Genomic DNA, 55,487 nt, shown 5'->3' with positions numbered 1-55,487 from the left:
TCCGTCTCGCGCTTGACGACGAACGGCAGCGACTGGCGGACGCGGTCGATCCAGCTCATGCGATGGCCTCCTGGCGGGCGGTGCGGACGGCGGCGGACAGCCCGCCGACATAGTCCATGATCGCGGCGGCCGGGTCGTGCCCGCCGGCATAGGCCGCGGCGATGGCCTCGACGATCGCGGAACCGACCACGACGCCGTCGGCGGTCCGCGCGATCGCTGCGGCCTGTTCCGGCGTACGGACGCCGAACCCGACCGCCACGGGCAGGTCGGTCGCTGCCTTCAACCGCGCGACGGCCGCATCGATCGATGCGGACGCCGCCTGCTGCTTGCCGGTGATCCCCGCGACCGAGACATAGTAAAGGAAGCCCGACGCGTTCGCGAGCACCGCGGGCAGCCGCACGTCATCGGTGGTCGGCGTCGCCAGCCGGACCAGATCGATCCCGGCCGCACGCAGCGGCAGGCCGAGTGCTGCATCCTCTTCCGGCGGCACGTCGACGCAGATCACGCCGTCCACGCCTACATCGCGGCACCGGTCCGCGAACCATTCCGGCCCGCGCCGCACCATCGGGTTGGCATAGCCCATCAACACCAGCGGCACGTCCGGATGCCGCGCGCGGAACCCGCGCACGATCTCGAACAGCGCGGCGGTCGTGGTACGGCTCCCCAGCGCGCGCAGGTTGGCGAGCTGGATCGCCGGGCCGTCCGCCATCGGATCGGTGAACGGCATGCCGAGTTCGATCACGTCCGCGCCGGCGGCGACGAGCGCATCGAGGATCGCCGGCGTCGCGGCCGGGGCAGGGTCCCCGCCCGTGACGAAACACACGAGCGCGGCTCGGTTCTGCGCGGCGCACGCCGCGAAGGTAGTGGCGAGGCGGGTCATGCGCGGATGCCCTTGCGACACACGCTGCGTACCCCCGCGAAGGCGGGGGTCCAGGTCGGAGCGTGGAACTGGATCCCCGCCTCCGCGGGGATACCGGACGCCGTCATATCTTCACCCCCAGCGCATCGGCGACGGTGAAGATGTCCTTGTCCCCACGCCCGCACAGGTTGGCGATGATGATCTGGTCGCGCGGCATCGTGCGCGCATGCCGCACCACGGCGGACAGCGCGTGCGCAGGTTCCAGCGCGGGAATGATCCCCTCCGTCCGGCACAGGAACTGGAACGCGTCCAATGCCTCGCGGTCGGTACAGCTTTCATACTGCACGCGCCCGGTTTCGTGCAGCCAGCTATGCTCCGGCCCGATGCCCGGATAGTCGAGTCCCGCCGAGATCGAGTGACCCTCGGTGATCTGCCCGTCCTCGTCCTGCAGCAAGTAGGTGCGGTTGCCGTGCAGCACGCCCGGTTCGCCACCGGCCAGCGATGCGGCATGTTCGACGGTGTCGAGCCCGTGACCCGCCGCCTCGATCCCGACCATTCTCACGTCGGCATCGTCCAGGAACGGATGGAACAGCCCGATCGCATTCGACCCGCCACCGATCGCGGCGACCAGCAGGTCGGGCAGGCGGCCCTCGGCCTCCATGATCTGCTCGCGCGCCTCGCGGCCGATCACCGACTGAAAATCGCGGACCAGTTCCGGATAGGGGTGGGGGCCGGCTGCCGTGCCGATGATGTAGAACGTGTCCTCGACATTGGCGACCCAGTCGCGCAGCGCCTCGTTCATCGCATCCTTCAGCGTCTGCGCACCCGCGGTGACCGGCACGATCTCCGCACCGAGCAGCTTCATCCGGAACACGTTCGGCTGCTGCCGCACGGTGTCGCGCGCACCCATGTAGATGGTGCAGGGCAGGCCGAACCGCGCGGCCACGGTGGCGGTGGCGACGCCGTGCTGGCCCGCGCCCGTCTCCGCGATGATCCGCGTCTTGCCCATCCGCTTGGCGAGCAGGATCTGGCCGATGCAGTTGTTGATCTTGTGCGCGCCGGTATGGTTCAGCTCGTCGCGCTTCAGATAGACCTTCGCGCCCATCCCCTCGGGCGCGTCCGCACGCACCGCTTCGGTGAAGCGCTCCGCATAATAAAGCGGGCTGGGCCGGCCGACATAATGTTTCAGCAGCCAGTCGAGTTCGGTCTGGAACGCCGGATCGGCCTGCGCGGCACGATATTCGCGTTCCAGGTCGAGGATCAGCGGCATCAGGGTTTCGGCGACGTAGCGTCCGCCGAACTGGCCGAAATGGCCGTCTGGCGATGGCTGCGCACGGTAGCTGTTCTGTATGGTCATGACCGGGCGACCGATTGCAGGAAGGCGGCGATCTTGTCCACATCCTTGACGCCCGGGGACAATTCGACCCCCGAAGAAACGTCGAGCAACGTCGCCCCGGTCACCTGCACCGCCTCGCCGACCGACGCGGCATCGAGACCGCCCGACAGCGCCCACGGCAGCGGGTGGACATGACCCTGCAACAGCCGCCAGTCGAACCGCAGCCCGAGCCCGCCCGGCAAGTCCGCTCCGCGTGGTGGCTTGGCGTCATAGAGAATCAGGTCGGCCGCCCCGCGATACTTCGCCGCCGCGCCGAGATCCTCCCGCGTCCGCACGGCAACCGCGCGCCACACGGGCAGGGCGTAGCGCGCCCGCACCGCAGCCACACGCTCCGGCGTCTCGCTGCCGTGCAGCTGGATCGTGTCGACCCCGGCCGCGACGGCCCGCGTCAGCAGCGCATCGTCCGGATCGACGAACACGCCGACCTTGGCGACACGGGGCGGCGTCCGGGCGATCAGCGCCGCGGCGCGGTCCGGATCGATATCGCGCGGGCTGCGCGGGAAGAACACGAACCCGACATGCGACGCGCCATGCGCGATGGCGGCATCCAGGCTGGCCTCGGTGGTCAGGCCGCAAATCTTGGCTGTAGGCATGAACCGCAGGTAGGGAATGTCGGTGCGCTTTGTCAGCCCCCGCGTGCGATTGATGAGGATGCATCGGCCCGCCCAGTCCCGGAAACACTTGACGGACGCGGCGCCGCTTCATAGGAGCGACCACCGGAACGGCCCCTTCGTCTAGCGGTTAGGACGACGCCCTCTCACGGCGTAAGCACGAGTTCGATTCTCGTAGGGGTCACCACCGCTCTTCCCATCACCCGTCCGACGGTCTGATCGCCGAGTGCGTTCGTTGACGTGGCTCACCGTGCGCTCTTTCGTTTTCGAGGCCGCTTCGCCTTGAATGCGTGATGTTAGGCGATCGTCCGGGCCTATACACAACCTTGCCTGGTCCCGAACGCACCAGTTCGTACATTCTTGCTTTCCCCCTGAGATCCGGCATTGTGGCGAGCAACAGGCGCGCAAGACCACATGCAATCGGGACAGGCCATCATGATGAACGCGATCGCCACCGTGTCGCTCAGCGGGACGCTAGAGGACAAGCTACGGGCGGCGGCGGCGGCCGGGTTCGGCGGGGTCGAGATTTTCGACACCGACTTCCTGGCGTCAGCGATGACGACGGCGGAGGTGAAGGCGCTACTCGACGAACTCGGCCTCGCCTGCGTGCTCTACCAGCCATTCCGCGACCTGGAAGGGATGCCCGAACCCTACCGAGCGCGCGCCTTCACCCGCATCGCCCAGAAGTTCGGCGTGATGCGCGAACTGGGCTGCGACCGGATCCTCCTCTGCTCCAACTGCTCGCCCCATGCCCTGCCGGACCGCGACCGGATCGTCGCCGACCTGCGCGAGCTGGGCGACCTGGCCGATGCGCACCGCATTACCGTGGGGTATGAGGCGCTGGCGTGGGGTCGGCACGTCAACGACCACCGCGTCGCGTGGGAGATTGTCGATGCGGTCGATCATCCGCGCATCGGCATCCTGCTCGACAGCTTCCATTCGCTTTCGCGCGGCATCCCCAGCGTGTCGATCCGCGCGATCCGGCCGGAAAAGCTGGTGTTCGTGCAACTCGCCGACGCGCCGCTGCTTGACATGGGGCACCTGTACTGGAGCCGCCATTTCCGGTGCCTGCCGGGGCAGGGCGGCATGGACCTGACCGATTATGTCGCCGAGATTCTGCGGCTCGGCTACGACGGCCCGCTGAGCCTGGAGATCTTCAACGACCGGTTCCGCGCCAATTCCGCCGCAATGGTGGCGCGCGATGGCGTCCGCTCGCTCGATGCGCTCCGCGACGGCGCGCGCCGGGCGATCGGCGAGGCGCCCGCGATGCCCGCCCGGGCGCAGATCGAAAGGATCGCGTTCGTCGAGGTCGCGGTGGCACCGGACGACCGCGACCCGATCACCGCGATGCTGCAATCGGCCGGCTTCGCCTGCGCCGGCCGCCACCGCAGCAAGGCCGTCGAACATTGGCGCTGCGGTTCGGCTGACATGGTGCTGAATTACGAGGAGGGCGGGTTCGCGGCGGCCTACCGCACGACGCATGGCACCGCGATCTGCGCGATGGGGCTCGTGGTGGCGGACGGCGCGGCGACGATGGCGCGCGCCGATGCACTGGGCGTCGCGCGGCATGTCAGCGACATCCGCACGATGCCCGCGCTGCGCGGCGTGGCGGGTACCCTGGTCTATGTGCTCGACGTGGAAGCCGCCCGGACGATCTGGATCGACGAGTTCGACGCGGTGGACGACCGGGTGGCCGCGGCGCCCGACATCGGCGTGACCGCGTTCGACCATCTCGCCGCAACCGTACCGAACGACGAGTTCCTGTCGTGGCAGCTCTACTGGCGCGCGCTGTTCGACGTTCACGGCGCGGGCGCGCAGGACGTGATCGACCCGAACGGCCTGGTCCAGAGCCAGGCGATCCAGAACGCCTCGGGCAGTTTCCGCATCACGCTGAACAGCACCGACGCGCGCGACGCGCTGTCCGCGCGGTTCCTCAGCCAGTCGTTCGGGGCCGGGTTCCAGCATGTCGCCATGCGCGTGCGTGATATGGACGTGGCAGCGCAGGCGCTGGCCGACCACGGGCTGGCGCGGCTCCCGGTACCGCAAAACTATCATGACGACGCGGTCGACCGCTTCGGGCTCGACCCCGCCGCCGTCGCAGCGATGCGGGACCACGACATGCTCCTGGACGAGGAAGGCCCCGGCGCGCGGTTCCGGCAGATCTACAGCCGCGCCTTCGCCAAGACATTCTTCTTCGAATATGTCGAACGGACTGGCGGCTATGACGGCTACGGCGCCCCCAACGCCCCAATCCGCCTCGCCGCGCAGAACCGTTTTCGCGTGGAGGCTGTGATGGACTGAGGGACGCGGCCGCGCGAGCCCCCTCGTTTGCTTCGAGCCTGTCGAGAACCTTGCGTCATGTTCTCGAAAGGCTCGAACCAAAACGGAACCGGGACCAGGCAGCCGCGCCTAAAGCGTCGCCTCGATCGCCCGCGCCGCGGCGTCCGGGTCCTCGGCGGCGGTGATCGGCCGGCCGATCACCAGGATCGACGCGCCTGCGCGGCGTGCCGCGGCCGGCGTCATCATGCGTTTCTGGTCGCCCGCATCGCCACCCGCGGGCCGCACGCCCGGCACGACGAAGAACCCCTGCGGCCAGGCCTTCTTCGCCGCCGCCACTTCCGCGCCGGAACATACGATGCCGTCGATCCCGGCCTCGCGCGCCAGGTTCGCCAGCCGTGCGACCTGCGCATGCGGATCGTCCGGCACGCCGATCGCGGCCAGGTCGCTGCCGTCGAGCGAGGTCAGCACGGTCACCGCGACCACCTTCGTCCCCGGCGGGGCGGCGGCCTTCGCATCCTCCATCATCGCGCGGCCGCCCGCGGCGTGGACCGTCAGGATCGCGGGATCGAGCGGGCGGAGCGCCTGGATCGCCTTGGCCACCGTGTTCGGAATATCGTGCAGCTTCAGGTCGAGGAACACCGGCAGGCCCAGCGCCGCCATCTCGCGCACCCCGGCCTGGCCGTTCGCCATGAAGAATTCGAGGCCGAGCTTGATCCCGCCGACATGGTTGCGGACCTTCGTCGCGATTGTCTTGGCACGGACAAGGTCGGTCGTGTCGAGCGCGACATAGATGCAGCCGCTCATGCCGATGGACCCGATGCGAGCGGGGGCGGGGAGTAGGCGGTCGGCATCGGCGGATCGATCGGGTCCGGATCGGGAAACAGCGGCTCGCGCGTCGCGGCGGGTGTCGCCGCCGCCGGGCGCAGTTCGGCGATCGTCCGTTCCGCGGCGTCCAGCCGGCGGCGCAGGTGCCAGCGGCTGGCATGGTACAGGATCGTCGGCGGCACCACGCCGATCAGGTACGCGATCAGCAGCAGCACCGGCAGCTTCACGTCCGCCACGATGCCGCCCCACAGGTTCACCTGCGAAGTCGTCCAGTTCTTCGTGGCGAAGATCACCGCGATCACCGCGAGCACCACCCAGAACAGGGTTCTCAGGAATTGCATGGCATCGCCCTCCGCGTCATGCCGCTTCTTCTACGGCGATGCCGCCCCAGAGCAAGAGGGCGCGCAAGAGGTGGCATCTTCACCCGATCTCGCGCTCCAGCGTCGCGAACAGTTCGGGGATTGCCGTCAACCGCCCGCGCTCTTCCGCCAGCACAGCGCGAAACGCCCGCGTCTTGAGCATTGCGACATGCCCCGGCGGCAACGTCGTGCCGGCCGGCAGCGTGGAGATCAGGATGTCGACCAGCCGGTCGATCCCGTGCAGCCGCCCCCACAGATAGTCGTTCTCGCGCCACGCCCGGCTGAAGAACGCGCCGAAACTGTTGAACGCGATCCCCTTCAGCGTCGCCTCCGCCCCGCCGGCGCGGATCGCACTCGCGTCATCGGGGGCGATCCGGTCGACCTTCACCGGGTTGAACTCGTCGCGGTGGTCGCCGCGCAACAGCGGCAGCGTGGCGATATCGTAGAACGGGAAACCAAGATAGGCGAGCAGGATACGCCGTCGCTCGGGCCGTGGCAGGGGCAACAGCGCCGCGCACAGCGTGGCATCGGCCCGGTCGTCGATCGCGCGCAGGTCGGTTGCCTCGGCCAGCGCCGCCAACGCCGCGGCGGGATCGTCCAGCACGTCCGCCATGTCGCGCAGCTTTGGCGCGCGCTGATCCAGATACGGAGCAAGCGCCGCGAACAACGCGCTGCGCATCGCCTCGATCAGGTCCGCTGGGCAACCGGGCGGCGGCACGTCGGGCACCTGTTCCGCCACGAACCGCAGCCGCCGCACACGGAACTCCAGGTCGTGCGCGCGCATGAACTGGACGAACGCCGCATCGTCCGCGCCCGGCCCGGCGATCCCGACCGCGCGGACATGCACCCACAGCGCTGCGCGCACGGCATCGCGATCCTGCGCGCCACCCTCCGCGAACAACGTCGCCAGCCGGTCGATCACCGACGCCAGCTTCAGATGGCCGTAGCCAGCAAAGGTGAACCCCGCGCGCTTCACCGCCAGCATGTTCGCCTTCGCCCGCCACCCCGCGATCCGCGCCGGCGTCGGCCGCGTCAGGAATATCGTGCCGCCCAACGCATCGTCGATCGCGGCCTCCACCTCCGGGCGGACAGCTGCGATCGTCGCCGCGGCATCCGCGATCCGGGCGGACCGCGCCGCGATCGCTTCGAGATTGTCGCGGATCGGCTGTTCGCGCGGAATGTCGGACATCGCGCCCAGGATGGTCTGGAAGAAGCCCGGCGGCTCGATCCCGTCGCCGCCGGTCATGTGCACCGAGCGGATGTTGGGCTTCGGATCGATATAGACGAAGCGCCGGTCCACCTCCCGCGCCGCCGGCCGGTTGCGCAGCGCCTCGATCGCCGGGCGGAACGGCGCATTGCTCAGCACCGATCCGTCGATCAGCACCGCGCTCTCGACCGCATCGATCGCCGCCAGCCGCGGCAACGCACGCGTCAGGAACGCCCCACGCCCCGGCCAGTCCTGCCCACGCTCCGCCAGCACCGCGTCCAGCTCGCCCACCGTGAACGGCGGGAACGCTCCCGGAAAGCTCGCCGTCGCGCGCCCCGCGAACACCAGAGCCGGGATCTCGCCGAGCGCCGCATCACCTTCATCGCGCGTCGAGAAAGCCAGCGTAAGGCGATGCTCCGTCTCGACAATCTCCGGCGGCGAATGCAGCGTCAGACGCTCCGGATGCCCGCGAAAATCGGTGACCGTTACGAACAGGTCGAGCGGGTGCCCGTCGGGCAGCAGTGACCGCCCGTCGCCCGTGCCCGCCATCGCCCCCATCGCATCGAGCAGCAAAGTCGTGAACCGCGCGCCCCCGAACGGCGGCGCGAACCACCGCGCCTGCACGAACTGGGTCAGCTTCGCGCGGACCTCCGCCTGCACCGCCGGATCGAGCGCCTCGGTCGCCGTGCGCCCGGCGGCATAGCGCGCGAGCGGCGACGCCCAGAGCCGCGACAGCCGCTTCGATATCGCGCCCGCCGGCCGGTCGTCCGCCATCAGCCGGTCGACATCGGCATTGTTCAGCCACAGGTCGGTCAGCGGATCGAGCGACTGCCCCGTCGCGATCGCCTGGCTGAGGAAGATCCCATTGATCCCGCCCGCGCTCGCCCCCGCCACGATATCGACCAGCACGCGTAACCGGGTGCCGGTCGCCGCCTCGATCTCGCCGATCAGGTCGCGGTAGACCGCCTCGCTCGCGCCACCCGCCGCCTCGCCCGCATGATAGGCCCGGCTGGCGCGGGCGAGATGCCAGATCTCGCGCGTGATGCCGTGCATGTACACCGCCAGGCTGATCCCGCCGTAGCAGACCAGCGCCAGCCTCAGTTCCTTCTCCCGCATGGCGGCAAGGTGGCACGCCGCGTGCCTCAGCGAAAGTGGTCCCACGCAAGGGGGAACACGGTCAGGACTGGAAACCCGCTCCATTCCCCGCTACGTTCCCATTTCGTTCCAACCGGAGTTTCCATGGCCAAGCCGCAGAAGCGTTATGTCTGCCAATCCTGCGGGGCGGTGGCGAACAAGTGGCAGGGGCAGTGCGTCGACTGCCTGCAATGGAACACGCTGGTCGAGGATGCGGGCGGGGCCAAGACGCCGTTTTCCGCCAAGCACAACCTGCGCGGCGGCGGCAATCTCGTCATGATGTCCGCGCTCGATACCGACGTCGCGCTGCCCGAACGGATGCCGACCGGGATCGCCGAGTTCGACCGCGCGCTGGGCGGCGGGTTCGTGGCCGGCTCCGCGACGCTGATCGGCGGCGATCCGGGCATCGGCAAATCGACCTTACTCCTCCAGGCCGCGGCGAAACTTGCGCTGGCCGGCAAGTCGGTCGCCTATGTCTCGGGCGAGGAGGCCGCCGATCAGGTCCGGCTCCGCGCCCGCCGGCTCGGCTGCGGCAACGCGCCGGTGCAGCTCGGCGCGGCCACCTCGGTCCGCGATATCCTGACCACGCTGGAACGCGCCGAGGCGCCCGACATGCTGGTCATCGATTCGATCCAGACGATGCACAGCGACCTGATCGAAGGCGCACCCGGCACGGTCAGCCAGGTCCGCGCCTCCGCCCACGAACTGGTCCGCTACGCCAAGGAAAGCGGCTGCGCGCTCGTGCTGGTCGGCCATGTGACGAAGGACGGATCGATCGCCGGCCCGCGCGTGCTCGAACATATGGTCGACACCGTGCTGTCGTTCGAAGGCGAGCGCAGCCACCAGTACCGCATTCTGCGCGCCATCAAGAACCGCTTCGGCGGCACCGACGAGATCGGCGTGTTCGCGATGGCCGAAGCCGGGCTCGACGAGGTGTCGAACCCGTCCGCGCTGTTCCTCACGACGCGCGGCGAATCGGTGTCCGGCGCCGCGGTGTTCCCGGCGATGGAGGGCACGCGCCCCGTGCTGGTCGAGATCCAGGCGCTCGTCGTGCGGCTCGCCTCCGGCGCCACGCCGCGCCGTGCGGTCGTAGGCTGGGATTCGGGGCGGCTCGCCATGATCCTCGCCGTGCTGGAGGCGCGCTGCGGGCTCAGTTTCTCGACCGCTGAGGTCTATCTCAACATCGCGGGCGGCTACCGCGTGATCGATCCCGCCGCCGATCTGGCCGTGGCCGCGGCCCTGGTCTCGGCGCTGGCCGAACAGCCGATCCCGTCCGAAATGGTCGCGTTCGGCGAGGTGTCGCTCTCCGGCGAGGTCCGCCCCGTGGCTCACGGCGGCCTGCGGCTGAAGGAGGCCGCCAAGCTCGGTTTCACGCAGGCGCTCGTGCCCGCATCGCTGGCGGAGGCGCCCTCCGGCCTGTCCATGCGCGGCTACTCGACGCTTGCCGCGCTCGTTGACCGGCTGCTGGGTCGGGGTTAGCGGTAGGCGCATGCCAGCGCTCACCGCCCTCGATATCGTCGTGATCCTGCTCGTCGGCGGCGGCGCGATGCTCGGTATCCTGCGCGGGTTCGTGACCGAAGTGCTCTCGCTGTTCGCCTGGGTTGCCGCGATCCTGGCGCTGAAATTCTTCCACGCCGCACTGGCCGAGCTGCTCGTCGGCCCGGTCGGGACGCGCGCCGGGGCCTCCGTTCTGGCCTTCGCGCTGCTCTTCCTCGTCGTGTTCGCCGGCGGCAAACTCGTCGCCCGCGCGCTCGGCCGCCGCACCCGACAATCGGTCCTTGGCCCGCTCGACCGCCTGCTCGGCTTCGGCTTCGGCGCGCTCAAGGGCCTGATCGGCGCGACGTTGCTCTTCCTGGCGGTCACTTTGGTCTACGACACCCTCTACGGCGGCGCCGCAACCCGCCCCGACTGGATCCGCGACTCCCGCAGCTATTCGCTCCTCAACGCCAGCGGCAAGGCGATCGTCGACTATGTCGCGGCACGTCGGAAGGTGGACGCGAGGCCTGCGACGACCGAGTAGATCCGACTTGTTTTTAGCTTATCTGCAGCGCGAAAGTCGATGATATTTTGGGATAGGGATGCGACCGGACCGGAAGATTGCGACCTACGCGCCGCGCCGCCCGTCCATTCCTATCCGGCCGCGCGACTGCGATCGACGCGGAAAAGGGCGTGGTATTTTAGACTATCAACAATAAAGCCAAATCCGGCGAGCCTTTCTACGGACTGACTCGCCGGCGTCCTTAAGCTTACTCGCCGACCGTCCGAGGTAGCGAGTTGGTTAGCATCTCCATCTCGTAGTGCGAAACCCGTACGCGAATTGGTCCTGTACCAGTGAAAGTGATCTCCACTTCATCGCCAAACCCTTCCCACCATAAAACTTGGTTGAGATTATAGGTCCGGTACCGGTCTTCGTCGACGAGCTTCATCTTGATGAAAGACATGTTCGGCATCCTCGTTGTTTTTCTTGTTTTTGACACTTCATCCCGCGGCAATGTCCGGCGTGTGGTTGCTTTGCCGGTCCGGGGGAATCGGAAAAGCCGAAAATCGCCGTCCTGTCTAGCGCCTTCCTCAGCTCGGCGGGCGCTTCGGTCGCTTGGCTTACAACGGCGACATTGGGTGTTGGGCACCACTCCTTTGCGCCCTACATACCGACCCATGTCAGCACCGCTCTACAACCAGACCATCCTCCGGCTCGCGACGAGCATTCCGCATCAGGTCCGGCTCGAGGCGCCGGGCGGGACGTCCGAGAAACGTTCGCCGGTATGCGGCAGCCGGATCATCGTCGACGTCGCGCTGGACGGGGAGGGGCGGGTGACCGCGATCGGTCAGGAAGTGCGCGCTTGTGCACTCGGCCAGGCATCCGCTTCGCTGATGGGCGCTGCCGCAATGGGCCGCACTCCGGCGGAGCTGGAGGCCGCCCGCGCCGACCTCACCGCTTACCTCGCAGGCGATCGCGAAACCCCCGGCGAATGGCCCGGCCTCGACATCTTCGAACCGGCACGGCCCTACACCGCGCGTCATGCCTCGATCCGGCTCGCGTTCGAGGCGGTCGCCGACGCGGCGCGGCAAGCGGAAGCGAAGCCGTGAACGAGGCACACAGCGCCGCGAACTGGGTGCATGACGGTGTCATCATGCTGGGCGCCGCGCTGCTGTTCGTCCTGCTGTTCCGCCGGCTCGGCATCGGTGCCGTGCTGGGCTATCTCGTCGCCGGCGCGGTCATCGGGCCGCAGGGCCTGAAGCTCATCGGCGACGTGGAGGGCAAGTTCGGGATCGCCGAACTCGGCATCGTGCTGCTGCTGTTCCTAGTCGGGCTCGAACTCCATCCGACGCGGCTGTGGCGGCTGAGACGCGACATCTTTGGCTTCGGCCTAGGCCAAGTCGTCGCCTGCGGGCTGGCGATCAGCGGCATCATCCTGGCGTTCGCGGGGTTCAGCTGGGAAGCGGCGCTTGCGCTCGGCCTGCCGCTCGCGCTTTCCTCCACGGCGCAAGTGCTGCCCATGCTGCGCTCCGCCGGCCGCATGAACACCCCGTTCGGCGAACGCGCCTTCTCCGTCCTGTTGTTCCAGGACCTGTCGATCGTCCCGCTCATCACGATCATCGCGGCGCTGTCTCGCGCGCCGGCCGATCCAGCCGCGCCGCCGGGCTATATGCTGGCGCTCTACACCGTCGGGGCGGTGGTCGGACTCGTGCTGGCCGGGCGCTACCTGCTCAACCCGCTGTTCCGGCTGATCGGACATCTCGGCGAGCGCGAGCTGTTCGTCGCGGCCGGGCTGTTTACCGTGCTGGCTGCGGCGGGCGTGATGGAGGCGCTCCATCTGTCGACCGCGCTCGGCGCGTTCATTGCCGGTGTCATGCTCGCCGACTCGCCCTACCGGCACGAGCTCGAGGCCGACGTCGAGCCGTTCCGCACCATCCTGCTCGGGCTGTTCTTCCTGTCCGTCGGCATGATGCTCGACCTGAACGTCGTCATGTCGCGTCCGCTGTTCGTCATCGGGCTGGCGATCGCGGTGATCGCGGTGAAGTCGGGCGTGATCTTCGGCCTCGCCCGCGTGTTCGGGGTGGAGACGCGCCCCGCACTCGCGCTCGGCCTGCTGCTCAGCCAGGGCGGCGAGTTCGGCTTCGTGCTGTTCGCGCAGGCCCGCGCGGCGCAGCTGATCCAACCGGAGGCGGCGAGCCTGTTCGGCGCGGTCATCACGCTGTCAATGGCGACGACGCCGTTCCTGATGATCATCGCGCGCCGGTTCAACCGCGGCGGCACCGGCCCGGAACGCGACGATCTCGACGGCCCCAGCGCCGCGATGCCAGCCAGCGCGATCGTCGTTGGCTATGGCCGTTTCGGCCAGACTGTGGCGCAGATGCTGATGGCGAAGGCCGTCTCCGTCACGCTGATCGACGTGTCCGCGACGCAGGTCGACCGCAGCAGCGATTTCGGGTCGAAGGTCTTCTACGGCGACGGCACGCGGCTCGACCTGCTGCGTCAGGCCGGCGCCGACGACGCGCGCACCATCGTGTTCTGCATGGACGGCGATCCGGTCTCCCCCGAAACGCTCAAGCCCGTGCTGGAGGCGTTCCCGCACGCCGCCATCCTGGTCCGCGCGTTCGACCGGCGGCACCTGATCCGGCTCAACCGGCTCGACTTGGCCGGCGTCACGCGCGAGGTGTTCGAATCCGCGGTCTGCATGGGCCGCAAGGCGCTCGAGGCGGTCGGTGTCGCCGACGATGCGATCGACCGTGCCGAGGCGGAATATCGCAAGCGCGACGCACTCCGCCTGACCGAGCAGGGCAAGTCGGGCGACCTCCATTCGGGCAAGGAAATGATGTTCACCCCAGAACGCTCGATCCGCACCGTGGAGCCTGAGGCATGATGATCGGTGGATTGGCCGCGCTGTCGGGCGCGATCGCGGTGATGGCCGGCGCACGCGGCGCGCACGGCGCGGTGGGCGAGGCGGCGGAATGGCTGCGGACGGGCTCGCACTATCAGATGGTTCACGCGGTTGCCGCCCTGGTCGTGATGGGGATGCCGGGCGGGCGCTGGCCGGCGGCCCTGTTCGTCGTGGGCGCCGCTTTGTTCTCAGGCTCGCTCTATGCGATGGCGTATGGGGTGCCGGCGAAGGCGATCTGGTTCGTGACGCCCTTGGGTGGGCTGGTGCTGATCGTCGGTTGGTTGTGGCTCGCCGTCGCGATGCTGCGCGGCTGAGCTTAAACCCAGACGGAGAGGGTAGGGCCGCTAACGTTCGTCGGCCCCACGAGATCAAACCCCGCCGGCCTGCTGCCACCCGCCACCCAGCGAGCGGAACAGATCGACCTGCGCGGCGGCGATCCGGGCGTCCGCGGTTGCCAGGTCCGCGTCCGTATCGGCAAAGGTCCGCTCCGCATCGAGCACTTCGAGGAAGTCGATCTGCCCCTCGCGCTGGCGCGCGCGGGTGATGCGGGCGGCGCGTTCGGCGTTGTTGCGCGCCGACTGAAGCTGCGTCCGCCGGTCCAGTTCGCGCGCATAGTTCGACAGCGCCGTCTCGGTTTCCTGCAACGCATTCAGCACGTTACCGTCGAACGTTGCGAGCGCGCCGCGGGTATCGGCCTCCGCCCCCGCGATCCGCGCACGCGCTGCGGACTGGTTCAGCGACCAGTTCAACAGCGGCCCCAGCAACCAGCGGATCGGCCCGCCGGAGAACAGATCCCCCGCATCGATCGCGGTCGACCCGACCTGTCCACCGAGCGAAATGCGCGGGTAAAGGTCCGCCGTCGCCACGCCGATCCGCGCCGTCGCCGCCGCCAGCCGCCGTTCGGCCGCGCGCACGTCAGGCCGGCGGGCGAGCAGCGCCGCGCCGTCCCCGATCGGGATCGGCCGGTCCAGCCGCGGCGTCGTCGTCCGCGCCCCTGCAGCGGCGGGCAGGTCCTGCGGCGCGCGCCCGGTCAGCGTCGCCAGCCGGAACAGCGCCGCCTGCCGCTCAGCCGCGATCTGCGGCACCAGCGCGGCACGCTGGTCGCGCAACGCCGCGATCCTGACCTGGTCCAGCCGCGCCGCACGCCCCGCATCGACGCGCTTGCCGGTCAGCACCGCCGACCGGTCGAGCAGCCCGACGATCCGCTGCGCCACCGCCAGCCGTTCCGCGGACGACGCCGCATCGACATAGGCGCGCGTCGTCTCGGCCACGATCGACACGCGGACCGCATCGGCATCGGCCGCCGCGGCACCCACGTCGCCGCGCGCGGACTCGATGTTACGGCTGATCCGCCCGGCGAGGTCGACCTCGTAACTCACGTCCAGCCCGACATCGTAAGTGGCGCGGTTCCGATCGAAGCCGGGCAGCGACTGGAGCTGCGAGGCGCGGCCATAATTGCCGCTCGCCCCCAGATCGACCTGCGGCTGGCGCTCGGTCCGCGCCCCGCGGAGCACCGATCTCGCCCGGTCAAGCCGTGCCACCGCGACGCGGATATCGGTGTTCGCCGCCAGCGCATCGGCGACGAGGCCGTCGAGCACCGGATCGCGGTACATCCGCCACCAGTCGTCGGCCGGCGCCTCCGCGGTCGCGGCCGGCGTGACGGTGGAGAAGGCGGCGGCCGCACGCGGCGGCGTCACCGGTGCGCGGTAGTCGGGACCCGCGGCGCAGGCGGCGAGCGCCAGCGTCGACAGCGTGGCGAGGAGGGCGGTCTTCATCTTATTCTTTCCCTATTCGGCGGGCTGGAGGGTCGGTCTCGCATCCGGCGTCCGGCGGCGTTCGAACCGCAGGGCCAGCGCACGCGCGACGACGTAGAAAGTTGGCGTGAACAACAGGCCGAACCCGGTCACCCCGATCATGCCGAAGAACACCGCGGTCCCCAGCGCCTGGCGCAACTCGGCACCCGCGCCCTTCGCGATCACCAGCGGCACGGTGCCCAGGATGAACGCGAAGCTGGTCATCAGGATCGGCCGCAACCGGTCCCGCGCCGCGCGGACGGCGGCCTCCATCGGGGTCAGCCCGTCGCGGTCCTCCGCCTGCTTGGCGAACTCGACGACAAGGATCGCGTTCTTCGCCGCCAGCGCGATCAGCACGACCAGCCCGATCTGCGTCAGGACATTGTTGTCCATCCCGCGCAGGTTCACGCCGGTCATCGCGGCGAGCAGACACATCGGCACGATCAGAATGATCGCCAGCGGCAAGGTCAGGCTCTCATATTGCGCGGCGAGCACCAGGAAGACGAACAGCACCGCCATCCCGAACACCAGCGCGGCCGTGCTGCCGGCCGACTTCTGCTGGAACGCGATCCCGGTCCACTCGCTGGCATAGCCGGCGGGCAGAGCGGTCTCGGCCAGCTTCTCCATCGCGACCAGTGACTGGCCGGACGAGAAACCGGGCGCGGTGTCGCCGTCGACCTCGACCGCGGGGAACAGGTTGTAGCGCACGACGCGGTACGGCCCGGTCTTGTCGCGGAACGTGGAGACCGACCCCACCGGCACCATCGCGCCGCTGTTCGACCGCGTCTTCAGGTTGGCGATGTCCGCCGTCGTGGCACGGAACGGCGCATCGGCCTGCGCCGTCACGCGATATGTCCGCCCCAGCAGGTTGAAATCGTTGACGAATGCCGATCCCAGATAGACCTGCAACGCCTCGAACACACGCTCCGGCGGGACACCCAGCAGGTTGGCCTTGGCACGGTCGACGTCGGCAAAGATACGCGGCGTGGCGGTGTCGAAGAAGGTGAAGACCTGCGCGAGCCCCTTCGTCTGGTTCGCCTGGCCGATCAGCGCGCCCGCGGTCTTGCCCAGTTCCTGATAGCCGTGGCCACCCTGGTCCTGCACCATCAGCCGGTATCCGCCCGCAGAGCCGATCCCCTGGATCAGCGGCGGCGGGATGATCAGCAGCCGCGCTTCGGTGATGTCACCGGTCGCCTTGCGCGCCTCGTCCATGATCCCGGCGAACGTCACGCCAAGCTCCTGTCGTTCCTCGAAGCTTTTCAACGGGATATAGGCTGCGGCTGAATTCGGTGCGAGCGTCTGCGACGGCCCGTCGAACCCGGCCAGCATCACCGCGCCCTTCACGCCGGCCAGCGGCAGGATGCGCTTGGCAACCTTCTGCATCACCGTATCGGTCCGTTCGACCGAGGCACCGGACGGCAGCTGGATGACGGTCAGGAAATAGCCCTGATCCTGCGCCGGCACGAACCCGGTCGGCGTCACCGCGAACACCACGGCGGTGACACCGATCAGCGCGGCATAACCGATCATCATGCGCTTCGGCGCGGCCACCAGTCTGGCGGTCAGCCGCGCATAGGCGTCGCTCATCCGCTCGAACCCGCGGTTGAACCAGTCGCCCGCCCGGCGCGTCACGCGGACCAGCCGGTTGCCGCTCCCGCTCGTCTCGTTCGGCTTCAGCAGCATCGCGGCGAGTGCCGGCGACAGCGTCAGCGAGAGCAGCAGCGAGATGATCGTCGCGGTCGAAATGGTGACCGCGAACTGGCGGTAGAACGCGCCGGACAGACCGGTCAGGAACACCGTCGGCACGAACACCGCACACAGCACCAGCACGATCGCGACGAGCGCACCCGACACCTCGTCCATCGACGTCCGTGCCGCCTCGAGCGGGGTCAGGCCGTGCTCTAGGTTGCGCTCGACATTCTCGACCACCACGATCGCATCGTCGACCACGATGCCGATCGCCAGCACCAGCCCGAACAACGACAGGTTGTTGAGCGAGTAGCCCGCCGCCGCGAGCACCGCGAAGGTGCCGATAAGCGAAACCGGGATCGCCACGATCGGAATGATCGCCGCACGCCATTTCTGAAGGAACACGAGGATGACGAGCACGACGAGGAACATCGCCTCGATCAGCGTGTGCTTCACCGCATCGATCGACTGCGCGATGAACTCGGTCGGATTGTAGATGACGCGATATTCCAGGCCCTTGGGAAACTTCTTTGACATCGTTTCCATCTCGGCATTGACCGCTTCGGCCGCCGCCAAAGCGTTCGATCCGGGCCGCTGGAACACCGCGGCGATGACCGTCGGCTCGCCGCTCAGATACGTATTGGCGCCGTAGTCCTGCGCACCCAGTTCGACCCGCGCGACGTCGGACACCCGTACCTGACGGCCCGACGCATCGCTGCGGATCACCACGTCGGCGAACTGCTTCGGATCGGTCAGACGGCCTTGCGTCTCGACGTTCAGCTGGAACGCGGCGCCCTGATCATAAGGCGGCTGCCCCAGCGTCCCGGCTGCGACCTGGACGTTCTGCGCGCGCAATGCCGCGACGATCTCGCCCGCGGTGAGGTCGAGCGCGGCGGCCCGGCCCGGATCGATCCAGACGCGCATCGCATAGTCGCGCGCGCCGAACAGCCGCACGTCGCCCACGCCGTCGATCCGGCTCAACCGGTCGCGCACCTGGGTCAGCGCATAGTTGGAGATATAGCCGCGATCGAGCGACCGGTCAGGCGACACGAGGTTCACCACCATAAGGAAGTCGGGCGACGTCTTGCGCGTCACCACGCCCAGCCGCTGCACATCCTCCGGCAGGCGCGGTACGGCAACCGAGACGCGGTTCTGGACCAGCACCTGGGCTGCATCCAGGTCGGTGCCGATCTTGAACGTCACGGTGATCGTGACATTGCCGTCCCCGGTCGATTGCGACGACTGGTACAGCATGTTGTCGACGCCGTTGATCTCCTGCTCGATCGGCGCGGCCACCGTTTCGGCGACCGTTTCGGCCGACGCACCCGGATAGGTCGCGCTGACCGTCACGGTCGGCGGCACAATGTCGGGATATTGCGACACCGGCAGCGCCATGTAGGCGATCGCGCCCACGACGGTGATGATGACCGCGATGACGGCCGCAAAGATCGGCCGGGTGATGAAGAAACGCGAGAAGCGCATGGTGTCTGTCCTCGAACAGGAGGGAGCGCGGTCCGCCGTTCCCCGCCCGGGTGGGCGAGGTCGGGAGGTCGATCAGAGTGGGCTGAAGGCTAGGTCAGCTGGCCAGCGTGGCCTCGCCCGCGACCGGCTGGACCGCCGTCGGCGTCGCCACGGAAGCCTGCGGCGTGATGCGCCCGAGCTTGGGCTGCACCGGCGATCCGGGCATCGCCATCTGCGTGCCGGTAATCACGATCCGGTCGTCGGGTCCAATGCCGGACCGCACGATGCGCAGGCCGCCGACCACCGGGCCGAGTTCGACCGGCTTCGCCACCACCATGTTGCGGCGGTCGACGGTCAGCAGGATCTTGCGCGCCTGGTCGGTCTGGACGGCATCGTCGGGCACCAGCATCGCGGTCTGCGTGCCGGCACTGGCCAGCCGCATGTTGCCGAACATGCCGGGCGTCAGGAAGTAGTTCGGGTTGGACAGCACGGCCCGCCCGCGGATCGTGCCCGATCGCTGGTCGAGGCCGTTGTCGGTGAAGTCGAGCCGCCCGTGCCAGCGATGCTCGGCCTCGTCCTGCAACCGGATCTCGACCGCGGCGGGGGCCGCCCCGGCACGCCGTGCGCGCTGACCCTTGAGGAACAGCGCCTCGGACCCGTCGAACGTGAAGTAGATCGGGTCGAGCGCGTTGATCGTGGTCAGCACGGTGCCGCCGGTACCTTCGCCGCCCGCCACCTGGTTGCCCGCATCGACGCGGCGGTCGGAAATCCGCCCGCCGATCGGGGCGCGAACCTGCGTGAACGATACGTCGAGCGCGCGCGCCCGGACGCGCGCCTGGGCCGCCGCGAGTGCGGCCTGCGCCGCCTGCAACCGGCCGCGCAACGCGTCGACCTCACCCGCCGACACCGCCTCGTCCGCGACGAGCCGCTGCGCGCGACCCAAATCGGTGCGAGCGAGCGTCAGCGCACTCGCCGCGCTCGCGGCGTTGGCGCGCGCCTCGGCCAGCGATGCGGCGAACGGGCGTGGGTCGATCGTGAAGAGCAGTTGCCCCTTGCGGACGATCTCGCCGTCGCGGAAATGAACGGCGGTTACTTCGCCCGCCACGCGCGGCCGAATTTCCACCGTGCGACTGGGGGCGAACCGCCCGACATAATCGTCCCACTCGCTTACCTGGCGGACGAGCGGCGCCGCCACCGTCACCGCGGGCGGGGCAGGGGCCGCCACCGCCGCGTTCGGCTGGTCGAACATCTTCACGCCAACCGCGCCGAGCAGGGCCACCGGCACCAGCACCATCGCGCCACGCTGCCATGCGGGCCGGCGGCGGCGCACATCGGGCTGCACCGCGTCCGTCCGCGAAATCGGGGTATCCATGTTCATGCCGATCCGCTCCGCTTCGTCGCACCAACGCGCATGCCGGTCACGCTGGTGACCAATGTCTCGATCTGCTGTTCCGCAAACCCGGCGGACAGGAACCGCTCGATCTCCGCCTTGGGCAGCGCGAAACCGTGCCGCCATGCGTAGACCGCCATCCGGCGCAGCGCCTCCAGCCGCGGGTCGGCGAGCCGCGAGGGCGTCTCCTGCCCGAACAGGCTCCCCATCGCGCGCGACAGACGGCTCGGTTCGCTCAGGCTCCGCAGCGTGTCGCGCTTGGCCAGCGCGATGACGCTCCATTCCAGCGGGCGGAAACCCGCGTCCGCCGTTGCGGCGGGGCTGATCGTGGCGGCTGCGGGGGCAAAGCTGCGGGCGGCGGGTGCGAACATGTCGTCGATGTCCAGATAGGCCATGGGGAAATTCCTCGCGGTTCAAGGCGGATGGGCGGGGGACGCAAGCCGGCGGCCACCGACGGACGATCCGTCGGCGATGCGCCGTTCGGCGGACGCAGAAGAACACTCGCAATCGCACGGGCGACACGCGGTATCCGGTCAATGATGGGTGTTGGATACGGCCGGAGCCGTAAGGTCAGGTGCGGATGTTCATTGCTGTTGGTCCCCCGGTTGCGGACCCCGCAACGGGGGACTGCTTCGATACCAGTCGGTATATAAACCTGAGGTTCATCGCGTCAATCGGCTTTTGTACCGCGCGGTAGATTTATTTGGTGGGCCAGACCGCCATGCTTGTTTCGGCGAGCTGGCGCAGCTCGTTGCAGGTCGCACCCGACCCGCCCTGCAACGCCATGCCCTGCATGATCGCGAACAGGTAACGGACGAGCGCCGCGGGCTCGAGGCCCTCGGGGAACTCGCCGTCGGCCTTCGCCTGCTCGAATCGCCGGACGATCGCCGCCTCGGACGACGCGCGGCGCTTCATCACCTCCGCCTTGATCGGTTCGGCCTCGACTCCGCAGGCCGCGGTGCTGATGACGCCCAGGCAGCCCTTGGGGTCGCAAGTGCTCGTCTGCATCTGCAACGCGCCGTGCAACAGCCGCTCGGCCACCGCACGCGCGGTCGGCGCTTCGACCGCGGAGGTCATGTAGGCCAGCTTCTCGCGCTCGTAGAGGTCGAGCGCCTTGTGGAACAGCGCCTCCTTGTTGCCGAACGCGGCATACAGACTCGGCTTGGTGATCCCCATCGCTGCCGTCAGTTCGGCCATCGACGCGGCTTCATAGCCGTTCTTCCAGAACACGCGGAGCGCGGCCGCCAGCGCGGTTTCGAGATCGAATTCGCGCGGGCGACCCTTGCAGATCGAGATCTTGGACAAGCTATTCATACCGAACGGTATATAGTGCAGCCGCAGCGCGCGTCCAGTGTGACACTTCGGTGTCGGGGCGCGACCCCGGCCTCACGCATCGATCGCGTCTTCGTCCAGCTTCGCGGCGTTCGCCTGGATGAATGCGAAGCGGTGCTCGGCATGCTTGCCCATCAACCGATCGACCAGGTCGCGCACCGCGGACCGCTCCTCATAATCCGCCGGCAGCACGATTTTCAACATCGACCGGCTCTTCGGGTCCATCGTCGTCTCGCGGAGCTGCTGCGGGTTCATCTCGCCGAGGCCCTTGAAGCGCGAGACGTCGACCTTCTTCCCCCGGAAATCCTTGCCCTTCTCCAGCACCGCACGGTGCGCATCGTCGCGCGCATAGGCGGACTTGCCGCCCGCGGTCAGCCGGTACAGCGGCGGCTGCGCCAGGTGCAGATGGCCGCGCCGCACCAGATCCGGCATCTCCTGGAAGAAGAACGTCATCAGCAGTGTCGCGATATGCGCGCCGTCGACGTCGGCGTCGGTCATGATCACGATCCGCTCGTAACGCAGCAGCGTCGGGTCGCACGTCTTGCCCGTGCCGCAACCGAGCGCCTGGATCAGGTCGCCGATCTCGCTGTTCGCGCCGATCTTGGCACGGTTCGCGGAGGCGACGTTCAGGATCTTGCCGCGGATCGGCAGCACCGCCTGCGTCTTGCGGTCGCGCGCCTGCTTGGCCGAACCGCCCGCGCTGTCGCCTTCCACGATGAACAATTCGGTGCCGGCGGGGCTGTCCGACGCGCAATCGGTCAGCTTGCCGGGCAGGCGGAGCGAGCGTTTCGACGTCGCCGTCTTGCGCTTCACCTCGCGCTCCGCCTTGCGGCGCAGCCGGTCGTCCATCCGGTCGAGCACGAAGCCGAGCAGCGCACGGCCGCGCGCCATGTCGTCGGTCAGATAATGGTCGAAATGGTCGCGCACCGCATTCTCGACAAGTCGCGCGGCCTCCGGGCTGGTCAGCCGGTCCTTCGTCTGGCTCTGGAACTGCGGATCGCGGATGAAGACCGACAGCATCAGCTCGCAGCCGACCGCGATGTCCTCCGCCTGGATCTCGGTCGCCTTCTTCTGCCCGACCAGCGCCCCGAACGCGCGGATCCCCTTGGTCAGCGCCGCGCGCAGGCCCTGCTCGTGAGTCCCGCCATCGGGCGTCGGGATCGTGTTGCAGTAATAGGTGTACGACCCCTCCGACCACAAAGGCCACGCGACCGCCCACTCGATGCGCCCAGCGGTGCCGGGAAAATCCTGCTTGCCCGCAAAGAAACTGGTCGTCGCGGTCTCGCGGTCGCCGAGCTGTTCGGCCAGATAGTCGGACAGCCCGCCCGGAAACTGGAACACAGCCTCCGCCGGCGTCTCGTCGGTCAGCAGCGCGGGGTCGCAGCGCCAGCGTATCTCGACGCCCGCATAGAGATACGCCTTCGACCGCGCGAGCCGGTACAGCCGCGCCGGCTTGAACCCCGCCGCCTCGCCGAAGATCTCCGTGTCGGGCGTGAACGCCACGCTGGTTCCGCGGCGGTTGGGCGCGCCGCCGACCTCGATCAGCTCGCTCGTCGGCAGGCCGCGCGAGAAGCTCTGGCGGTACAGCGCCCGGTTGCGCGCGACCTCGATCACCGTATCGGACGACAGCGCGTTCACCACCGACACGCCGACGCCGTGCAGCCCGCCCGACGTCGCATAGGCCTTGTCGCTGAACTTGCCGCCCGAATGGAGCGTGGTCAGGATCACCTCGAGCGCGGACTTGCCGGGGAATTTCGGGTGCGGATCGACCGGGATGCCGCGGCCATTGTCGACGATGGTCAGCCGGTTGCCGGCACCCAGCGCCATGTCGATACGGTTGGCGTGCCCCGCCACCGCCTCGTCCATCGCATTGTCGAGGACCTCGGCCGCCAGATGGTGGAACGCGCGCTCGTCCGTCCCGCCGATATACATGCCGGGCCGGCGGCGAACCGGTTCCAGCCCCTCCAGCACCTCGATCGACGACGCGTCATAATCGCCCGAACCGGTGGCGGGCGCTGCGGCAAAGAGATCGTCGGCGGACATTACGGAGGACCATAGCGGGAACGAATGCGCCTGTCAGCCTCCTCCGCTCGTCCGATCCGGACTGGCGCGATGGGCCTCCGCCACGCTACCGACGGTGGAGACTGACCGGGAGGAACGAACATGATCGGATCTGGATGGCGCTGCGGCGTCGCGCTGGCGGCGATGCTTGCGACAGGGGCCGCTGCCGCACCCGCGATCTCGCCCGAACGGATGTCCGCCTCGGTCAAGGTGCTCGCGTCCGACGCGTTCGAGGGCCGCGCACCCGGCACCCCCGGCGAAACGCGCACGGTCGACTGGCTGGTCGGCCAGTTCAAGGCGATGGGCCTGCAACCCGGCGGCCGCGGCGGCAGCTGGACACAACCCGTGCCGCTCGTCCGCACGCAGGTCGCGCCCGGCGGCACGATCGCGGTCGCGGGCCAACCGCTGGTCCGCGGCCGCGACATCTATGTCAGCACGGTCCGCCCGGTCGACCGTGTCGCGATCGACAAGGCCCCGATGGTGTTCGTGGGCTACGGCGTGTCCGCGCCGGAGCGCCAGTGGGACGATTTCAAGGGCGTCGACCTGAAGGGCAAGGTCGCGGTGTTCCTCGTCAACGACCCCGATTTCGAGGCCGTGGCGGGCGACGACGCCAAGGGCAAGTTCGGCGACCGCCGCATGACCTATTATGGCCGCTGGACGTACAAGTACGAGGAGGCCGCCCGCCGCGGGGCGATCGCCGCCCTGATCGTCCACGACACCGCCGGCGCCGGCTATGGCTGGGACACTGTCACCGCGCCGGGCGGGGAGAATTACGACATCATCCGCACCGATCCGAACGCGCGCGTGCCGTTGCAGGGCTGGCTCTCGGGCGATGCCGCCACCGCTTTGTTCGCCCGCGCCGGGCTCGACCTCGCCGCCGAACGCGTCCGAGCGCGCAGCCGCACGTTCCGCCCGGTGCCGATGCGGGCGCTGACGTTCAGCGCCAACCTGTCCGTCAAGCAGGAACGCGTCGAAAGCCGCAACGTGCTGGCCCGCATCCCCGGCACCAGGCGACCGGACGAAACAGTCATGATCGGCGCGCATTGGGACGCGTACGGCAAGGGTACGCCCGACGCGCAGGGCCGCACCGTCCGGCCGGGCGCCAACGACGATGCGCTCGGCGTCGCCGGCGTGCTCGAACTCGCGCGCGGTTTCGCGGCCGGGCCGAAACCCGCGCGCAGCCTGGTGTTCGCGCTCTGGAGCGGCGAGGAGCGCGGCCTGCTCGGCTCCGAAACCTATGCGACCGACCCGATCTACCCGATCGATCGCACCGTCGCGAACCTAACGCTCGACGTCCTGCAGACCGCGGGGCCGGCGCGCGACGTCATCCTGGTGGGGCAGGGTCAGAACCAACTGGAGGACGACCTCGCCCGCGCCGCCAACGCGCAGGGCCGCCGCGTGACGCCCGAGTCCCTTCCCGAACGCGGGCTATTCTACCGCGCCGACCATTTCTCGCTCGCCAGGCGCGGCGTGCCGACGCTGCTGCTGATGGCGCTCGGCGGCGGGCCGGACCTCGTCGCGGGCGGCCGCGCGGCCGGCGACGCCTGGCTGCGCGACTATATGAAATGCTACCACCAGACCTGCGACGCGTGGGATGCCAAGTGGGACCTGCGCGGTGCCGCCGCCGACACCGAATTGGTCAGGACGATCGCTGCGAATCTGTCAAACGACACACGCTGGCCTGACTGGCGCGCGGACTCGGAATTTGCCGCGATCCGAAGCCAGAGCGCGGCTCAACGCAGGCAGGCTTCTAGTCAACCGTTCAAATAAGAAGCGAACGATCGTTTCGACCCCGTTTCGACCCTCGTCTATTGATGGTTTGATAACCAATATCAGGCATCGGTACCGCATGAGCCCGGCATCCATTTCGCGTCCTCGCCGGCGCAACCGCGAAAGGCCGCGTGTGTTTCAACGGCGACCGCTGTTCTGGATTGCGCTGGGAGCTATCCTGTTCGGCCTGTTGCAGGCCGGCGCACCACTCGAACATATGCTCCGGTTCCTTCGCGATCGCGTCCGGGACCATCCGGTCTCGGGGCAGATCGTCGTCGTGGCGATCGACGACCGGACGATGAGCGCGGCACAACAATGGCCTTTGCCGCGGCGGTTCTACGCAACCCTGATCGACCGCCTGAACGCGGACGGGGTCCGACGCATTTTTATCAGCGTTAACTTTACGACGCTGTCTGATCCCGTGGACGACGCTTTGCTAGTCAGTGCCATGCGACGGTCGAAAGCACCGATCATCCTGCCCGTCGGGTTCACGATCGATCCGATCACTAGAGTGCGCGCCTATTTCGCACCCGCGCTTATGTTCAAGCCGGTTGCTAGCGTATCAAGCATCAATCTGAATTTTGATGCCGAAGGGACGGTCCGCCGTCTGCCCTACGCCATGAAGAGCGACATGGGCGTAACCCCATCCTTCTCGGCTCTCCTGGCAAATCGGGAGGGCTCAGCGGGAAGCCAGTATCCGATCGATTACGCGACTAACCTGTCCTCCATACCGATCCTCAATGCACAAGACGTGCTGTCCGGGGTGGTGCCTACACGGGCCATCGCGGGACGGGACGTCGTTGTCGGCCTGACCTCCGCACGGGCCGGGAACAATTTCCTAGTCCCGAACATCGGTTTGGTTTCCGGCGTCATCCTTCATGTGCTCGGCGCGGAGACGCTGCGTAACGGATCGGCGACCGACATTCCCTGGTTCGTCCCGCTTGGCGCTGCGCTCATCGTTGCGTTCATGGCGTCCTTAATCCGACGGCGGCGCTTTCTAGTCATCGTCTACATTTTGGGGACAATCGCCGCTGTCGCCGCACCCTTCATGCTCGATCGCGAACTGATCTTTGTGGAGATCGTGCCGACACTGGCGCTGCTGGCGGCCATCGGTGGCACGTCGCTTTGGTTCGCCTATCGCGAGGCGGCCCGTCGCCGGTCGGTCGTCAACGTGGTCTCCGGCCTGCCCAATCTGAATGCGTTGCGAGCCGTCGACAACGCGCCAGACGTGGCGCTGGTGGCCGCGCGCATTCGGAACTTCCCGGAGATTTCAGCGACTCTGCCGGAAGAGAAGGAACGCGCATTGGTCGAACAGATTGCGCGCCGCCTTGCACTTGGCAGCGGCGGGGCAACGATCTATCAGGGCGACGAGGGCATTTTCGCTTGGCTGATGCCGTGCGAAACGGTTTCGTTCACGTCGGACCAGTTCGATGCGCTCCACGCCCTGTTCCGCAATCCGATCTCGATCGACGATCGTCGGTTCGATCTGGCCATCACATTCGGTCTGGCGTCCGATCCGGTCTCGTCGCCGTTCAACCGGCTGGGCGGCGCCCTGATGGCAGCCGACGCCGCCGCGGACGCCGGTCTGCACTGGAAGCTGCACGAGCCCGAGCAGGAAGACGACTCCGCGTGGCGCCTGTCCTTGCTCGGTCGACTTGATGCCGCGATCGACTCCGGCGAGATCTGGGTCGCCTATCAGCCTAAGATCGACCTCTCGTCCGGTCGCATCGTGGGGAGTGAAGCGCTGGTCCGATGGAGCCATCCGGAGAAGGGACCGATCAGTCCGGTCGATTTTATCCCCATGGCAGAGCAGCAGAACCGGATTGGCAAGCTCACCTATCACGTCCTCGAAACCGCCATCCGCGCGGCGGCGGCGATCAACAGCCACGGAATTAGTTTCGGGATCGCGGTCAACCTGTCCGCGCGACTGCTGGACGATCCCGAGCTCGTCGTGCGCGTATCGTCGATCCTGACCGAGCATGGTCTGGCATCCAACCTGCTGACGCTCGAGATTACCGAAACAGTCGCCGTGGCGAACAGCGCGCACTCGATCGCCGTGTTGAACCGGTTGCGGCTGATCGGCGTCGTGCTTTCGATCGACGATTACGGGACGGGCTATTCGAATCTCGAAAATCTGCGGACGATCCCGGCCACCGAGATCAAGATCGATCGTAGCTTCATCGACGCAATCGATCACAGCCGGAGCGATGCGGTGATGGTGCGATCAACGATCCAGATGGCGCACTCGCTCGGCCAGAGCGTCGTCGCCGAGGGCGTGGAGCGCGAGGAAACGCTGCGGGCCTTGCGCGTCATGGGGTGCGACCTCGTGCAAGGCTATCTGACCGGTCGGCCGATGAAGTTTGGCGCGCTCAGCCGCCTGCTGCTTAAGGAACGGCGGCGCACGGCGGCTTAATTGGTTAATTTGTTGGTAACCATATTGTCGAACCAGTAAATTCCTCTCTGTCGTTGCGAGTCGGTCGCACGACAGTTCAGGGGAATTTGCGATGAAGAAGCCAGCACAGCTCAAGTGGGGCATCTGGGATTGGTGGTATGGCGACAACCACGACGGCATCGGCGGCGGCCAGGAAGGCTGATCCCATGGAAGCCCCGGAGCGATCTGGGGCTTCCTACCAATTCCGGTCGGATGATTGTGACAAAATGAATTTTTCGTTTTGACCGCGGGGAAACGGTCAAAGCGAATTTAGTGGTTTTCAGGTCAACGCAGCGCGAGCCGTTCAAGATGCGAGCAGTCCGCATCCGGCGCGCGAACGCCACGCCCCTCGTCACCGCGGGTCCGGATTGTTTTTAGGACCATGCCGATCTTGCTCAGCAGGCCGCGCCTGTGGCCGACCGGATCAGGCGGGGTGACGTCGAGCTTCGGATCGGCGAGCGTGCCGGACACCCGCACGGGCGCCGCGGACTGGATTAGGTCCGGCCGCTTCGACCGCCCATCGAACATCAGCGCCAGCCGCTCCGTCGCCAGGTCTACGCTGCCCCGCGCATCGGCGCGCATGACCGGTGTATCGATCAGCACCGGCGCTGGCGACATCCGTCCGCCGCGCACCGTGAACCGCCCGATCAGACACCGGATCGGCACGGTCGCACCATCGCCATCGATCGCCAGCACCGCACCGCGCAGCAGGTCCCCCGCCGCCAGCGTCGCGAGCGTCCGCGCGACCCGGCCTTCGCGCGCGACCAGTCCGATCGTCCCCGACGACCGCCCCAGCGCGGACCTGAGCGTCGAGCCGCTGCCGTCGAGCGCGATCCGCCCCTCCAGCGGCCCCGACGCCTCCGCCACCGTGGTCAGCACCTCCTCGATCCGCGCGCCGCGCATGGCCAGCCGCATCGCGAGCCGCGGATCGCCGCCCGCCCGGTGGTCGACCGCGATGCTCCCGTCGAGCGCCCCATGCGTCATGCCCACCCGCAAAGGTGCTACCACCAGCCGCTGCCGATCGAGCGTGAGCGTCGCGGACAAGCTCCGGAAGCGGCTCCCCGGCGGCATCACCAGCCGGTCCGCCACGAACCGTAGCCGCCCGTCGGTGTGGGCCAGCTTGTCGAGCCCAATAGGCGTATTGGGCAGCACCCGCCGGCCCGTCACGCGCTCCCGCGCCGCCGCCCGGGCTTGCGCGGCATCCGACGCCAGATCGTCGAAATCGAACCGCCGCGACCGCACCGTCGCATCGAGAAAACTCCGCCCCGCGTGCTTCGACACCGTCAGCGTACCTGCCACGTCGGAATGGCCGAGCGTCCCGACCATCCGCCGAAAGGCCCAGGTCGATCCGTCACGTCGTACATCGGCGCGCAGCACATAGTCCTGCGTGGCGGGAATGCCCGCCTGGACGATCGCATCGAGCGACTTCAGGTCATCCCCGCGCGACGTCACCCGCGCCGCAAGATGCGCCACGTCCAGCGGATGATCCATCACGCCGCGGGCTTCGAGCGTCACCGCCGGCGACGCCACGGACAGTCCAAACGGATAGCGCGCATCCGGATCGAGATCGTTCAGCGCACCGCCCGTTGCCACGACCCGCACCGCTCCACCGCGCAACGTCCCACGTCCCGCGATCCGCACCCCGGACCGTGCATCGGCCGACAGGTTCGCCTCCAGATCCAGCCGCCGCCGCGCATCGACGATCCGCACCTCGCTGTCCCGAACCCGCAACTGCCGGATGCGCGGAATATCGCCGCTATCGTCGCCCGCAGAACCGCCGCCATCCAAGTTCCAGCACCCACGCCCATCGCGCACCGCCACCAGCCGCAAACCCGCCACATCGACCGCCGTCGGCAACAGCTTGCCGCGGATCAGCGGCCCGATCGGAAACCGCACCGTCGCCTCCGCGACGCGTAGCATGTCGCCGCGCCCGGCCCAGCCCGGCTGCGGAACCCGCACATCCCGGATCCGCACGGTCGGCGAAAAACCGAACGCGTCGACCCGGTCGATCCCGCCGATTGTCACCGGTCGCCCGACCCGCGCGGACAGGCGCTGCTCGATCGGCCCGCGCAACACCCCCCACGGGAATGCCCCGACCGCCACCACGCCCGCCGCCGCGACGATCGAAACACCGGCCAACAGGCGGGCAGGGCGGGTGAACTTGATCTGCGTCATGTCCTGTCAGGACGCAGCGCAGCCCGCGTCGTTCCGTCAGCCCGCGAGCATGCCCCCGCCGAGCAGCAGCAACAGCTTCACGTCGATGACCATCCCCGCCGCCCGCGCGTCCTCGACGAACGCCGCGATCTCGCCAAGCGGCACGCGGTGCACCACGATATCCTCGCCCGCCACGCCGCCACCGTTCGACACCCGGACCAGCCCGGTCGCGCGCACCAGCATGAAGGTTTCGGACACCATCCCCGGCGACGACGCGAACCGCCCGAGCGCCTCGACATGCTGGGGCCGGTACCCGGTCTCCTCTTCAAGCTCACGCGCCGCGGCGACCTCGACCGGCTCGCCCTCGCTCTCGTCCCCGACCAGCCCGGCCGGCAGTTCCAGGCAGCGCGCCTGCAACGGCACGCGATATTGTTCGACCAGCAGGACATGCCCGTCGTCGATCGCCACGATCACCGCCGCGCCGATCCCACGTGCCCGCCCGACATATTCCCACGGCCCGCTCCGCCGGACGACGATGTAACGCCCCTCCCACATCGTCTCGACGGGTGCATCGGTCATAGCTGGATCAACCTGTCCGGGAGTTCGGGCGCATCGCGCGCGGAATGCGGGAAGTGCGTCGCCAGCGTTTCGCCGACCGCCTCGATCGCCGCGACCATGCCATCGGCGGCGCGGCCCGCGCTGACCTCCTCGAGCAGCGCGGAAAGGATATCGCCCCAGCGCTCGTTCGGCACCACCGCGTGGACCGCCGCATCCGCGACGATCTCCGCCCGCCGCTCGGCCAGCGAGAGGTAGAGCAGCACGCCGTTGCGGTTGGCGGTATGGGTCTGCACCCCGACACGGAACAGGTCGACCGCCCGCCGCCGCACGCGCCGCGCCTTGGTCGCGCCTGGCGTTACCGCATAACGCAGCGCCGGCAGACCGATCACAAACCGCAGGACCAGGAACAACGCGACCACCAGAAACAGCAGGATCGTCAGCCGAGGCGCCGCCTCGATCGACCAGCCGCCGCGGAACAGCGCGTCGATCGCGTCGAGCAGGGCAGGGCGAACCGCCGCGACCGCCATCGCCACCAGCGCACCGAGCAACGCCCAGTGCAGCACGACATCGCCGTAACTGTCCGACCGCGCCGCGACGATCGGCACGATCTCGCCGTCCGTCGCCGCCTCCGCGGTAGTCACCGCCTGCGTGATCCGCGCGCTGTCGGCCGCGGAGAGGGCGAACATCACCATTGCCCCGATGCCCCGCCGCCGCCGAACGATCCGCCGCCGCCGCCCGTGAACCCGCCGCCCATCCAGCCCCCGCCGGACGAACCACCGCTGTCCCCGCCGCCGCCAAAACCGCTGCCACCGAAACCACCGCCGAGCCCCGGTCCCCACAGGATCACCGGCATCCCGCCGCCACGATGCCGCCGCCCGCCACCACCGCCGCGCCCGCGCATCATCGATAGCAGCACGAACAGCAGCACCAGCCCGACGAAGATCATCTCCACCGGGATCCCGCCGCCGCTCTTATGCTCCGCGTCATACTCCTTCGCCGCCGCTTCCGCCTTGGCCTGCGCCGCCGCATCGGGCAGCCGCAACTGGGCGATCAGCGCGTCCGTGCCCGCCGTCAGCCCACCCGGAATGTCGCCAGCCTTGAACCGCGGCAGGATCACCGTGTTCACAACGATGCTGGAAAATGTATCGGTCAGCACCGGGGTCAGGCCGTAACCGACCTCCACCCGCACGACCCGCTTCCCCGCCGCGCCGTTGGGCGCCACGAACAGGATCGCGCCATTGTCGATCTTGCCGAGCCCGACGCCCCAGGCGCGCCCGAGCCGGTAGCCATAATCCTCGCCACTATACCCCTGCAGGTCCGCGATCGTCGCGACGACTAGCTGCCGCCCGGTATCCTTCTGCAACGCCTGCAGCTTGGCGGTCAGCGCCGCCTCGTCCGCCGGCGGGATCACGTTCGCCTGGTCGACCACCAGCCCCGTGAACTTCGGAAAGGTCTGCGCGACCGCGGGCAGGGGGGCCAGCGCGACCAGCAGCGCCGGCACCGCCCGCCACGCGCGCATCACGCCGGTTTCGGCGAGAAATCGATGGTCGGCGCGGTCTGCGCGCCCGGCGTCGTCGCCTCGAACGGCGTCATCGGCTTCGCGCCGTAGAAGATCTTCGCGCCGATCGCGTCGGGGAAGGTCCGGATGCGCGTATTATACGCCTGCACCGCCTCGTTATAATCGCGCCGCGCGATGCGGATCTGGTTCTCGGTCCCCTCCAGCGTCGCCTGCAACGCCAGGAAATTCGCGTTCGACTTCAGGTCCGGATAATTCTCCGTCACTGACATCAGCCGGCCGAGTGCGGCGGACAGCTCGCCCTGCGCCGCGCCGAACCGCTTCAGCGATTCCGGGTCGTCGGTCCGCACGTTGATCGCCGTCGCGTTCGCGCGCGCCTGCGTCACCTGGGTCAGCACGTCCTTTTCCTGCGTGGCATAACCCTTCACCGTGGCGACCATGTTGGGGATCAGGTCAGCGCGCCGCTGATATTCGTTCTGCACATCCGCCCAGCGCGCCTTGGCGGTCTCCTCCGCGGTCGGCACACTGTTCACGCCGCACGCGGACAGCAGCAGTGCGGCGAACGGAACGAGCAACCGGATGCGGCGACGGGTCGGATGCGGCATGATGTTCCCCTCGGAGGTCTCGGACGGCGGTCTACCGTGCGCCCCGCCGGCCCGCAATAACTGCTTGCCCGCGCAGTACCGCCGATGCCAGATCACGGGCGAAACAGGGAGACCGTCGATGCTTACCGAATTCAAGGCGTTCGTCAGCCGTGGCAACGTGCTCGATCTGGCGGTCGCCGTGATCATCGGCGCCGCGTTCGGCCGGATCGTCACGTCGCTGACCGACGACATCATCATGCCGGTCATCGGCCGCATCTTCGGCGGGCTGGATTTCAGCAGCTATTTCCTCAAGATGGGTGCCGTGCCCGCCGACTATACCGGATCGCTGGACGACTATGCCGCGCTCAAGAAAGCCGGTGTGCCGCTGCTCGGTTACGGCGAGTTCCTGACCGTCGCCGTCAATTTCCTGCTCGTCGCGTTCGTGATCTTCCTGGTCGTGCGCGCCGTCAACCGCGCGATCCCGAAGGCGCCGGAACAGCCCGCGGTCGTGGTCGAATCGACTGAGATCCTGCTGCTCCGCGAGATCCGCGACGCCCTGCGCAACGGTCGCCCGCCCGTCGTGTGACCGACATGTTGCGAACTGTTGCGCACCCTCCTATATCTCCGGTGCCGGGTTCGCCCGGCTATGGTGATAAATGATGTCGTGACATAGACGCAGCGGACCCGGGGGCAGTACCCGGCGGCTCCACCATCATCGGCGCACCCGACCCTAGACGGGCGGCGCCGATTGTGACGGGGCCGAACTAGGATCGACGTGTGTTGAAAGACGATATTTTTGCCCGGCCTGATTGAGCCGTAAAACCGATCACAACCACAAGTGCTAACGACAACGAGGCACTCGCGATTGCTGCGTAACTAAGTCCTAACGGACGAAGTTAAACAGACAAAAGCGCGGTTGGGGCCGCACCGGGCAACAGAAGCGGACACCGGCGGTACGGGGGGCGCCGAGCAACAGAAGCTCCCCACTTGTTTCCAATGTGGTTCAATATTTTTGGCTTAGTCCCCTTAGGCGCATCTGTGCCGTCGGTATAGCGAGCCTTTTCGCCGGAGGCCTCGCTCATACCACATGAGAACTCTGCATCCCGAGCGGGATAGAAACACCCTCCGAGCGATGTCGGGAAGCCATCAGCTTCCTAGGCTGCGATCGTCGAACATTGAAATGATGCGGCCGCCGGTGGCGTGAAACACATCGTCCGAAGCACCACTAGATCATGGTTGCGAGCAGGTCGTCGATCGGGACCGTGGCGAAGGTCGCGAAGTTGTCGGACACGCCGTAAGGCAGCAGCAGGGTGCGGTCATGGACCAGCGCGCCGCAGCTGTAGACGACGTTGGGCACGTAGCCGTCGCGTTCCTTGGGGCTGGGGTGGACGAGCGGGAGGCGCATGCGCCCGATCACGCGCGTCGGGTCGTGGCGGTCGAGCAGGCAGGCGCCGATGCAATAGGTCCGCACCGTGCCGACGCCGTGGGTCAGGACGAGCCAGCCCTCGTCCAGTTCGATCGGTGAGCCGCAATTGCCCATCTGGATATATTCCCAGGGATTTTCCGGGGTGATGATCTTTTGGCCGCCCTCCCAGTGATACAGGTTGTCGGAGGTCAGCAGCCAGATGTTGGCGTTGTCCTGTCGCCCAAGCATGACGTAGCGGCCGTCGATCTTGCGCGGGAACAGCGCCATGCCCTTGGCCACGCCGGCGGACCCGTTGAGCGGGCGGATCTCAAACATCTCGGTCCCGTCGCTGCTCAACATTTCCGAGCGCGCGGACGCCCCGTTGAACGCGGTGTAGGTGCCGAGGATCTGGACGCTGCCGTCGTCGTCGGTGAAGCGGACCAGGCGGAGATCCTCGATCCCTTGGCGTTGCGACGGGGTGATGGGGAACAGCACGCGTTCGGACGGATCGGTGCCGTCGGGCCAGCGGAAGCAGACCGCCCCGTTGGCGATGTCGCCATCGATCGATTCGATGCGCGGCGACACCACGGTCGGACGGGGCGGATCGATCACGACCTCCCCGCCCGGCGCCCATGTGCCGGTGCGGAACGTGACCGAGGAGACATGCCCCTCCCCGATCCCGCGCAGCGACAGGACGAAGCGGATCGTGTTGTCCGGCAGGCCGGACTGATCGGGGTGGAGGATCACGCTGGGGTTAAACAGCGCGGCCGCCTCGAACGAATATTCCTCGCTGAAATAGGCGCCAATCAGCAGGGCGGTGTCGCGCGGCGTGGCGGCGCGGTCGATCGTCAGGCCGGAGATTTCCTCGAACCGGCGGAACAGGACGTCCTCGACCCCCATGTGGCGGCTGTGGAGCGACGCCAGGACGCGATCGAGTTCGATGCGGCGTTCATCCTCGTCGAGCCGCAGGATGTGATCGACGATCCGCTGGGCCCGCGACCGATCGGGATCGCCGAACCCGTCCGGATCGCCCACGTCGAACGGGCGCAGGACGGTGCGGGACGGATCGGGATGCAGTTGCACCGACGAATGGGTCATGATGTCCGTACCGCTCATCGCATACTCCTGCATCCGCGGAGCCAAGGCAAGTCAGGTGTCCAGCGTCCCTACCGGATCAGTCAGTCCTTGTGGAGTGCGTCCGGCTTGTGCGCGGCTTGTTTGCCCTTGTCAGTTTCGACGATGAACTGCGGGTCTTCCTTGGTCGCGGCGACCTTGTGACCCTTGATCTCGGTTTCGCTCGTGACCTTTTTCACGACCTTGCCGTGCGCTTCGCCGCCCGAGCTGTTCCAGCTGACCTTGTCGCCCTTTTTCGGTTCGTCCGTCATGATCGTCTCCTCTGTCCGCCAAACCCGCGGGCGGGGGCGGAGTTGCCTGCACGTCGCCGCTTTTATGCCGGGTCAGATCAGGCCGAGCGCCTTGAAGCTGGCGTGGCCGGTGTTGCCGATGATGATGTGATCGTGAACCGACAGGCCTAGCGGGCGGCAGGCGTCGACGATGTCGCGGGTGAGCGAGATGTCGGCGCGGCTGGGCTTCGGGTCGCCGCTCGGATGGTTGTGGACGAGGATGATCGCCGCGGAGTTGAGTTCGAGCGCGCGCTTCACGACCTCACGCACATGGACGGCGGCCTGGTCGATCGAACCTTCCGACACGAGTTCGTCGCGGATCAGCTTGTTGCGGGTGTCGAGGTGCAGCACGCGGACGCGTTCCGTGGCGCGGTGGGCCATGTCGGCGTGGAGATAGTCGAGCAGCGCCTGCCAGTTGGACAGGACCGGCCGGTTGGCGATCGGCGAGCGGAGCAGGCGGAGTGCGGATGCCTCGGCGATCTTGATCGCGGCGACCGCGCCTTCGCTCAGGCCGTCGACCTTTGACAGGGTCACCGGATCGGCGCCGAGCAGTGCGCCGATGCTGCCGAATTCGGCGAGCAGGGTGCGGGCGAGCGGTTTCGTGTCGCGGCGGGATGGCAAGCGCGAGGAGATATTCGACGAGTTCGTGATCGAGGAACGCCTCCGGCCCGCCTTCCAGCAGGCGGCTGCGCAGGCGGGCGCGGTGGCCGGAGGCATCGTCGGCAGGAGCGATCATCGCGACGGTGTAGCGTGGGATCGCAGGGTTGGCATCCGCGATCTGCCGTGCGGAAAAAGCACGCGCGCGGCGTGTTTCGAGTGGAACCGTTCATCATCCGGCGGGTAACTCCGATAGATGGACGCCGTACCCGCCCGCCGACGCAGCCGCGTCCGAATCGCCGTGGCGGCGGCGTCGGGTGTAGCGACGCTGGCGGTGGTCGGGCTCTGGACGCAGCGGACCGAGGTCGCGGCGCACTATATCGATGCCGAACTGGCGGGGCGTGGGGTGAGGGCGACCTACGACATCACGCGGTTCGGGGTCGGCAGCCAGCGCCTGGAGAATGTCGTGATCGGCGATCCGGCGCGGCCGGACCTGACCGCGAAGCGGGCCGACGTGACGATCGGCTATGGCTGGTCCGGGGCGTATCTGGCGGCGGTTTCAGCGAGCGGCGTGCGGTTGCGCGGCAAGCTGGTGGATGGTCGCGTGACGCTGGGCGAGGTGGACCGGTTGCTACCCGCGCCGACGGGGGCGCCGTTCAGCCTGCCCGACCTGCGCGTGGCGTTGTCCGATGCGTCGTTGCGGTTGGAGACGGCGGGTGGCGTCGTCGGGCTGGCGGTGGACGGGTCGGGGCGGCTGTCGGACGGGTTCAGCGGGCAGATGGCGGTGGCGGCGCCCGACCTGCGGTTCGGCGGATGCCGGGTGCGGAACGGGCGTGGGACGGTCGACCTGGCGATCGCGGAGCGCCGACCGCTGCTCGACGGGCCGGTGGCGGCGGATGCGGTGACGTGCGGCGACCGGCTGGCGCTGACCCGGCCGGCGGCGACGATCGACCTGGCGTTGAGTGCGGCGCTCGACCGCTGGACCGGCGGCGCGTTCGTCGATGTGGCGGGCGTGCGGTCGGGCGCGAACCGGGTGGTGCGTTTGAAGGGGAGAGCGGGGTTCGACGGCACAGCGAATGGCACGCAGGGCACGATCGCGCTGGCGGCGCAGGACGGCGTGACGACGGGGTTGACCGCGCGGCGGATCCGATTCGACGGGCGGTACCGGACCGGGCCGGCGTTGCAGGTGACCGGCGATGCGAAGGTGACCGGGGCCGCGGTCGATGCCGCGACGCGTGGGGCGATCGTCAGCGCCGGGCGGTCGGCGGGCGGGACCCCGCTGGCGCCCGTGGTGGCGGCGATGAGCGCGGCTGCGACGCGGGCGGTGTCGGCGTTCCAGGCGAGCGGTACGATCGATTTCGCGCAGGGGCGGGAGGGCGCGCAGCTGCGGATCGGCGCGTTAGCGGCGACGTCGGACAGCGGCGCGCGGCTGACGATTGCGGATGGTTCGGGGCTGACCGTTGATACGGCGCGCGGCGGGACGCAAATCGATGGGCGGCTGGCGCTGGCGGGTGGTGGACTGCCGACCGTCGATTCGACGCTGCGTCAGGCGGGGATCGATGCGCCGATCACGGGGAGCATGCGGATCGCGCCCTATCGTTTGGCGGGCGCGGCGCTGAACCTGACGCCGGTGCGGTTCAGCGTTGCGCCGGGTGCGACGCGGTTCGATACGGTTGCGACGATGGACGGGCCGGTCGCGAGCGGGACGATGAGCGGGCTGGTGATGCCGGTTGCGGGACGGCTGGGGCACGGCGGGTCGTTCGTGGTGAACCCGGGGTGCGTGCCGGTGACGTTCGATCGGCTTCGGCTGTCCGGGCTGTCGGTCGGGCGGACGCGGTTGACGGCGTGTCCGGCGGGGATCGGGATGCTGTTCCGCGGGGCGAACGGGCGGGTCGGCGGCGGCGGACGGGTGGCGCAGCCGGTGCTGGTCGGCACGCTGGGCGGATCGCCGGTGCGGATCGCCGCGGCGGCGCTGGCGTTCGACATCGCCGGGCCGGACTTCGTCGCGGACGGGGTGTCCGTGGGGCTCGGGCCGGTGGATGACCGGACGTTGCGGATCGATGCGGAGCGGCTGGCGGGGAATTTCATCACCGGTGGCGTGGGCGGGCGGTTCGCCGGGCTGTCGGGGCAGATCATGGCGGTACCGCTGCGGCTGAGCGATGCGGTGGGCAACTGGCGGCTGATCGGTGGCGCGCTGGCGATGGGCGGCGATACGGTGACGGTTTCGGACACGTTGGCAGATCCGCGGTTCAAGCCGTTGGTATCGCGCAATTTCAAGCTGACGCTTGCGGACAATCGCGTAGTGGCGGGCGGGCGGTTGCAGACCCCGGCAGCGGGCGTCGCGGTGACCGACGTGGCGATCCGGCATGATCTGAATACGGGGGCCGGTACGGCTCGGTTGGCGGTGCCGGGGATCACGTTCGGGCCGACGTTGCAGCCGGAGCAGCTGACCCGGCTGACGCTGGGCGTGGTGGCGAACGTGAAGGGGACGGTTACCGGGCAGGGCGACATCGCCTGGACGCGTCGCGGCGTCACCAGCACGGGCACGTTCGGCACCGACGCGCTGGACCTGGCCGCCGTGTTCGGGCCGGTGACGGGCCTGAAGACGCGGGTGACGTTCGACGATCTGCTCGCCCTGCGCAGCGCGCCGGGGCAGGTGGCGACGGTCGCGGAGATCAACCCCGGCATCGCGGTGACCGACGGAGTGGTGCGGTACAGCCTGCTGCCGGATCAGCGCGTCCAGGTGGAGGGCGGGCGGTGGCCGTTTTCCGGCGGGGAGCTGACGCTCGACCCGACCCTGCTCGATTTCGGCGGGTCGACGGAGCGGCGCATGACGTTCCGCATCACGGGAATGGACGCCGCCCTGTTCGTGCAGCAGTTCGGGTTCGACAATATCGCGGTGACGGGGACGTTCGACGGGATGATGCCGATGATCTTCGACGATCGCGGCGGGCGGATCGCCGGCGGTCGGCTCGCGGTACGGCCGGGCGGCGGGACGCTGGCGTATGTCGGCGAGGTATCGAACGCGAAGCTCGGCATGTTCGGATCGCTGGCGTTCGATGCGCTGAAGCGGATGAAATATCGCGACCTCACGATCCTGCTCGACGGGGCGCTGGACGGTGAACTGATCAGCAAGGTCGTGTTCGACGGGACGAACCAGACGCCGCGCGAGGCGATCCGCAAGAACGGGTTGCTGTCGGCCTTTTCCAACCTGCCGTTCCGGTTCAATATCGTGATCAAGGCGCCGTTCCGGGGGTTGCTGAACAGTGCGCAATCGCTGAACGATCCACGCGGCCTGATCCGGCGGGCGTTGCCGTCCAGCGACGCCGCGCCCGCAGAAACCCTCCCGGGGTCCGGCCCCGTTCAGCCCAAGGAAAGCAAACCCGTGCGATGAACCAAGGCATGATGACGGGAGGACGTTCGACAGGGATTGGCCTGGCAGGTGCAGCGGTGCTGCTGCTGGGCGGCTGTATTTCGGTCAAGGCGCCGGACAAGCCGATCGAAATCAACCTGAACGTCAATATCCGGCAGGAGGTGGTGGTCAGCCTTCGCAAGGACGTGCAGAATCTCGACCAGCAATATCCGGGAGTATTCTGACATGACGCGACGGATGAAATGGTTGGCGGCCGGTGGCCTGGTGGTCCTGCTGGGTACCGCGCAAGTCGCGCTGGCGCAGGGCGACGACGGCGTGGTGGCGGCGGCGCGGGCGAGCGGCGACGTCGGCGAGCAGGCTGACGGGTATCTCGGTTTCGTGACGTCGCCGTCGGGCGCAGTGAAGTCAGCGGTCGACGCGGTGAACATCAAGCGGCGCGCGATCTACACCGATATCGCCGCGCGGCAGAAGGCGACCGTGCAGGAAGTGGCGACCGCACGCGGATGCGACCAGCTGGCCAAACGCGTGGCGCCGGGCCAGAAATACAGCATCGGCGGCAGCTGGCAGACGCGTGGCGCCGGGCCGATCGCGTTGCCGGCGGTGTGCGGCTGAGGCCACAAGCGGCGCAGGTTCGGACCATGGCGGGCGCGCCGGGGCGGGCCTGTGTTGACTTGGTTCCGTCGCTTTCCTAAAGGGACCGGGCCTTGGCGGGGCTGCTCGCCGACATTGTCGTGCGCGCTTCTTAGGGGAGGGTGACGACGTGGCGGCAGGCGATCCCGGGCAGGACCCGACCGGCGGAGACGACCGGCTGACGTCGCTCGACGAGCGATTGAAGCAGGCGCGTCACGCCGAATCGATCAGGACCGGCAAGACCGAGCGGCCTTCCACCAAGGGATATTCCCAGGGAAACCGCGTGCTTGCTGAGTTGATCGCGGGACCTTCCGGCGGCGCGTTGGTCGGGTGGTTGTTGGACCGCTGGCTGAACACCGCGCCCTGGGGCCTGTTGGTGCTGATGGTCCTCGGGATCGGCGTCGCCTTCAGAAACATCATACGGATTTCGAACGAGCGTCCGGAGTAGTTTCCGGGCGCTTGTCGCATGAACAGGGATTGAGACGTGGCGGCAGAAGGCGGCAAGATCGATCCGATGCACCAGTTCACGGTCGAGCCGCTGTTCGGCACGATCAACTGGCATTTTCCGTTCACCAATTCCGCATTGTGGATGGTGATCACTCTGGTGTGCCTGTGGGTGTTCATGCTGGGCGGCATGAAGCGCGAACTGGTGCCCGGCCGCTGGCAGGCCGCGGTCGAAGGCGTGACGGGCTTCATCAACGGCATGATCGCGACGAATGTCGGGCCGGAGGGCAAGCGGTTCGTGCCGCTGGTCTTCACGCTGTTCATGTTCATCCTGCTGTCGAACATCCTGGGCCTGTTGCCGATCGGCATCACCGGCGCGCATCCGTTCACGTCGACCAGTCACTTCACGGTGACCGGCGTGCTGGCGCTGCTGGCGTTCGGGACGGTCCTGGTCGTCGGGTTCGCACGGCACGGGTTCCACTTCTTCTCGCTTTTCATCCCGTCGGGCACGCCCAAGCTGATGATCCCGCTGATGTTCGTGATCGAACTGATCTCGTTCATGGTGCGGCCGTTCAGCCTGGCGCTGCGACTGTTCGTGGCAATGACCGCGGGGCACATCCTGCTGAAGGTGCTCGCCGGGTTCATCATCAATTCGAGCGGTGCGGGGCTTGGCTGGGGTATCCTGGTCGGCGGCCCCAGTTTCGTCCTGATGGTCGGCATTTCGGCGCTGGAACTTCTGGTCTGCGTGATACAGGCCTATGTGTTCGCGCTGCTGACGTCGTTGTACCTGAACGACGCCGTCAATCTTCACTGAGTTTTCGTTTCACCTCGTAACTGTTTCAACAAAGGGAATTTATCATGGATCCAGTCGCCGCAAAGCTGCTCGGTGCCGGTCTTGCTGCCATCGGTGTGGGCCTCGCCGCCCTCGGTGTCGGTAACGTCTTCGCCGCGTTCCTGTCGGGCGCGCTGCGCAATCCGTCGGCCGCCGACGGCCAGCAGGGTCGCCTGTTCATCGGTTTCGCCGCAGCCGAGCTGCTCGGCCTGCTGGCGTTCGTGATCGCGATGGTCCTGGTTTACGCCGTCTGATCGCATGACCGGCAAGGGCGTACGCGACGTGCGTACGCCCGCGCCCTGACAGGATACCCAGATGCCACAGATCGCACAGATCTCAGCGACCTACGCATCGCAGATCTTCTGGATGCTCGTGATCTTCGCGATCATCTATTTTGCGATCGGCAACGGCATGGTGCCCAAGATCGAGGCCACGGTGGACGCGCGCGATCGCAAGATCGCGGACGACCTTGCCGCCGCCCACGCCGCCCGCGCCGCCGCCGATGCGACCGAAGCCGCGTATCGCGCGCGGATGGATGCGGCCCGTAACGGCGCCCGCGTCGAAACGGAAAAGGCGAAGGCCGACGCGCTGCTCGCCGCCGAAGGCCGGGTGAAGGCCGCGGACGCTGAACTGGCGACGCAGTCCGATGCCGCCGAGGCGGACCTGCGCGCCGTCACCGATCGCGCGCTGAGCGGGATCGAAAGCGTTGCGGCGGAAGCGGCACGCGACATCGTGTTCCGCCTGTCGGGTGCGCAGGTTGCGCCCGAAGATGCGACCCGTGCGGCACGGTCCGCGCTGGCCGCATGATTTTCAAGGACGCCCTATGAGCATCGAAGCACCCGCAACGGTGACCCGCAACCTGGAACATCCGACGCAGGCCGAAGGGCTTGAGCCGACGCATGTCGGTGCGACGTTCGCCCAGGGCACGGAAGTGGCGCATGCCGATCCGACCGCGCTCGGCATGAACGGCACGGCGTGGGTCGCGCTGGCGATGATCGTGCTGATCATCATCATGCTATGGAAAAAGGTGCCCGCCGCGATCGGCGGCGCGCTCGACCGCAAGATCGTCGGCATCCGCGCGCAGCTCGACGAGGCGCGGCAGCTGCGCGCCGATGCCGAGAAGCTCAAGCTGGAATATGAGGCGCGGGCAGCCGCGGCGGCGTCCGAGGCGGATGCGATCGTGGCGCAGGCACATGTCGATGCGCGCGATATCGTCGAGAAGGCGCAGGCCGACGCCGAGACGCTGATCGAACGGCGTCGGCGGATGGCCGAGGACCGGATCGACGCGGCCGAACGTGCCGCAGTGGCCGAAGTGCGGGCGAAGGCGGCGAGTGTCGCGGCGTCCGCGGCGGCGATGCTGATTTCTGAACGGCACGATGCCGGGGTGGACAAGGCGCTGGTCGACCAGACGATCTCCGGCCTGGGTAGCGCCCGGTTGAACTGATCGGGTTCGGTCTGAATGGGTTTGGGAAGGCGGTCTCTGCGGAGGCCGCCTTTTTTCTGTTCGTTGGACTGACGGGGGCGCGCTTGCAAACGGGGCGTGCGCGATTGCCGCGGTCGAACAGAACGGCCGGGGATGTTCGAACATCCCCGGCCGAAGCATATTACATCCAGGAGCGGCCGTCGGTGGCTGCGCAGCCATAGGGGGGAAGCTGGCCGGTGAAGCGAGCCTGGAGCTTGTGGCAGCCCCAGCTGCGGAGCGCGCCGGGCATCTTGCCGTTGAGGGCGATGCCGACCTCGTCATACGGGCTGTCGGCGAACGCGACGTAGCGATACCAGCGGAAGCCGAAAATTACGGCGGCACCGATCAGCACGACGCACAGGACCTGGACCAACTTCTTCATTGCGACCTCAAAATCGTTTCGGGTCGGGTCCGATTGCAGGTCAGTCGTCTCAAGGCAACAACGAACGTGTGCCGTAGGGGAAGCTAGATGTCAGCAGAAGCCCGGCCGGGGCGATGCCCGGCCGGTTTCGGTTCAGGCCATGCCCTTGATGACCTTGTCGAGCGTCAGCGGATAGTCGCGGATGCGGACGCCGCAGGCGTTGTAGACCGCGTTGGCAATCGCGGCGCCGGCACCGCAGATGCCGAGTTCTCCGACGCCCTTGGCCTTCATCGGCGAAGACTTCTCGTCGAGTTCGCTCAGGAAGAAGACGTCCTGCTTCGGGATGTCGGCATGCACGGGCACATGGTACTCGGCCATGTCGTGATTGACGAAGTAGCCGAAGCGCGGATCGGGCACGGCGTCTTCCATCAATGCCGCGCCGACGCCCATCGCCATCGCACCGATGACCTGGTTGCGGGCCGACTTCGGGTTGAGGATGCGACCGGCGGCAAAGGCACCGCCCATGCGGCGGACGCGGATCTCGCCGGTCGCCATGTCGACACCGACCTCGGCGAAGTGCGAGCCGAACGTGGCCTGCGCGTACTTCTTGGACAAGTCGCCGAATTCAATCTTGTCCGTGACGACGGTTCCGGTCGCGCCTGCGGCCTCACCGAGGCTGACCGATCGGTTGCCCGAGGTGATCTTGCCGTCCGCGAAGGTGGCGTCCGCGTTGAACCCGGCCTTTTGTGCCAGCTGCGTGCGGAGCGTCATGCAGGCGGCGTAGACGCCGGCGGTCGAACTGTTCGCGCCCCATTGCCCGCCCGACCCGGCCGAGGCGGGGAAGCGGCTGTCGCCTAGCTTGACGACGACGCCTTCGAGCGGGACGCCCATCATCTCGGCCGCGGTCTGCGCGATGATCGTGTAGGTGCCGGTGCCGATGTCCGTCATGTCGGTTTCGACGGTCACGAGACCCTTCGAATCGACGCCGACGCGGGCGCCGGAGTCCATCGTCACGTTGTCGCGGAAGGCGGACGCCATGCCCATGCCGACCAGCCACTTGCCGTCGCGGACCTGGCCGGGCTTCGGATTACGCTTCGACCAGCCGAAGCGGTCCGCGCCCACCTTGAGTGCCTCGACCAGCTTCCGACTGGAGAAGGGGCGGGACTCGCCCTTTTCGGGGTCGAACTGCGTATCGTTGACGATGCGGAGCTGGACCGGATCCATGTTCAGCTTCTCGGCCAGCTCGTCCATCGCCGCTTCGAGTGCAAGCAGGCCGACCGCCTCGCCGGGGGCGCGCATCGCGTTGCCTTCGCCGAGGTTGAGCACGGCAAGACGGTGCGACGTCATGCGGTTTTCGCCGCGGTAGAGCAGACGCGTCGCGTTCGCCGCGGTCTCGGGCGAACCGCCTTCGAGATCGCCGGACCAGACCTCATGCGCGATCGCGTCGATCCGGCCGTCCTTGCCGGCACCGATCCGCAGGCGCTGGATCGTCGCGGGACGGTGCGTCGTGTTGTTCATGATCTGCGGACGGGCCAGCGTGACCTTGACCGGCCGACCGACGGCGCGGGCACCGAGCGCCGCCATGACGGCGTCGGAGCGGACCCAGAGCTTGCCGCCGAAGCCGCCGCCGATGAACGGCGAATCGACGCGAACATTCTCGCGCGGGATCATGAGCGTGGTGGCCATGTCGCCGACCGCCCAGTCGATCATCTGGTTCGAGGTCCAGAGCGTCAGCTTGTCGCCGGTCCACGATGCGATCGTGGCGTGCGGCTCCATCATGGCGTGGCTGTGGTCAGGCGTGGTGTAGGTCTCATCGACCTTGACCGCGGAGCGCGCGAACGCGCCGGCGAAGTCGCCGACCGCGGTGTCGGGCTTGCCACCCTTCGGCTTGATCGCGCTGTCCTTTTGCGCGGCGAGATCGCCCTTGGGCGTACCCTGTGTGTACTGGACGCGGACCATCTTGGCGGCGTCGCGGGCCTGCTCGAACGTCTCCGCCACGACGAGGGCGACGGCCTGGTCGTAATGTTCGACCATCGGGCCGGCCAACATGTGGGCGGTGTGGTTCTTGGCCTTGGCGAGCTTGCCGGCGTTTTCGTAGGTCACGACCTTCAGCACGCCGGGGGCGGCAAGCGCGTCGCGGCTGTCGATCGAGACGATCCGGCCGGTTGCGATGGCGGAGCCGACGATCCAGCCATAGGCGGCGTTCGGCGCCATGCCGTTGCGCTCATAGGCATAGGGCGCCGTGCCAGTGACCTTGGCCGGGCCGTCGATCCGGTCATGCGATCGGCCGATGACCTTTTGCTGGTCGATCGGATTGAGGGCGGTTGCGGGGGTGTCGAACTTCATGGTCAGGCTTTCGCTTCCGTAAAGACAGCGGCGAGCGTCCGTTGGACGAGCGGCACCTTGAAGGCGTTCTGGGCGGTCGGGTTGGCACCGGCGAACGCGGCGGTCGCGACGGCGGCGGCCCCCTGCGACGCGCGGGCGTCAGCTGCCTCGACGCGCCACGGCTTGTGCGCGACGCCGCCGAAGGCGAAGCGACCGCTGCCGTCGGGCTGGAGCACCGTCGCGATCGAGATCGTCGCGAAGGCGTAGGACGCGCGGTCGCGGACCTTGCGGTAGATCTGCATCCCGCCGATCGGCTTGGGCAGCGTTACGCCGGTGATGAACTCGCCGGGCTGCAGGCTGGTCTCGATGTTCGGCGTGGTGCCGGGCAGCCGGTGGAAGTCGGCGATCGGGATCATGCGCTTTGCGCCGTCCGGGTTCACGGTCTCGACAGTGGCGTCGAGCACGCGCATCGCGACGGCCATGTCGGACGGGTGGGTGGCGATGCACTGGTCGCTGACGCCGATGACCGCGAGCGAGCGGCTGTAGCCACCGATCGCCGCACAGCCGGAGCCGGGCTGGCGCTTGTTGCAGGGCTTGGTCGTGTCGTAAAAATAGGGGCAGCGCGTGCGTTGCAGCAGGTTGCCGGCGGTCGTCGCCTTGTTGCGCAGCTGGCCCGAGGCGCCCGAGACAAGTGCGCGGGACAGGACGGCATAATCGCGCCGCACGGTGCGGTCCGCAGCAAGATCGGTGTTGCGAACGAGCGCACCGATGCGCATGCCGCCGTCACGGGTCTTCTCGACCTTGTCGAGGCCGAGGTGATTGACGTCGATCAGGTGCGCGGGCGTTTCGATCTGCAGCTTCATCAGGTCGAGCAGGTTAGTGCCGCCCGCGATGAACTTGGCATTCGGGTTGGCGGCAATGGCGGCGGCGGCAGCTTTCGCGCTGTCCGCCCGCTCATAGGTAAAGGGCTTCATGCGCGTTCCCCCGCGACATCGCGAATTGCGGTGACGATGTTCGAGTATGCGGCGCAGCGGCAGATGTTGCCGGACATGCGCTCGCGGATTTCATCCTCGGTCGGCGCGATGCCGGCGGCGAGGTCGGCGGTGACGTGGCTCGGAATGCCATCCTTGATCTCGGCGAGCGTCGCGACCGCGGAACAGATCTGGCCCGGGGTGCAGTAGCCGCACTGGTACCCGTCATGCGTGACGAACGCAGCCTGCATCGGGTGCAGGTTGCCCGGCTGGCCAAGGCCCTCGATCGTGGTGACCGAGTCGCCGTCGTGCATGACGGCGAGCGTCAGGCAGCTGTTTATGCGGCGGCCCTCGACGATGACGGTGCACGCACCGCACTGGCCGTGGTCGCAGCCCTTCTTAGTTCCGGTCAGGTCAAGATGCTCGCGGAGCGCGTCGAGCAACGTCGTGCGCGGATCGACGTCGATCTTGCGCGTCTTCCCGTTGATCTTCAGCGAGACCGGCAGCGTCGCGGCGGGTGCGCGCTGGGCCAGGGCGGGTGCGTCCTGCGCACCGAGTGGGGTGGAAGCGACGGCCGCGGTTGCGACGCCACCGGCAATCAAACTGCGACGCGTCACGTCGAGTGGGTCATTGGCATGCATGGATGGTCCCCGTGCGGTTGGGACATTGAGTCCCTACCGATCGGTATGAATACGCATAGATCAATGACTTTGATCCTCCTGCGAGTGATTTGCAGTCGGTGACGCGCCGGTCGCCTGTTACCTTTCGCGGGGCAACAGGGGGGATGATCATGGCGGGCAGGCGATATGCGATCCGGGTGAAGGGGATCGCGACCAATGCGATCGACGATGTCGCGGGGCTGCTGACGCTCTACATCGGCTGTATCTTCGTCGCGGCGGCGGTGTTCGCGCCGACGGAGGGCAAACCGTTCCGCGAGGCGCTGTGGTGGGCGTTCGTGACGGCGATGACGATCGGGTATGGCGACATCTATCCGGTGACGACGACGGGGCGGATCGCGGGGATCGCGCTGATGCACATAGTCCCGCTGTTCATCATCCCGCTGATCACGGCGCGGATGGCGTCGCGGCTGATCGTGGACAGCGACGCGTTCACGCACACGGAGCAGGAGGAAATCAAGGCGCTGCTCCGTCGGGTGGATGCGAAGCTGGACGAGCGGCCGGACTGACCTAGTCGGGGGCGACCTGCGTCAGGTGGTGGAGGACGATGCCGCTGGTGGTGGCGACGTTCAGGCTGTCGACGCCGGGTGCCATCGGGATCGAGAGCGGGCGCGCGCGGGCGAGGAGGGCGGGGTCGAGGCCGGGCCCCTCCGCGCCAAGCAACACGGCGGTGCGCGCCGCCGGGCGGTGGCGGGCGAGCGTGGCGGCGGCTGACGGAGTGAGCGCGACGGGCTCGAACCCGTGGCGTTCGAGGAGGGCGATCGGGTCGGTGCCGCGTGGGAGTTTCGCGAAGGGCACGGTCAGCGCGGCGCCCACCGAGACTCGGATCGCCTTGCGGTAGAGCGGGTCGCAGCAGTCCGAATCGAGCAGGATCGCGGGGACGCCGAACGCGGCGGCGTTGCGGAAGATGCCGCCGAGATTGTCGTGGTTGGCGATGGCGGAGAGCAGCAGGATGGTCCCCGGGCCCTGCACGCGGGCGAGCAGCGTGTCGGCGTCGGGCGTGTCGTTGCGGCGGCCGACCGCGAGGATGCCGCGGTGGATCGCGAAGCCGGCGATCGCGTCCATCACCGGTTGCGCGGCGGCGTAGACCGGCACGTCTTCGGGCACGCGGACGAGCAGGTCGGCGAGCGATTCGATGCGGTGTGCGGCGATCAGGAGCGACACGGGGCGGTAGGCGGCGGATGCGAGCAGCATGTTGAGCACGACCCGGCCCTCCGCGACGAACAGCGCGTCGCGGCCGACGAGGTCGCGGTCGCGGATGTCGCGATAGGGCTCGATCCGCGGGTCGGCCGGGTCGGTGATCGGGACGATCTCAGTCACGGCGCGCGCCGACATGTGGTTCGCCGCGGGCCTCGGCAAGGGTGACCTGGCGGTGGCGTTCGGCATAGCCGGCGCGTTGGTCGGCATCGCGGGCGTCGTGGCAGGCGGGGCAGGCCTGCCCCTCGACGAACAGCGGCGAGTCGCGGTCGGCGGGGGATACCGGGCGGCGGCAGGCGCGGCACAGGCCGTGCGTGCCGGGGGCGAGGCCGTGGCCGACCGCGACGCGCTCGTCGAACACGAAGCATTCGCCCTGCCAAAGGCTTTCGGCGGCGGGGACTGTTTCGAGATATTTCAGGATGCCACCGTCGAGGTGGTGGACGTCGTCGAGCCCTTCGGACTTGAGGAAGGCGGTGGCTTTTTCGCAGCGGATGCCGCCGGTGCAGAACATCGCGATCCGGGTGTCGGGCGCGATGCTGTCGCGGTTGGCGCGGAACCAGGCGGGGAAGTCGCGGAAGCTCTGCGTCTTCGGGTCGACCGCGTTGGCAAAGGTGCCGATCGCGACCTCGTAGTCGTTGCGCGTGTCGATGACGAGCGTCGCGGGGTCGGCGATCAGTGCGTTCCAGTCGGCGGGCGCGACATAGTGGCCGACGCCGTCCAGCGGGTCGATCGCGGGTTCGCCCATGGTGACGATCTCGCGCTTGATGCGGACCTTCATGCGGTGGAACGGCGTGGTGGCGGCGTCGCTGAACTTGACCGTGATGTCGGCACAGCCGGGGAGGGTGCGGATGTGGTCGAGGACCGCCGCGATCCCGTTCGCGGGACCGGCGATGGTGCCGTTGATGCCCTCCTGCGCGAGGAGGAGCGTGCCTTTCACGTCGTGATTGGTGCAGGTGGCGAGGAGGGGGTCGCGCAGAGCTTCCGGGTCGGGGAAGCGGGTGAAGCGGTAGAGGGCGGCGACCTGGATCATGGTGCGGGCCCTTAGCAGGGCGGACCTGTGTCGTCATCTTTGCGGGGGTGAGGTTCTCTTCGGTTTGAACGTTCCCCGGCCTTCGCCGGGGAACGCTTTGCGCTAGGCCAATCTCAGCAGCATCGTCCGCCGCCGGCGCTGCCGTAGCGGGCGTCCTGGCGGTTGCGGAAGAATGTGCGTTCGGACATCGGTTCGCGGTCGGGGTGGTGGGCGGCCATGTGCGCGCGGTAGGCGTCGTAGCTCGGCACGCCGACCATCAGCCGGGCGGTGTCGCGCAGTGCCTTTATGATGCGGGCGGTGCGGGTCATTCCGCGGGCGCCAGGGCGGGGAGTTCGGACACGGTCGGGCGATCGACCGCGCGGGCCGCGATGCAGGTGCGGATGCCGTAGAACAGGATCGCGGCGACAACGGCGAGGAAGATTGCGCAAAGGCCGGCATCGATCCGGTCGTTCATGACGATCCGGCTCATGTCGCCGATCGACTTGGCCGGTGCCAGTACCTCGCCGCGGGACAAGGCGTCACCGTATTTCGCGGCGTGGGAGAGGAAGCCCACTTTCGGATCGGCGGAGAACAGTTTCAGCAGGCCGGCGGCGGTGGTGCAGAGGATCAGCCACGCCGCGGGGACGATCGTGACCCAGGCGAAGCGGTGCTGCTTCATCCGGAACAGCACGACCGTGGCGAGCGTCAGCGCGATGGCGGCGAGCATCTGGTTCGAAATGCCGAACAGCGGCCAGAGCGTGTTTACGCCGCCGAGCGGATCCGTGACGCCCTGATACAGGAAGAAGCCCCACGCCGCGACGCATAGCGCGGTCGCGACGAGGCCGGGGGCGACCGCGGAGGTATCGCGGAACCGCGGCACGAGGAGGCCGAGCAGATCCTGCAGCATGAAGCGGCCCGCGCGAGTGCCGGCATCGACCGCGGTCAGGATGAACAGCGCCTCGAACAGGATCGCGAAATGGTACCAGAAGGCCATCATCGCCTTGCCGCCGATCACGTGGCTGAAGATCTGCGCCATCGCGACGGCGAGCGTGGGGGCGCCGCCGGTGCGCGAGATGATGCTCGCCTCGCCCACGTCGCGCGCGGTCTGTGTGAGCGTCGCGGCGTCGATCGGGAAGCCCATGGCGGTGACCGCAGCGGCCGCGCTCAGCGCGTCGGGGCCAAGCACCGCGGCTGGGCTGTTCATTGCGAAATAGATGCCGGGATCGAGGATCGAGGCGCCGACCAGCGCCATGATTGCTACGAAGCTTTCCATCAGCATCGCGCCGTAGCCGATGAACGGGGCGTCGCCCTCGCTGGCGATCAGTTTCGGCGTCGTGCCGCTGGCGATCAGCGCGTGGAAGCCGGACACCGCGCCGCACGCGATGGTGATGAACAGGAACGGGAACAGCGAGCCCGACCAGACCGGGCCGCCGCCGCCCGCGAACACGGTGACCGCCGGCATGCGGAGCGGCGGGGCCATGATCGCGATGCCGATCGCGAGTGCCGCGATCGCGCCTATCTTGAGAAAGGTCGACAGATAGTCGCGCGGGGCGAGCAGCAGCCAGACCGGCAGGACGGAGGCGACTGCGCCGTAGCCGATCAGGATCCAGCAGAGCTGGACGGGCGTGTAGGTGAACAACGGGGCGAGCGTGGGCGATGCGGCGACGTTCGCGCCGAACACGATCGCGGCGAACAGCCCGATCATGCCGAGCGCGGAAACCTCACCCACCCGGCCGGGGCGGATCCAGCGTGTGTAGGCGCCCATCAGCATGGCGAGCGGGATCGTGGCGGCGACGGTGAACAGGCCCCACGGGCTTTCGGCGAGCGCGCGCACGACGATCAGCGCGAGGACCGCGAGGATGATGACCATGATCATGAAGGCGCCGAACAGCGCGATCGTGCCGGGGATCGTCCCCATCTCCATCCGGATCAGTTCGCCGAGCGAGCGGCCGTCGCGGCGCATCGAGATGAACAGGATCATGAAATCCTGGACCGCGCCCGCCACCACGACGCCGGCGAGGATCCAGAGCGTGCCGGGGAGGTAGCCCATCTGGGCCGCGAGCACGGGGCCGACCAGCGGGCCGGCCCCGGCGATCGCCGCGAAATGGTGGCCGAACAGGATGTTGCGGTTGGTGGGGACATAGTCGAGCCCGTCAGCGCGGCGGTGCGCCGGGGTGGTGCGGGCGGGGTCGATCCGGAGAACGCGGTCCGCGATGAAGCGCGCGTAGAAGCGGTAGGCGATGAGGTAGACCGAGATTGCGGCGGCGACGATCCAGAGCGCGTTGATCTGTTCCCCGCGTGACGTCGCGACCACCGCGAGCGCGCCGGCCGCGAGTGCGGCCATGGCGGCCCAGCCGGTTTTCTGGATGATGGTCATGCGCCGCCCCTCTGTTTTGTGGTGAACCTAGGCGCGGTTTGGGTTGGAGGGCAAGCTTGGGGGGAACTGTGGGCTCTTCGCTCTCCCTTCCCGCTGCGGAACGGGTAAGGAGGCGGAGCGAAGACAGGGGAATCAGGTGGACGATCCGAACATGAACCGGCGCGTGCTGTGGGCCAGCTTGGTCGGGACGGCGGTTGAGTTCTACGATTTCTATATCTATGCGACCGCGGCGAGCCTGTTCTTCGGGGCGATGTTCTTTCCGGCCACCTCGGCGGCGGCGCAGCAGATGGCGGCTTATGCCAGCCTGGGGCTCGCGTTCGTGGCGCGGCCGGTGGGGGCGGCGGTGTTCGGCCATTATGGCGACCGGATCGGGCGGAAATCGACGCTGGTCGCGTCGCTGCTGCTGATGGGTGGATCGACGACGCTGATCGCGTTCCTGCCGACATATCAGGTGGCGGGATGGTGGGCGCCCGCGTTGCTGTGCGTGCTGCGGTTCGGGCAGGGGTTCGGGCTGGGCGGCGAGTGGGGCGGGGCGGCGTTGCTGACGGTCGAGAATGCGCCGCCGGGGTGGCGCGGGCGGTTCGGCATGGTGCCGCAGCTCGGCGCGCCGGTCGGGTTCATCGCGGCGAACGGGTTCTTCCTGCTGCTCGGGCTCACGCTGACGCCCGACCAGTTCCGCGACTGGGGCTGGCGCGTGCCGTTTCTGGCGAGCGCGGTGCTGGTCGGGTTGGGGCTCTGGGTGCGGCTGAAGCTGACCGAGACGCCCGCGTTCAAGCAGCAGCTGGCCGAGGGGCCGCCGGAGGCGGTGCCGTTCGCGACGGTGTTCGCGCGGCATCTGGGGCCGACGCTGGCGGGGACGTTCGGCGTGGTCGCGTGTTTCGCGCTCTACTATCTCGCCACGGCGTTCGCGCTCGGGTGGGGGACGGGGACGCTCGGCTACTCGCGGACCGAGTTCCTGCTGATGCAACTTGGTGCGATCCTGTTCATGGCGGCGGGGATCGTCGCGGCGGGTGTGCTGTCGGATCGCTACGATCCGCGCCGCGTGCTGATAGGCGGGTGCCTGGGCACCGTGGCGGTCGGCATGTTGCTCGCGCCGCTGTTTGGCAGCGGGTCGGCGGTGGGGGTGTTCTTGTTCCTGGCGCTTGCGTTGCTGGCGATGGGGTTCGTCTATGGGCCGCTCGGCGCGTGGTTGCCGGGGCTGTTTCCGGCGGGGGTGCGCTATACCGGCGCGTCGATCGCGTTCAACGTCGGCGGGATTTTGGGCGGCGGGGTGGCACCGCTGGCGGCGCAGGCGATGGCGGAGCGTGGCGGGCTGGCACCGGTCGGCTGGTATCTGGCGGGGTGTGCGGCGGTCAGTCTGGTTGCGCTGCTCGCGGCGTCGCGGTCCGGGACCGCTGTCGACTGACGGTTAAAACGTGGAGCGGGTAGCGGGGATCGAACCCGCGTCACAAGCTTGGAAGGCTAGTGCTCTACCATTGAGCTATACCCGCGTCGGGTGGTTCCCTGCCATTCGGGCGGGCGGTTCGTCAACCGTCTTGGCGTGCGGTCAGGCATGGGCCGGTTCGCGGGCGGCGGCCAAGTCCGACCGGGTTCGGCGGGGCTGCGCGCCTTCGTAGAAGCCGGCGATCGTGATCCAGTCCATCCGCCATTCCATGACGATGCGGTCGTCGGTGATGTGTACCAGTGCGGCCCCTTCGTCGACGAGCCGGAACCCGATCCGCCCATGCCGATCGGGCGTGCCGAGGATGCGCGACCCGTCGCTGGTCGCGATCCAGAAGCGGTCCTCGATCCCGGTATCGGGGATGCGCAACTGGACGTCGATGTCGCCGGTGACGGCGATGCGGTCGGAACGAATCGGTCTGATGTCGATGCCCATGGCGGCCTCCTTTCGGAACAAAGGAAGAACATGGACGAAGGCGGGTTTGTAGGAAAGCGCAAATCCTACTGCGACGGTGCTTTCCTGGGGTCGCTGCCGATGAAGCCGAAGAAGATGTCGTGCGATAGCAGGTCACTGGCCGCCATGACGTAGGTGACGCACTCATACTGCGCCGGCGTGGCGGCGGCGCCTTCGACCCCGGTGGCGGTCAGATGCCCGAGGCCGCCCTTGGTAAAGGTTATGGTCCGGTCGTCGACCGCGACGAGCAGCGCGCCGGGGCGCACGCCGCAGAATTGTTCGACGGCCTTTGTGAACCCGGCCAGCGGGCGACCGCGCTTGATCGACGGCGCGGTTTCGAGCCGGTTCTGCTGCTGCAACCACCCGCGTGCTTCGGCGACGTCTCCGGTGTTTGCGATAGTCGCATAGATTGCGGAATAACGCTTCCACTCCGCCGCCTCGCGGAAATAGACATAGTAGGACGTCCGGCGGGACGCGCGTGCGATGCAGGACAGCATGGTTTTTGCGAACGGTGGCTTGCCGCTTGCGATCCACACGACGTCTTCCTGCATGTCCTCGTCGTACGACACGCTGACGCGATCCGGTGCCACGCCGCAGCCGATCACTGCGCTGCGAGCCTTGTCCGGTAATGGCGAGGTGACGGGGGCCGGCGCCGAGCCGTTCGACGGCAATGCGGGTGCCGCCAGCAGCAGCATCGAGCCGATCAGGTCGAACATGGCCATCCCCTCAGTCTGCCCGCGTGTCGCGGCGCTGCTCCGGTATAGCAGCTTCGGGGTGCGGCGGTGCGTTCGGCAACGGCTTCGCGATTTCTGCACGAATTGACGCTATGCCGGCCGGATGACGGAACGGGATCAGCGGCCGCGGTCGGCAGTGAGCGGTTGGGTTGGGCTGGCCGGCATGGTCGGGCTGGCGGCCTGGATCGCAATCGCGGCGCATTGGGGCATGGACGGGCCGATGGCGGGGATGGCCGCGGTCTTGGCGTGCGGGCTGCCGATGGTGGCGTGGTCGCTGTTCGTCGACAAGGTGCATCGGCGGCCGTCGACCGGGATCGACTGGTCGCTGCGCCGGCCGTGGGCCGAGGTGCGCGAGACTGCGTTCGCCAAGATCGCCGGGCTGTGGGTGACGTGGGCGGCGATCGCGGGCTTCTACGCGCTCGGGCGGTGGTATTGGCAGGGCGGATATGTATTCGCGATGCAGGTGCTGGCGGGGGTCGTGACGGCGTTGTTGCTGTTGTCGGTGCCTTACATCCTCTGGATCGACCGGCGGCTGATCGAGCCGCGCGACGGGGCCTATGCCTTCGGGCAGTGGTTGAGCGGGCGGGCGCATGACCGGGATGCGGTGCTACGGCATGCGCGAGCGTGGGCGGTGAAGGGGTTCTTCACGGCGTTCATGCTGTCGATCGTGCCGGGGAACTGGAACGAGCTGATGCACCGCGATCCGTCGGCGATGCTCGTCGACCCGATGGCGGCGGCGTTCGGGCTGATCACGCTGATGTTCCTGATCGACGTGGCGTTCGCGACGGTCGGCTATGTCCTGACGATGCGGCCGCTGGATGCGCATATCCGGTCGGCCAACCCGTATCTGGGTGGCTGGGTGTCGGCGCTGGCGTGCTATCCGCCGTTCATCCTGATCGCGCGCGGCGGGCCGGTGGATTACGAGACGGGCGGGGCGAACTGGTCCTGGTGGCTGGCGGGGAGCCCGCGGCTGACGTTCGTCTGGATGGTGCCGCTGGTGGTGCTGACCGGGGTCTATGCCTGGGCGACGGTGGCGTTCGGCTTGCGGTTCTCCAACCTGACGCACCGCGGGATCATCACCAACGGGCCGTACCGGATCACCAAGCACCCGGCCTATCTGGCGAAGAACTTGTTCTGGTGGATGTCGGCGATGCCGTTCCTGGCGGTGTCGGGGGACCTGGCCACGGGGGTGCGCAACACGGTACTGATGGGGGTGGTGAGCGGCGTCTATTACTGGCGCGCGCGGACCGAGGAGAAACATCTCGGCGCGGATCCCGACTACCGCGCGTATGCCGCATGGATGGACCGGCATGGGCCGGTGCCGTGGCTGTTGGGGAAGGTCGGGTTGCGGACCGGGGGGTGGTGATGCCCCTCTCGTTCATGAGAGGGGCTTAGCCGGTCAGAAGCGCATCTCTTCGTAGATGCGGCCGAGGTCGCCCTGCCATTCGCCGTGGTAACGTTCGAGGAGGCGGTCGGCGGAGGTCTTGCCGCTGGCGACGATGT

52 protein-coding genes, 2 tRNA genes, 1 other RNA gene and 1 pseudogene (2 of these 56 only partly in view) are annotated in these 55,487 nt (G+C 68.1%); 22 read left to right on the top strand and 34 right to left on the bottom strand.

Going from position 1 to position 55,487, the window contains the following annotated elements:
• The 4 genes from accD to IEX50_RS01565 all read right to left on the bottom strand — a co-directional run.
• Window positions 1–59 carry the start of an acetyl-CoA carboxylase, carboxyltransferase subunit beta gene (gene accD, locus IEX50_RS01580; protein ID WP_157177202.1) on the bottom strand. It extends 793 nt beyond the left edge of the window, so 59 of the gene's 852 nt are visible here — the first part of the coding sequence; the start codon lies at window positions 57–59; its stop codon lies beyond the left edge, outside the window.
• Complete coding sequence (gene trpA, locus IEX50_RS01575; protein ID WP_157177201.1) at window positions 56–880, bottom strand: tryptophan synthase subunit alpha; 825 nt, start codon at window positions 878–880, stop codon at window positions 56–58. Before trpA ends, accD begins: the two co-directional genes overlap by 4 nt.
• A gap of 103 nt (window positions 881–983) precedes the next feature.
• Window positions 984–2,216, bottom strand: coding sequence for a tryptophan synthase subunit beta (gene trpB / locus IEX50_RS01570; protein WP_157177200.1), 1,233 nt, complete (start codon window positions 2,214–2,216; stop codon window positions 984–986).
• Entirely contained in the window at window positions 2,213–2,848 is a 636-nt protein-coding gene (locus tag IEX50_RS01565) for a phosphoribosylanthranilate isomerase (RefSeq protein ID WP_157177199.1), read from the bottom strand. The genes trpB and IEX50_RS01565 overlap by 4 nt, the downstream gene beginning before the upstream one ends.
• 130 nt (window positions 2,849–2,978) lie before the next feature.
• On the opposite strand from IEX50_RS01565, the gene IEX50_RS01560 reads away from it, so the two are divergent.
• A tRNA-Glu gene (locus tag IEX50_RS01560) sits at window positions 2,979–3,053 on the top strand.
• 251 nt (window positions 3,054–3,304) lie between these two features.
• Complete coding sequence (locus tag IEX50_RS01555; protein WP_229673571.1) at window positions 3,305–5,167, top strand: bifunctional sugar phosphate isomerase/epimerase/4-hydroxyphenylpyruvate dioxygenase family protein; 1,863 nt, start codon at window positions 3,305–3,307, stop codon at window positions 5,165–5,167.
• A 108-nt stretch (window positions 5,168–5,275) separates the two neighbouring features.
• Here the strand turns inward: IEX50_RS01555 and pyrF are convergent, their stop codons facing one another.
• The 3 genes from pyrF to IEX50_RS01540 form a co-directional block, all read right to left on the bottom strand.
• Window positions 5,276–5,950 carry an orotidine-5'-phosphate decarboxylase gene (pyrF, locus tag IEX50_RS01550; RefSeq protein ID WP_157177197.1) on the bottom strand — a complete coding sequence of 225 codons (675 nt, stop codon included), beginning with the start codon at window positions 5,948–5,950 and terminating at the stop codon, window positions 5,276–5,278.
• A complete protein-coding gene (locus IEX50_RS01545) occupies window positions 5,947–6,312 on the bottom strand; it encodes a hypothetical protein (protein WP_157177196.1) in 366 nt (121 codons plus the stop codon). The genes pyrF and IEX50_RS01545 overlap by 4 nt, the downstream gene beginning before the upstream one ends.
• A gap of 79 nt (window positions 6,313–6,391) precedes the next feature.
• A complete protein-coding gene (locus tag IEX50_RS01540) occupies window positions 6,392–8,653 on the bottom strand; it encodes a patatin-like protein (protein ID WP_157177195.1) in 2,262 nt (753 codons plus the stop codon).
• Window positions 8,654–8,776: 123 nt separating this feature from the next.
• Here IEX50_RS01540 and radA point away from each other — a divergent pair, with 123 nt between their 5' ends.
• Together radA and IEX50_RS01530 are read left to right on the top strand one after the other, a co-directional pair.
• Window positions 8,777–10,150 (top strand): DNA repair protein RadA, encoded by a 1,374-nt coding sequence (radA, locus tag IEX50_RS01535; RefSeq protein ID WP_157177194.1) that lies wholly within the window; start codon window positions 8,777–8,779, stop codon window positions 10,148–10,150.
• Between the two features lie 10 nt (window positions 10,151–10,160).
• A complete protein-coding gene (locus IEX50_RS01530) occupies window positions 10,161–10,691 on the top strand; it encodes a CvpA family protein (RefSeq protein ID WP_157177193.1) in 531 nt (176 codons plus the stop codon).
• Window positions 10,692–10,917: 226 nt separating this feature from the next.
• Here IEX50_RS01530 and IEX50_RS01525 read toward each other — a convergent pair whose 3' ends face one another.
• On the bottom strand, window positions 10,918–11,112 hold the full coding sequence (locus IEX50_RS01525; protein WP_157177192.1) for a hypothetical protein: 195 nt from the start codon (window positions 11,110–11,112) through the stop codon (window positions 10,918–10,920).
• A gap of 214 nt (window positions 11,113–11,326) precedes the next feature.
• On the opposite strand from IEX50_RS01525, the gene IEX50_RS01520 reads away from it, so the two are divergent.
• From IEX50_RS01520 to IEX50_RS01510, 3 genes are read left to right on the top strand one after another with little or no spacing between them, the layout of a single operon-like run.
• Complete coding sequence (locus IEX50_RS01520; protein ID WP_157177191.1) at window positions 11,327–11,758, top strand: iron-sulfur cluster assembly scaffold protein; 432 nt, start codon at window positions 11,327–11,329, stop codon at window positions 11,756–11,758.
• 44 nt (window positions 11,759–11,802) lie between these two features.
• Window positions 11,803–13,536, top strand: a complete 1,734-nt coding sequence (locus IEX50_RS01515) for a monovalent cation:proton antiporter-2 (CPA2) family protein (protein WP_229673759.1) — start codon at window positions 11,803–11,805, stop codon at window positions 13,534–13,536.
• Entirely contained in the window at window positions 13,533–13,868 is a 336-nt protein-coding gene (locus IEX50_RS01510; protein ID WP_157177189.1) for a DUF423 domain-containing protein, read from the top strand. The genes IEX50_RS01515 and IEX50_RS01510 overlap by 4 nt, the downstream gene beginning before the upstream one ends.
• 54 nt (window positions 13,869–13,922) lie before the next feature.
• Here IEX50_RS01510 and IEX50_RS01505 read toward each other — a convergent pair whose 3' ends face one another.
• The 6 genes from IEX50_RS01505 to parE all read right to left on the bottom strand — a co-directional run bounded on the left by IEX50_RS01505 (window position 13,923) and on the right by parE (window position 23,262).
• Entirely contained in the window at window positions 13,923–15,329 is a 1,407-nt protein-coding gene (locus IEX50_RS01505; RefSeq protein ID WP_157177188.1) for an efflux transporter outer membrane subunit, read from the bottom strand.
• A gap of 12 nt (window positions 15,330–15,341) precedes the next feature.
• Window positions 15,342–18,518, bottom strand: coding sequence for an efflux RND transporter permease subunit (locus tag IEX50_RS01500; RefSeq protein WP_157177187.1), 3,177 nt, complete (start codon window positions 18,516–18,518; stop codon window positions 15,342–15,344).
• A 94-nt stretch (window positions 18,519–18,612) separates the two neighbouring features.
• On the bottom strand, window positions 18,613–19,875 hold the full coding sequence (locus tag IEX50_RS01495; RefSeq protein WP_157177186.1) for an efflux RND transporter periplasmic adaptor subunit: 1,263 nt from the start codon (window positions 19,873–19,875) through the stop codon (window positions 18,613–18,615).
• Window positions 19,872–20,282: a hypothetical protein gene (locus tag IEX50_RS01490; RefSeq protein WP_157177185.1), complete on the bottom strand. Its 411-nt coding sequence runs from the start codon at window positions 20,280–20,282 to the stop codon at window positions 19,872–19,874. Before IEX50_RS01490 ends, IEX50_RS01495 begins: the two co-directional genes overlap by 4 nt.
• Before the next feature lie 304 nt (window positions 20,283–20,586).
• The gene (locus IEX50_RS01485; protein ID WP_157177184.1) at window positions 20,587–21,201 is read right to left on the bottom strand and encodes a TetR/AcrR family transcriptional regulator; all 615 of its coding nucleotides are present in this window, start codon (window positions 21,199–21,201) and stop codon (window positions 20,587–20,589) included.
• A gap of 72 nt (window positions 21,202–21,273) precedes the next feature.
• Window positions 21,274–23,262, bottom strand: coding sequence for a DNA topoisomerase IV subunit B (parE, locus tag IEX50_RS01480; RefSeq protein ID WP_157177183.1), 1,989 nt, complete (start codon window positions 23,260–23,262; stop codon window positions 21,274–21,276).
• A 120-nt stretch (window positions 23,263–23,382) separates the two neighbouring features.
• Here parE and IEX50_RS01475 point away from each other — a divergent pair, with 120 nt between their 5' ends.
• Both IEX50_RS01475 and IEX50_RS01470 read left to right on the top strand, forming a co-directional pair.
• Complete coding sequence (locus tag IEX50_RS01475; RefSeq protein ID WP_157177182.1) at window positions 23,383–25,050, top strand: M28 family metallopeptidase; 1,668 nt, start codon at window positions 23,383–23,385, stop codon at window positions 25,048–25,050.
• 79 nt (window positions 25,051–25,129) lie between these two features.
• On the top strand, window positions 25,130–27,463 hold the full coding sequence (locus IEX50_RS01470) for an EAL domain-containing protein (RefSeq protein ID WP_157177181.1): 2,334 nt from the start codon (window positions 25,130–25,132) through the stop codon (window positions 27,461–27,463).
• Between the two features lie 303 nt (window positions 27,464–27,766).
• Here IEX50_RS01470 and IEX50_RS01465 read toward each other — a convergent pair whose 3' ends face one another.
• The 5 genes from IEX50_RS01465 to IEX50_RS01445 are packed head-to-tail and all read right to left on the bottom strand — an operon-like array spanning window position 27,767 to window position 32,314.
• Window positions 27,767–29,656: an AsmA family protein gene (locus IEX50_RS01465; RefSeq protein WP_157177180.1), complete on the bottom strand. Its 1,890-nt coding sequence runs from the start codon at window positions 29,654–29,656 to the stop codon at window positions 27,767–27,769.
• Between the two features lie 36 nt (window positions 29,657–29,692).
• Window positions 29,693–30,214: an NUDIX hydrolase gene (locus IEX50_RS01460; RefSeq protein ID WP_157177179.1), complete on the bottom strand. Its 522-nt coding sequence runs from the start codon at window positions 30,212–30,214 to the stop codon at window positions 29,693–29,695.
• Window positions 30,211–30,879, bottom strand: a complete 669-nt coding sequence (locus IEX50_RS01455) for a TPM domain-containing protein (protein ID WP_229673569.1) — start codon at window positions 30,877–30,879, stop codon at window positions 30,211–30,213. The genes IEX50_RS01460 and IEX50_RS01455 overlap by 4 nt, the downstream gene beginning before the upstream one ends.
• A complete protein-coding gene (locus tag IEX50_RS01450) occupies window positions 30,879–31,712 on the bottom strand; it encodes a TPM domain-containing protein (RefSeq protein WP_157177392.1) in 834 nt (277 codons plus the stop codon). The genes IEX50_RS01455 and IEX50_RS01450 overlap by 1 nt, the downstream gene beginning before the upstream one ends.
• On the bottom strand, window positions 31,712–32,314 hold the full coding sequence (locus tag IEX50_RS01445; RefSeq protein ID WP_157177178.1) for a LemA family protein: 603 nt from the start codon (window positions 32,312–32,314) through the stop codon (window positions 31,712–31,714). Before IEX50_RS01445 ends, IEX50_RS01450 begins: the two co-directional genes overlap by 1 nt.
• Before the next feature lie 118 nt (window positions 32,315–32,432).
• Here IEX50_RS01445 and mscL point away from each other — a divergent pair, with 118 nt between their 5' ends.
• Window positions 32,433–32,879: a large conductance mechanosensitive channel protein MscL gene (gene mscL, locus IEX50_RS01440; protein ID WP_157177177.1), complete on the top strand. Its 447-nt coding sequence runs from the start codon at window positions 32,433–32,435 to the stop codon at window positions 32,877–32,879.
• Between the two features lie 4 nt (window positions 32,880–32,883).
• Window positions 32,884–33,242, top strand: a transfer-messenger RNA (tmRNA) gene (gene ssrA, locus IEX50_RS01435).
• A 276-nt stretch (window positions 33,243–33,518) separates the two neighbouring features.
• Here ssrA and IEX50_RS01430 read toward each other — a convergent pair.
• The 3 genes and pseudogenes from IEX50_RS01430 to radC form a co-directional block, all read right to left on the bottom strand.
• Complete coding sequence (locus IEX50_RS01430) at window positions 33,519–34,814, bottom strand: glycoside hydrolase family 130 protein (protein ID WP_157177176.1); 1,296 nt, start codon at window positions 34,812–34,814, stop codon at window positions 33,519–33,521.
• Between the two features lie 62 nt (window positions 34,815–34,876).
• Window positions 34,877–35,083, bottom strand: coding sequence for a hypervirulence associated TUDOR domain-containing protein (locus IEX50_RS01425; RefSeq protein ID WP_157177175.1), 207 nt, complete (start codon window positions 35,081–35,083; stop codon window positions 34,877–34,879).
• Between the two features lie 72 nt (window positions 35,084–35,155).
• A pseudogene (gene radC / locus IEX50_RS01420) lies at window positions 35,156–35,837 on the bottom strand (RadC family protein).
• A gap of 117 nt (window positions 35,838–35,954) precedes the next feature.
• Between radC and IEX50_RS01415 the strand changes: the two are divergent.
• From IEX50_RS01415 to IEX50_RS01380, 8 genes are all read left to right on the top strand, one after another.
• Window positions 35,955–39,092: an intermembrane phospholipid transport YdbH family protein gene (locus IEX50_RS01415; RefSeq protein ID WP_157177174.1), complete on the top strand. Its 3,138-nt coding sequence runs from the start codon at window positions 35,955–35,957 to the stop codon at window positions 39,090–39,092.
• Window positions 39,089–39,295: a YnbE family lipoprotein gene (locus IEX50_RS01410; RefSeq protein ID WP_373285262.1), complete on the top strand. Its 207-nt coding sequence runs from the start codon at window positions 39,089–39,091 to the stop codon at window positions 39,293–39,295. The genes IEX50_RS01415 and IEX50_RS01410 overlap by 4 nt, the downstream gene beginning before the upstream one ends.
• 1 nt (window position 39,296) lies before the next feature.
• Window positions 39,297–39,683: a YdbL family probable chaperone protein gene (locus IEX50_RS01405; RefSeq protein ID WP_157177173.1), complete on the top strand. Its 387-nt coding sequence runs from the start codon at window positions 39,297–39,299 to the stop codon at window positions 39,681–39,683.
• Between the two features lie 148 nt (window positions 39,684–39,831).
• A complete protein-coding gene (locus IEX50_RS01400) occupies window positions 39,832–40,149 on the top strand; it encodes an AtpZ/AtpI family protein (protein ID WP_157177172.1) in 318 nt (105 codons plus the stop codon).
• Window positions 40,150–40,185: 36 nt separating this feature from the next.
• Window positions 40,186–40,959 (top strand): F0F1 ATP synthase subunit A, encoded by a 774-nt coding sequence (locus tag IEX50_RS01395; protein WP_184075084.1) that lies wholly within the window; start codon window positions 40,186–40,188, stop codon window positions 40,957–40,959.
• Between the two features lie 44 nt (window positions 40,960–41,003).
• Entirely contained in the window at window positions 41,004–41,231 is a 228-nt protein-coding gene (locus IEX50_RS01390) for a F0F1 ATP synthase subunit C (protein ID WP_076069450.1), read from the top strand.
• A gap of 61 nt (window positions 41,232–41,292) precedes the next feature.
• Window positions 41,293–41,784 (top strand): F0F1 ATP synthase subunit B family protein, encoded by a 492-nt coding sequence (locus IEX50_RS01385; protein WP_157177171.1) that lies wholly within the window; start codon window positions 41,293–41,295, stop codon window positions 41,782–41,784.
• 16 nt (window positions 41,785–41,800) lie between these two features.
• Window positions 41,801–42,421, top strand: coding sequence for a F0F1 ATP synthase subunit B family protein (locus IEX50_RS01380; RefSeq protein ID WP_157177170.1), 621 nt, complete (start codon window positions 41,801–41,803; stop codon window positions 42,419–42,421).
• 160 nt (window positions 42,422–42,581) lie between these two features.
• Here the strand turns inward: IEX50_RS01380 and IEX50_RS01375 are convergent, their stop codons facing one another.
• The 4 genes from IEX50_RS01375 to paoA all read right to left on the bottom strand — a co-directional run bounded on the left by IEX50_RS01375 (window position 42,582) and on the right by paoA (window position 46,737).
• Window positions 42,582–42,821: a hypothetical protein gene (locus IEX50_RS01375; RefSeq protein WP_157177169.1), complete on the bottom strand. Its 240-nt coding sequence runs from the start codon at window positions 42,819–42,821 to the stop codon at window positions 42,582–42,584.
• Between the two features lie 132 nt (window positions 42,822–42,953).
• On the bottom strand, window positions 42,954–45,146 hold the full coding sequence (paoC, locus tag IEX50_RS01370) for an aldehyde oxidoreductase molybdenum-binding subunit PaoC (protein ID WP_157177168.1): 2,193 nt from the start codon (window positions 45,144–45,146) through the stop codon (window positions 42,954–42,956).
• A gap of 2 nt (window positions 45,147–45,148) precedes the next feature.
• Window positions 45,149–46,099, bottom strand: a complete 951-nt coding sequence (locus tag IEX50_RS01365; protein WP_157177167.1) for an FAD binding domain-containing protein — start codon at window positions 46,097–46,099, stop codon at window positions 45,149–45,151.
• A complete protein-coding gene (paoA, locus tag IEX50_RS01360) occupies window positions 46,096–46,737 on the bottom strand; it encodes an aldehyde dehydrogenase iron-sulfur subunit PaoA (protein ID WP_157177166.1) in 642 nt (213 codons plus the stop codon). Before paoA ends, IEX50_RS01365 begins: the two co-directional genes overlap by 4 nt.
• Before the next feature lie 149 nt (window positions 46,738–46,886).
• Between paoA and IEX50_RS01355 the strand changes: the two genes are divergently transcribed.
• Entirely contained in the window at window positions 46,887–47,282 is a 396-nt protein-coding gene (locus IEX50_RS01355; RefSeq protein ID WP_157177165.1) for a potassium channel family protein, read from the top strand.
• Between the two features lies 1 nt (window position 47,283).
• Here IEX50_RS01355 and IEX50_RS01350 read toward each other — a convergent pair whose 3' ends face one another.
• From IEX50_RS01350 to IEX50_RS01335, 4 genes are all read right to left on the bottom strand, one after another.
• On the bottom strand, window positions 47,284–48,093 hold the full coding sequence (locus IEX50_RS01350) for a TrmH family RNA methyltransferase (protein ID WP_157177164.1): 810 nt from the start codon (window positions 48,091–48,093) through the stop codon (window positions 47,284–47,286).
• Window positions 48,086–49,000, bottom strand: a complete 915-nt coding sequence (gene trhO, locus IEX50_RS01345) for an oxygen-dependent tRNA uridine(34) hydroxylase TrhO (RefSeq protein WP_157177163.1) — start codon at window positions 48,998–49,000, stop codon at window positions 48,086–48,088. The genes IEX50_RS01350 and trhO overlap by 8 nt, the downstream gene beginning before the upstream one ends.
• A 113-nt stretch (window positions 49,001–49,113) precedes the next feature.
• On the bottom strand, window positions 49,114–49,308 hold the full coding sequence (locus tag IEX50_RS01340; protein ID WP_157177162.1) for a YbdD/YjiX family protein: 195 nt from the start codon (window positions 49,306–49,308) through the stop codon (window positions 49,114–49,116).
• Window positions 49,305–51,356, bottom strand: a complete 2,052-nt coding sequence (locus IEX50_RS01335; protein ID WP_157177161.1) for a carbon starvation CstA family protein — start codon at window positions 51,354–51,356, stop codon at window positions 49,305–49,307. The genes IEX50_RS01340 and IEX50_RS01335 overlap by 4 nt, the downstream gene beginning before the upstream one ends.
• A gap of 151 nt (window positions 51,357–51,507) precedes the next feature.
• Between IEX50_RS01335 and IEX50_RS01330 the strand changes: the two genes are divergently transcribed.
• Complete coding sequence (locus IEX50_RS01330; protein ID WP_157177389.1) at window positions 51,508–52,761, top strand: MFS transporter; 1,254 nt, start codon at window positions 51,508–51,510, stop codon at window positions 52,759–52,761.
• A gap of 11 nt (window positions 52,762–52,772) precedes the next feature.
• Here the strand turns inward: IEX50_RS01330 and IEX50_RS01325 are convergent.
• From IEX50_RS01325 to IEX50_RS01315, 3 genes are all read right to left on the bottom strand, one after another.
• Window positions 52,773–52,846 (bottom strand) — tRNA-Gly (locus IEX50_RS01325).
• Window positions 52,847–52,902: 56 nt separating this feature from the next.
• On the bottom strand, window positions 52,903–53,232 hold the full coding sequence (locus IEX50_RS01320; RefSeq protein ID WP_157177160.1) for a hypothetical protein: 330 nt from the start codon (window positions 53,230–53,232) through the stop codon (window positions 52,903–52,905).
• A gap of 65 nt (window positions 53,233–53,297) precedes the next feature.
• The gene (locus IEX50_RS01315) at window positions 53,298–53,966 is read right to left on the bottom strand and encodes a hypothetical protein (RefSeq protein WP_157177159.1); all 669 of its coding nucleotides are present in this window, start codon (window positions 53,964–53,966) and stop codon (window positions 53,298–53,300) included.
• A gap of 121 nt (window positions 53,967–54,087) precedes the next feature.
• On the opposite strand from IEX50_RS01315, the gene IEX50_RS01310 reads away from it, so the two are divergent.
• On the top strand, window positions 54,088–55,350 hold the full coding sequence (locus IEX50_RS01310; protein WP_157177158.1) for a methyltransferase family protein: 1,263 nt from the start codon (window positions 54,088–54,090) through the stop codon (window positions 55,348–55,350).
• 33 nt (window positions 55,351–55,383) lie between these two features.
• On the opposite strand, the gene IEX50_RS01305 is transcribed toward IEX50_RS01310, so the two are convergent.
• Window positions 55,384–55,487, bottom strand: the 3' end of a protein-coding gene (locus tag IEX50_RS01305) for a glutamate--cysteine ligase (protein WP_157177157.1). Its footprint extends 1,267 nt past the window's final position; the window shows 104 of its 1,371 coding nt (coding positions 1,268–1,371); its start codon lies off the right edge, out of view — the gene reads right to left on this strand; its stop codon occupies window positions 55,384–55,386.

Origin of the sequence: Sphingomonas prati, assembly GCF_014643515.1 — a bacterium.
GTDB classification, from domain to species: Bacteria; Pseudomonadota; Alphaproteobacteria; order Sphingomonadales; family Sphingomonadaceae; genus Sphingomonas_R; species Sphingomonas_R prati.
This window is presented reverse-complemented; position numbering and strand designations above follow the sequence as displayed.

Bases quoted from the DNA above. Each gene is read 5' to 3' on its own strand.
- IEX50_RS01545 (WP_157177196.1), bottom strand. From the start codon at position 6,312: ATGCAATTCCTGAGAACCCTGTTCTGGGTGGTGCTCGCGGTGATCGCG.
- IEX50_RS01380 (WP_157177170.1), top strand. From the start codon at position 41,801: ATGAGCATCGAAGCACCCGCAACGGTGACCCGCAACCTGGAACATCCG.
- IEX50_RS01430 (WP_157177176.1), bottom strand. From the start codon at position 34,814: ATGAGCGGTACGGACATCATGACCCATTCGTCGGTGCAACTGCATCCC.
- IEX50_RS01485 (WP_157177184.1), bottom strand. From the start codon at position 21,201: ATGAATAGCTTGTCCAAGATCTCGATCTGCAAGGGTCGCCCGCGCGAA.
- IEX50_RS01415 (WP_157177174.1), top strand. From the start codon at position 35,955: ATGGACGCCGTACCCGCCCGCCGACGCAGCCGCGTCCGAATCGCCGTG.
- IEX50_RS01505 (WP_157177188.1), bottom strand. From the start codon at position 15,329: ATGAAGACCGCCCTCCTCGCCACGCTGTCGACGCTGGCGCTCGCCGCC.
- IEX50_RS01310 (WP_157177158.1), top strand. From the start codon at position 54,088: ATGACGGAACGGGATCAGCGGCCGCGGTCGGCAGTGAGCGGTTGGGTT.
- paoC (WP_157177168.1), bottom strand. From the start codon at position 45,146: ATGAAGTTCGACACCCCCGCAACCGCCCTCAATCCGATCGACCAGCAA.
- mscL (WP_157177177.1), top strand. From the start codon at position 32,433: ATGCTTACCGAATTCAAGGCGTTCGTCAGCCGTGGCAACGTGCTCGAT.
- IEX50_RS01470 (WP_157177181.1), top strand. From the start codon at position 25,130: ATGAGCCCGGCATCCATTTCGCGTCCTCGCCGGCGCAACCGCGAAAGG.
- IEX50_RS01455 (WP_229673569.1), bottom strand. From the start codon at position 30,879: ATGTTCGCCCTCTCCGCGGCCGACAGCGCGCGGATCACGCAGGCGGTG.
- IEX50_RS01330 (WP_157177389.1), top strand. From the start codon at position 51,508: ATGAACCGGCGCGTGCTGTGGGCCAGCTTGGTCGGGACGGCGGTTGAG.
- IEX50_RS01320 (WP_157177160.1), bottom strand. From the start codon at position 53,232: ATGGGCATCGACATCAGACCGATTCGTTCCGACCGCATCGCCGTCACC.
- IEX50_RS01390 (WP_076069450.1), top strand. From the start codon at position 41,004: ATGGATCCAGTCGCCGCAAAGCTGCTCGGTGCCGGTCTTGCTGCCATC.
- radA (WP_157177194.1), top strand. From the start codon at position 8,777: ATGGCCAAGCCGCAGAAGCGTTATGTCTGCCAATCCTGCGGGGCGGTG.
- IEX50_RS01335 (WP_157177161.1), bottom strand. From the start codon at position 51,356: ATGACCATCATCCAGAAAACCGGCTGGGCCGCCATGGCCGCACTCGCG.
- IEX50_RS01355 (WP_157177165.1), top strand. From the start codon at position 46,887: ATGGCGGGCAGGCGATATGCGATCCGGGTGAAGGGGATCGCGACCAAT.
- trpB (WP_157177200.1), bottom strand. From the start codon at position 2,216: ATGACCATACAGAACAGCTACCGTGCGCAGCCATCGCCAGACGGCCAT.
- IEX50_RS01315 (WP_157177159.1), bottom strand. From the start codon at position 53,966: ATGTTCGACCTGATCGGCTCGATGCTGCTGCTGGCGGCACCCGCATTG.
- IEX50_RS01365 (WP_157177167.1), bottom strand. From the start codon at position 46,099: ATGAAGCCCTTTACCTATGAGCGGGCGGACAGCGCGAAAGCTGCCGCC.
- IEX50_RS01450 (WP_157177392.1), bottom strand. From the start codon at position 31,712: ATGCGCGCGTGGCGGGCGGTGCCGGCGCTGCTGGTCGCGCTGGCCCCC.
- IEX50_RS01515 (WP_229673759.1), top strand. From the start codon at position 11,803: ATGCTGGGCGCCGCGCTGCTGTTCGTCCTGCTGTTCCGCCGGCTCGGC.
- trpA (WP_157177201.1), bottom strand. From the start codon at position 880: ATGACCCGCCTCGCCACTACCTTCGCGGCGTGCGCCGCGCAGAACCGA.
- trhO (WP_157177163.1), bottom strand. From the start codon at position 49,000: ATGATCCAGGTCGCCGCCCTCTACCGCTTCACCCGCTTCCCCGACCCG.
- IEX50_RS01445 (WP_157177178.1), bottom strand. From the start codon at position 32,314: ATGCCGCATCCGACCCGTCGCCGCATCCGGTTGCTCGTTCCGTTCGCC.
- IEX50_RS01475 (WP_157177182.1), top strand. From the start codon at position 23,383: ATGATCGGATCTGGATGGCGCTGCGGCGTCGCGCTGGCGGCGATGCTT.
- parE (WP_157177183.1), bottom strand. From the start codon at position 23,262: ATGTCCGCCGACGATCTCTTTGCCGCAGCGCCCGCCACCGGTTCGGGC.
- IEX50_RS01540 (WP_157177195.1), bottom strand. From the start codon at position 8,653: ATGCGGGAGAAGGAACTGAGGCTGGCGCTGGTCTGCTACGGCGGGATC.
- IEX50_RS01425 (WP_157177175.1), bottom strand. From the start codon at position 35,083: ATGACGGACGAACCGAAAAAGGGCGACAAGGTCAGCTGGAACAGCTCG.
- paoA (WP_157177166.1), bottom strand. From the start codon at position 46,737: ATGCATGCCAATGACCCACTCGACGTGACGCGTCGCAGTTTGATTGCC.
- IEX50_RS01555 (WP_229673571.1), top strand. From the start codon at position 3,305: ATGAACGCGATCGCCACCGTGTCGCTCAGCGGGACGCTAGAGGACAAG.
- IEX50_RS01565 (WP_157177199.1), bottom strand. From the start codon at position 2,848: ATGCCTACAGCCAAGATTTGCGGCCTGACCACCGAGGCCAGCCTGGAT.
- IEX50_RS01510 (WP_157177189.1), top strand. From the start codon at position 13,533: ATGATGATCGGTGGATTGGCCGCGCTGTCGGGCGCGATCGCGGTGATG.
- pyrF (WP_157177197.1), bottom strand. From the start codon at position 5,950: ATGAGCGGCTGCATCTATGTCGCGCTCGACACGACCGACCTTGTCCGT.
- IEX50_RS01340 (WP_157177162.1), bottom strand. From the start codon at position 49,308: ATGACCCGCACCGCCCGCATCATAAAGGCACTGCGCGACACCGCCCGG.
- IEX50_RS01500 (WP_157177187.1), bottom strand. From the start codon at position 18,518: ATGCGCTTCTCGCGTTTCTTCATCACCCGGCCGATCTTTGCGGCCGTC.
- IEX50_RS01490 (WP_157177185.1), bottom strand. From the start codon at position 20,282: ATGGCCTATCTGGACATCGACGACATGTTCGCACCCGCCGCCCGCAGC.
- IEX50_RS01525 (WP_157177192.1), bottom strand. From the start codon at position 11,112: ATGTCTTTCATCAAGATGAAGCTCGTCGACGAAGACCGGTACCGGACC.
- IEX50_RS01495 (WP_157177186.1), bottom strand. From the start codon at position 19,875: ATGAACATGGATACCCCGATTTCGCGGACGGACGCGGTGCAGCCCGAT.
- IEX50_RS01375 (WP_157177169.1), bottom strand. From the start codon at position 42,821: ATGAAGAAGTTGGTCCAGGTCCTGTGCGTCGTGCTGATCGGTGCCGCC.
- IEX50_RS01385 (WP_157177171.1), top strand. From the start codon at position 41,293: ATGCCACAGATCGCACAGATCTCAGCGACCTACGCATCGCAGATCTTC.
- IEX50_RS01530 (WP_157177193.1), top strand. From the start codon at position 10,161: ATGCCAGCGCTCACCGCCCTCGATATCGTCGTGATCCTGCTCGTCGGC.
- IEX50_RS01410 (WP_373285262.1), top strand. From the start codon at position 39,089: ATGAACCAAGGCATGATGACGGGAGGACGTTCGACAGGGATTGGCCTG.
- IEX50_RS01465 (WP_157177180.1), bottom strand. From the start codon at position 29,656: ATGACGCAGATCAAGTTCACCCGCCCTGCCCGCCTGTTGGCCGGTGTT.
- IEX50_RS01520 (WP_157177191.1), top strand. From the start codon at position 11,327: ATGTCAGCACCGCTCTACAACCAGACCATCCTCCGGCTCGCGACGAGC.
- IEX50_RS01460 (WP_157177179.1), bottom strand. From the start codon at position 30,214: ATGACCGATGCACCCGTCGAGACGATGTGGGAGGGGCGTTACATCGTC.
- IEX50_RS01405 (WP_157177173.1), top strand. From the start codon at position 39,297: ATGACGCGACGGATGAAATGGTTGGCGGCCGGTGGCCTGGTGGTCCTG.